The organism is Micromonospora sp. H61, from assembly GCF_018070325.1.
In the GTDB taxonomy this organism is placed as follows: domain Bacteria; phylum Actinomycetota; class Actinomycetes; order Mycobacteriales; family Micromonosporaceae; genus Micromonospora; species Micromonospora salmantinae.
Genome location: NZ_JAGPXY010000006.1, coordinates 1 through 57,671 on the forward strand (window position 1 = coordinate 1; position 57,671 = coordinate 57,671).

Consider the following 57,671-nt stretch of genomic DNA (forward strand, 5'->3'; position numbering starts at 1 on the left):
GTCGACGTCGTCATTGTCCCCGGCGTCCGCGTCTTCTGCGTCGCCGGCGTCGTCGTCAGCGTCGTCGGCGTCGTCGTCAGCGTCGACCGGCTCCTGCTCGGCCTTGACCACCGAGCCGTTGTCCCGGTCGACGTCCACCTCGTGCTCGGTGTCGCCGGCGACGATCTCGACGCTCCACACCGGTCGGCCGTTCTCCTGCTCGGCTTCGACCTCGACGATCTGACCGCCACCGGCCTTGGCGAGCGCGATCTCACCGGCGCGCTTCTCGTCGACAGCGCTACCCGCGGGCGCGCTGCCGGTCGACGGCGTACCGGTCGACGGCGTACCGGTCGACGGCGTACCCGATGGGGTTCCGGCCGACGGCGAGCCGGTGACCACCGGCGCGTCGGTGGCCGTCGGCGCGACGGTCGCCGCGGCGAGTGCCGTGCCGCCGGTCCGCGAGTCGTTCGCGGCGTTGACGCCGAGCGCGACCCCGGCCACCGCCAGCACCGCCGACCCGCCGACCGACGCCAGGAGCAGATTGGTGCGCTTCATCGTGGTGTCCACCTTTCCTCGGTTGTCGACTTCGAGGATCGGCGAGATCGGGATAGCACCGCGCTGTCCGGACGCTAACGGCGGGTTAAGGCGGTCGGGGGCCGGGTCAGCCGCGCCGGTTGAGTTCCGCTTCCAGCCGCTGGACGAGCGTCTTGCGGTCCTTGCTGGCGCGCTCGTTGCGCAGCGCGGTCTTGAGCTGGCGCGTGTCGAGGCCACGGACCAGCTTGGCCGCCTCCGCGACCGACATCTCCGTCATCCGTCCGGCCGTGGTGGCGTCCCGACGCGCCCGTTTGGCCGGCCCGGTGTTGGCGACATACTGCTTGCCGGATCGGGACGCTTCGCGCTTCTTCGTGTCGGTCGCGCGCTTCTGGTTCTCCGACATCTCCTCCCATGCCTTCTTGGGCAGGTAGCGACTCGTCGTGGCGCCCTTGCGCGCACGGGTGTCGCCCTCCTTCGTCTGCCATTTCTCGTTGCCCCAGCGCTGGAGAGACTTCTGCCGCTCGTCCTTTTCGCCCAGGAATCCGCCGCCGCGCTTCTTGTACTCCTGAGTGACCAACTGTGACTTGCGCGCCGACCACTGCCCCGGCCGCCCGCCCTTGTCGGAAGCCTTGATCTCTTCCTTGATCTGCTCTCTGAGCTCGGGTTTCGTATACCGCGCCATGACTGGCAGCTACCCGGCACCGCAGGGCCTATGCGTCCCGCGGCGACGTCGCAGGCCCGAGCCGGAGCACCACCTGCGCGCCGCCTTGCGCGCCGGCCCGCAACTCCAGTCGACCGCCGGCGGCCTGCGCCGCGCGTCGGGCGATGTCCAGGCCGAGGCCGGTGGACCCGGCCGCGCTGGCGCCCCGCCGGATCGCGCCGGCGGGCATGCCCGGGCCCTCGTCGGCGACGGTGAGGACAACCTCGCCCGCCTCACGGGCCAGCCGGACGGCGAACGGCGTCCCGTCGGGGGTGTGCGCGAAGACGTTGCCGAGCAGAGCGTCCACGGCCGCCGTCAGGTTGTCGGCGGCCACACCGACGGGAAGAGGGCCGGGCGTCAGGTCGAGGGTGACGGCCCGGCCGGTGTCCTCGGCCAGCACCGACCAGAACGCGACCCGGTCGGCGACGATCGCGGCCGCGTCCGAGGAGGCCGGTTGCGCCGGTGCGTGCCGCCACCGGGCCTGCCGGATCAGCCCGGTGACCGCGCGTTCGAGCCCGTCGGCGGCGGCGGTGATCCGCGCCGCGTCGTCCGGGTCACGCAACGACTCCGCCTCCAGCCGCAACGCGGTCAGCGGCGTACGCAGCTGGTGGGACAGGTCGGCCACCTGTTCGCGCTCCTGCACCAGGAGCACCTGGATGCGGGTCGCGAGATGGTTGAGCGCGCCGGCCACCTCGCGCAGCTCGGGCGGACCGGCCGGCGTGACCCGGGCGTCCAGTTCGGCGTTGGCCAGCCGGTGTGAGACGGCCGAGAGGTCGCTGATCGGCCGGACCAGGGTGCGCGCCAGCCGGTCGGCGACCAGCAGCCCGATCAGCACGAGGATCACGCCGAGCAGCGCCAGCACCAACCAGGCCCGGGTGACCCCGGCGGTCAGCTCGTGCTGCGGCACCGCGATCCGGATCACCCCGGTGCCGTCCGCCCGGCCCTGCACGGCGATGACCACCTCCCGGCCGGCCGCCGACTCACCGGTGAGGCTCTGTCCGCGCGCGGCGAGGGCCACCGCGGGCGTACGCGGTGTCTGGGCGCCGAGCACCGTGCCGTCGGGTAGGAAGACGCTCACCGGTCGACCGGAGTCCACGGCGAGCTGCTCGACGGTGAGCCGGATGGTCGCCGCGTCGGCGGTGCCGACCACCGGCACCAGGCTCTGCGCGTCGGCGGTGGCCCGAACGGTGGCCCGGTCCTCGGCGACGGTGCGCACCAGCAGCGCCAACGGCACCAGGAACGCGATGAGGGTGAGGACGCTGACCGCGGCTACCAGCAGCGCGAGACGTGCCCTCACGGCTGCGCCGCCGGGGCTTCCAGACGCACCCCGACACCACGTACGGTGTGCAGGTAGCGAGGCTGTTGGGCGTTCTCCCCCAACTTGCGGCGCAACCAGGACAGGTGCACGTCGACGGTCTTGTCGGCGCCGCCGTACGGGATCTGCCACACCTCCGTGAGCAGCTCACGTTTGGTGACCACCTGACCCGGTCGGCCGGCGAGGTGGTGCAGCAGATCGAACTCACGGGGCGTCAGCTCGACCGCCACCCCGTCCAGGGTCACCTGCCGCGCCCGGGGGTCGACGCGGAGCCCGCCGACAACGAGCGCCGGGACCTGCCCGTCGGCGCCGGAGGGACCGCGCCGCAGCACCGCCCGGACGCGGGCGTCGAGCTGCGCCGCGGTGAACGGTTTGACCACGTAGTCGTCGGCGCCCGCGTCGAGCACCCGGACGATTTCGGTCTCGTCGTCACGCGCCGTGGCCACGATGACCGGCACCGAGCTGACCGCGCGCAGCATCCGCAGCAGCTCACGGCCGTCCAGGTCGGGCAGGCCCAGGTCGAGCACGACGAGGTCGGGTCGGTCCTCCAACGCGTCGCGGAGCCCGGCCATCGCGGTCGAGGCCGCCGCCACCGCGTGGCCGCGTTCGCGCAGGGCCCGGATCAGCGGGGTACGGATCGTCAGGTCGTCCTCGATGAGCAACAGGCGGGCCACAGCTGGCAGGCTAACCGCTGCCACCGGCAGTGCGGCGCACGTTAACCACGCCTTAGCGAACGGATGTGCAAACGACAAGGACGGATCAGGGATAGTCAGGGGATGGGCCGTCGTTCGCTCCTCGTCGCCACCGGTTGGGTGGCCACCGCCGCCATCGCCACCCTGATCGGCCTGGGCGCGATCCGGTTGGTGGGCGAGAGCCTCACCGGCACCCCGGGCGGGGTGCGCAGCGAGGCCGAGATCGAGCGGGCGCTCGCCGCACCGGAGCCGGTGCCCACCGGCACCACGGGCACCGCCTCGGCCGGGCCGGGCACCACGGGCCCCGCCCCGAGCGCGAGCGCCGGGGCCCGTCGGGGGTTCGCCACGGACGGCGGCACGGCCGTCGCCGAGTGCGGCGTCGGCGGCGTACGCCTCGTCTCCTGGGCGCCCGCGCAGGGTTACCGGGTCCGCGACGTGGACCGGGGCCCGGACGACGACGTCGAGGTCACGTTCCAGGGGGCGACCCGGGAGTACGAGTTGAAGGTCCGCTGCATCGGCTCGGAGCCGGTGGCCGTCGCCGACGACTGACGACCTGAGAGCAGGTGAGGTGAGTGTCGCGGCGGTTCAGCGGCTCCGCAGCGCGTCCACCAACCTTCGGAGCGTCGCGCGTGCATTCTCGAGATCGCTGAGGCTGAGACCCGCTCGGTCCACGGCGGCCCGGCGGTCGGCGTCCGAGCGTTCCAGGAGGCCGGTGAGCGTGGCCAGCCCTGCTGTCGTGAGTGTCACCAGTGGCGCGCGGCGGTGATCGGGGTTGTCGTGCAACTCCACCATCCCGGCTCGGGCCAGGTCGTCGACCACTCGCTGCACGCTCTGTCGAGCGAGGCCAAGTCTGCGCGCCGCGCTCGCGACGGTGCGGGAGCCGTCGGAGAGCACGCTCATCACGTGCCATCGGGCGGCAGTCTGTCCCTCTTCTCGGGCCAGCTCCTCGCTTGAGCGCCGAGACTCGCCGGCCAGCTCGTACACGTCCGCCATCAGCAGCCGATAGGCGTCGACCCGGTCCTGCTTCCGTTCCGTCATCGGCAGCACGTTACCGAACATTGACAGTCTGGCACCAGACTGACAGCATACTGTCATGATTCTTCGACTGTGGAGCGGGTGGACGGAGCCCGCTCTCGCTGACGCCTACGAACGGTTGTTGACGCAGGACATCGCGCCCTCGATCCTTGCCCGGCGCGTGGCCGGGCTACAGGAGCTTCGGGTTCTGCGTCGTTCCCCGCAGGAGCTGGATCCCGCCAAGGGCAGCGAATTTCTCACCGCCATGACCTTCACCGACTTCGCCGCGGTGGCAGCCTTCACCGGCGGCGATCCGTCAACCTCCGTTGTCCCGCCCGCTGCCCGTGATCTGCTCGGGCGCTTCGATCGGCAGTCCCGGCACTATCTCAGCCGAGCGGTGTTCCCCGAGGGCCATGGGAGACCCCACGGTCGGGTGAGCAGTCTGCCGCTTCACTGACCCATTGGCTGCTCGCGGTCGGCGTTGCGGCCGAGGGCGACCATGCGCAGGGTCTCCTCCCGACGGCGGACGAGCAACGCCCCGGCCAGGAAGGTCACCGGCGCGACGAGCACCAGCATCGCCCACTGCGCCGGCACCAGGGGGACGACGTGTCCCATGTGCATGGTCGAGGTGACCCAACCGGCGAGGGCACTGTCGATCACCAGGGCGAGGGCCGCCACCGGCAGGAGCATGACGACGACCCGTCGGCGTACCTCCGGAGTGAGCGTGGCTACCGCGATCACCATGGCCGACGCGGCGCCCGCCAGGCCCGCGACGTAGAGCCAGAGGACCAGCTCACTGCTCGCCTCGATGTCGTAGAAGACCTGATAGGACGTTCCGCCGACGAATACGAATGCGGGACTGGTCACCCGGTTTGTCACCAGCAGCGCGACGATCGCGGCCGGTGCGAGCAGCAGGGCCAGCAGTCGGCGTACGCCCAGCAGCGTGATCGCCCGGCGGCGCGGCGCCGGCACGGTGAGCGCGGCGGCTACCACCACGGCGAGGGCGAGCTGCGGCAGCGTGTCCACCACGTAGGTCGGGTTGTCACTGGTCTGCGGGGCGACCAGCGCGCCCCAACCGAGCACGCCGGCCCAGGCCAGACCGGCGGCGACCCAACGCCATCCGACCAGCACCGTGGCGCAGACACCCGCCCAGCCGGCGACGCGCAACCAGTCGACGAGATCCGGGCTGCTCGACCCGAACGCGGGCGGCATCTTCGGCGCGAGGACGAGCTGGTCGAGCAGCGCCTTTCCGGCGAGGGCCAGCAGGACGACCCCGGCCAGCAGGCCGGTCACCGTCGCCGCGTCCGCCCAGCTTGGCTCGGTGAACCCCCGTGCGCCCACCCGCAACCGCGCCCGCAACCCGGCGCCGACCAGATTCCGCACATCGGCGGCGGCGGGTCGTCGCTGGCCCGGCCGCGCGCCGGCGAGGAGCACGGCCAACATCTCGTCCTCGTACACCCGACGGTGTTCCCACGGATAGGCGGCCAGCAGCCGCCGGTAGCGGCGCTCCAGATCGTCGCTGCTCACGCCGCTCCCCCGTCAGTCAGGAGGCCACTGCGGCGCAGCCGCACCCGAGCGGCGTCCGCGTTGTGTCGGAGGCGGGACGCCTCCTCGGTGAGCCGCCGCGCGCCCAGGGCGGTGAGGCGGTAGTAGCGGCGCAGCCGCGACTGCACCACCTCTTCGCGCTCGACCTCGATGAGGCCGTCAGCGCGGAGCCGGTCGAGGACGGCGTAGAGGGTGCCGGCGCGTAGGCGCACCCGTCCGTCGGAGATGCGCAGCACGTCCTCGATGACGGCGTACCCGTGCATGGGCGCCTCCGCCAGCGCGGTGAGCACCAGGAACGTCGGTTCCCGCAGTGGAGACTCAGCCATGCCAGGAAGCATATACCGATAGCCGGTATATGCAAGGACGGCGAGAGCTGGGGGACGAACGCAGCCGGCACGAAGATCCGCAGTCGGTGGAGGCGTCGCTCCAGCAGTGACGTGAAGCGTCGCATGACGTGTTGCGGTGCTCCATCCGGCCGGGTGTCTCGCATCCGGATCAGTGCGGTGGTCGGGCTGGCGTTCGCCGACTGACGACTCTCACTGGCGCCGGAAGCACTCGGAGCGCAGGCGGCGGAAGTCTCGTGTTCTCTCTCGCTGACGTACCGGGTGCGCAAGTTCCGAGCGGACGCTTCTCCAGCGTTTGATCCGCTTGTCAGCTAGCGGGCAAGGCGATGGTGTCGAGCCAGGCGCTGAGGGCGGGCGCGACGGCATGGAGGTCAGGGCCGTTGACCGTTTCGTTGGCGGCGGCACGAGCTTCGGGGGTCGCGTTGAATGCGATGGCACAGCCGACCACGCCGAACAGCGGTACATCCGAGCGCCCGTCACCGATGGCCGCGCAGTGCCGGAGTTCGACGCCCAGCTCGCTGGCCATCCTGATGGCGAAATCGCGCTTGGCCTGCTCGTCGAACTGCTCGGCGACCTCGCCGCTGTAGCGGCCGTCGACTATGTGCAAGCGTGGTCCGCACGCTCGGTCGAAGCCGAAGCGGCTGCACAGGTAGGCGCCGACGAAGTCCCACGCCAGCGTGGTCAGTACCGGCACGAGCGAATGGGCCCGGCACCACGAAACCGTCTCCGCGATGCCGTCCACCAGTGGCAACGACTCCAGAAAAGCCTGTGCTTCAGCGGGTGTCCTGCTTGCCCACCCACGAGCTTCGAGCACGCACGCCTCGTCACTGCTCAAGGTGCCAGCTGCGTAGCCGGCTTGTATTTGTGCGATCTCCTTGGCATTGCCGACGAGCTCGGCGAGGTGCTGGCCGCTACTGGTCGGCGTCAGCGTTCCATCGACATCAAAGAACGCCGCTCCACGGATCATGGCCGAGACAGTACCCGTCAGACGTGGGCTCCCGGGCAGTCACCTCATGCTGGCGGCTGCCAAGCGCAGGGGCCGCGAGCGCATCAGACCCCTTGAGCGGCATCGCATCCACTGATCCACGGCATCAGCTTCCCTGCGCCGCATCAGCTCCGCTCAGCCAGGAGTTACCGGAATAGCGACGACAGCTCGGGGTCAAGCTGGAGACCGATGACCTACGCCAGTACGGCGCGGCGTACGCGACGCTGGCCGTTGCACAGGAGTCGTACGACTCCGCGACGCCGTGGAGGACGCAGCCAACAAGCTCGATGGCCCAGATGACTCCGACGCCGGCACGAGCCTGTACTACATCTCCGACTGGCTTTAGGACGAACGGCCGTTCGTCAACTGGTGCCCGCCTCGCCGATCATGGGATTGTGGTGGGCGACAAAGCGCCCGTAAAACCCCAAGCCAGGCACCACCGCTCCATGATCGCAGAGCCCGAACCGATCCTGCTCCGCGATCTTGCATTTTCTGTCCCGACGCAAGGGGCACATCCACCCATATCAACAACAGAAACCGCAAGATCGACGCGGTCCTCTTGCTCGCCACACGTTGATCTACCACCAGTCCTTCTCCAGCAGAGGGTGACCCGCCGACCACAGCCCTAACGCAACGGCGTTGAGGAGTATTTGTCAGACGACCCTCGGAGCTACTGAACATCACGTGATCGAGGCGAGCCCGCCCCCACCGCCCAATCGAGGGTGGGGGCGGACTCCGGTGGTGGTTCAGCTGGCGTACGCCTCCAACTCCCAGAGCGAGTGGCCGTATCCGGTGCCCCGGGCCGTGCCATGGATCCGCAGGTAGCGGCCGTTGGCGCCGAGGGCGGTGTGCTCGTCCACGCCGCCGTCGGCCCCGGTCACCGTCTTCACTGTGGTCCAGGTGGTGCCGTCATTCGAGGTCTGGATCTGGTACGCGCTGCTGTACGCGGCCTCCCAGCTCAGCTTGACCCGGCCGATCGCGGTGGCGCTGCCGAGGTCCACGCGGATCCACTGCGGGTCGGAGAACGTGCTCGACCAGCGGGTGGTGAGGCTGCCGTCCACCGCCTGGGCGCCGGACACGTCGGCCCCCTCGTTGCTGGACGTCGACGTGGGCTTGTTCAGCAGCAGGTTGCCGCCCGTCGGCGTTCCGGTGCCTCCGTACACCTCGAACTCGAACAGCGAGTAGCCCCAGGCGGTCCCCCGGGCCGTGCCGAGCAACCGGATGTACCGGCCGGACCCGCTGAGCCCGGTCAGGTCGTCCACCCCGCCGTCACCACCGGTCACCGTACGGATCGTGGTGAAGGTGACCCCGTCCGGTGAGGTCTGGATCTGGTATCCGCTGCCGTACGCCGCCTCCCAGGTCAGCTTGACCCGGTTGATGGCGTACGTGGCGCCGAGGTCCACGTCGATCCACTGTGGGTCACCGAAGGCGCTGCCCCACCGGGTACCGGCCACGCCGTCGAACGCGTTGGCCGCTGTGAACGCGCCCTCGAAGCTGGACGCGCGCGCCGGCTTGCCCCTGGCCAGGTTGGCGCCCGGCTCGGGATCCGGGTCCGGGTCCGGGTCCGGGTCAGGTCCGGGACCGCCGGGACTGGTGGAGAGAGTGAACTCGTCGATGTCGAAGTACGGGCCGGTGCCCTTGAAGACCAGGAACAGGGTTCGGGTGCCGGTCGGGGCGGTGACCCCACCGGTGACAGTGGCGAAGTTGGCGTACCCGCCGGTCGGCACCACGGTGGCCGAACCGACCAGCGGCCCGGTGGGCGAGTCGACTCGCAACTCCAACGTGCCGCCACCGCCGGCCGGCGCGCCGACCCGGGCGCTGAACGACTGGACGCCGGTCAGGTTGTACGGGCGGAACGAGATCCAGTCGTTGTTGTCGATGTAGCCGACCGCCGCGCCGCCGTGCCCTGCCGCCCCGGCGACGACCTGGACGCCGGACGAGTCACCGAAGTGCTCGGCCTGGCGTACCCGAGGTTGCAGCACCGCCTGGGTGTGCGTGGTCAGGGCGGGCTGGCCGCCTCCACCCAGGTCGGTGTACTCGGCGTCGATGATGCCGAAGATGTTCGCCGCCGTGTCGTGCTCGCCGTCGGCCGAGGTCTGGATGACCCCGGTGCAGCCCTGCACGCTGCCGAGCTGGTGGCCGTGCGAGTCGTGGCCGAGGACGTAGTTCACCTTGACCCGGGCACAGTTGATCGCGCCGTCCTGGGCGTCGCTGACGGTGACGGAGAACGGCACGGCGTCCCCGAAACTGAAGGTCTGCCCGTTCAACGGGGTGTTGACGGTGACCACCGGGGCACTGTTGCCGACCGTGACGACCACGCTCGCCGTGGCTGTCTTGCCGGTGGTGTCCCGGACCGTCAACGTCGGGCTGCGGGTCCCGTTGGTGGTGTACGTGAAGCTCGGGTTCGCCGCGGTCGAGTCGGTGGTGCCGTTGTTGTCGAAGTCCCAGGCGTAGGTGAACGGGTCGCCGTCCGGGTCGAGGGTGCCGGCCGAGGAGAAGGCCACTGTCAGCGGCGCGGTGCCGCTGGTCGGGGTGGCGGACACCTTGGCGATGGGTGCTCTGCCCTCACGCGCGTACTCGATGCGGTAGAGCGCCGAGTTGGCGTCGCCGTTGAACCAGCCGGTGCCGTAGTCGAGCACGTAGAGCGCGCCGTCCGGGCCGAACTCCATGTCCATGACCTGGGTGCCGGTCCACGGGAACGGGTTGATCTTCAGTGGTTGGCCGGACGAGTCGAGCTTGATGTTCTTGATCCAGCGGCGACCGAACTCACCGGCGAAGTAGGTCCCGTCGTAGTACTCGGGGAACGCCACGGGCGAGGTGTTGTTCGGGTCGTACCGGTAGACCGGCCCGCCCATCGGCGACAGGCCACCGCCGGTGAACTCCGGCGGCGAGCCGGAGCCGCCGTACGGCAACCAGGCCGAGACGGCCGGCGGCAGCTGGGTGATGCCGGTGTTGTTCGGCGAGTTGTTCACCGGCCCGCCGGCGCAGTTGAACTTCGCCCCGGACGGCCCGGACGGGAAGGTGTAGTCGTTGTAGGCGTCGTTGCGGGCGGTGCAGTACGGCCAGCCGTAGAAGCCGGGCCGGTCGATGCGGGCGAACTCGACGTTGCCCGCCGGCCCCCGGTTCGGGTCGGCGGTGCCCGCGTCGGGGCCGTAGTCACCGAGGTAGACGATGCCGGTGGCCTTGTCCACGCTCATCCGGAACGGGTTGCGGAAGCCCATCGCGTAGACCTCCGGGCGGGTCCGCGCGGTGCCCGGGGCGAACATGTTGCCGGCCGGGATGGTGTAGCCGCCGGCCGCGCTCGGCTTGATCCGCAGCACCTTGCCGCGCAGGTCGTTGCTGTTCGCCGAGGTGCGCTGCGCGTCGAAGGCCGGATTGCGCCCGGCTCGCTCGTCGATCGGGGTGAAGCCGGCCGAGTCGAACGGGTTGGTGTCGTCACCGGTGGACAGGTAGAGGTTGCCGGCCGCGTCGAAGTCCATGTCACCGCCGACGTGGCAGCACATGCCCCGGCTGGTCGGCACGTTGAGGATCAACGTCTCGCTGGCCAGGTTGATGGTGTTGTCCGCGTTGACGGTGAACCGGGCCAGCCGGTTGACGCCCTCCCAGACGGCGAATTCGGCCGGGGTGCCGGTGGCCGGCGCACCGCCGCCCGGGGTGCTCAGTGGTGGGGCGAAGTACGCGTACACCCAGCGGTTGGTGGCGAAGTTCGGGTCGGCCTTGATGCCCTGCAGACCCTCCTCGTCGCCGGTGTAGACCGGCAGGGTGGCGGCGATCTTGGTGTTGCCGGCGGCGTCGGTGTGCCGGATCACGCCGTTGCGGGAGGTGTGCAGCACGCCCCGGTCCGGCAGGACGGTGAGGCTCATCGGCTCACCGGTCTCGGCCGCGCCCTTGGCCAGCTCCACCTGCTGGAAGCTGCTGGTGACGGTGGGGCCACAGTCGGCGTCGACGGCGCCGGCGGCCGTCCGGATGCCGCCGAGCAGGTGCTGACGGAAGTTCGCCTCGCTGTACGACGCGTCGGTGTGCCCCAGGCCGGTGTACCAGGCTCGGCCGCCGGAGTAGTTCTGGCACCAGGAGATCGGGTGGTCGGCGCCCATGCTCCCGCCGGTGTAGGTGCTCTCGTCCAGGGTGGCCAGCACGTGCGCGTTGCCGCGGGGGTTGGTGCGGTAGTTGTACAACTCGTCGAACCGGCTCCACCGCTGCGGCAGCGTCGCGGTGGACGGGTGCACCTGGTCGGCGACCTTCACTGTGACGTTCTGCTCGGCCGGGTGCGAGGCGAAGTACGCCCCGACCAGTCCCCCGTACCACTGCCAGTCGTACTCGGTGTCGGAGGCGGAGTGCACGCCCACGTACCCACCGCCGCCGGTGATGTAGCGCTCGAACGCGGCCTGCTGGGCGGCGTTGAGCACGTCGCCGGTGGTGGAGAGCCAGATCACCGCGGCGAACCGGTCCAGGTTGGCGTCGGTGAACTGGGCGGCGTCCTCGGTGGCCTCGACGGTGAAGCCGTTGGCCGCACCGAGCTGCTGGATCGCGGCGATGCCCGGGGTGATGGATCCGTGCCGGAACCCGGCGGTCTTGCTGAAGACCAGCACGGTGAACGGTGCGGCGCTGGCCGTGGGTGGCGAGGCGACGATGCCGCCGGCCACGAGGATCGCGCTCAGCGCGAGGCCGAGCCACGATCTCAGGGATCTGCGCACAGTGGGGTCCTTTCGCGGTGCGAGGGACGGCGTGCGCCGATCACGCCTGGCGGTGGTGGGACGAGACATGTGAATGCATCGTTGCGTCCGGATCACGGGCGCGTCAAGCACTCTCCCACCATCCGTGAGAGCGTTATCTCCGCAGGTCAGGGGCGACCGTGTGAAGTGAGATCGAATAACGGTTTTCGGGCCGCGATCCACCAGCGGAGGGCCCCGGCGCAGGTGCCCGCACTCGGGGCCCCTCCCAACCCTCGGTCAGCGCGAGTAGTACTCGACGACGAGTTGCTCGGCGCAGACCACCGGGACCTCCGAGCGGAGCGGGAGCCGGGTCAGCCGAGCGGTCAGGCCGGGCAGGCTCACCTCAAGGTAGGGCGCGAGACGTTCCGGGGCGTGCGCCCCGGCCGCCGCCACGACGAACGGCGCCTTGCCCCGACTGCGCTGCGCCACCTCGATGACGTCACCGGGTTGCAGCCGCGCGGACGGCCGGTCCAGGCGACGGCCGTTCACAGTGACGTGCTGATGGGTGACGACCTGGCGGGCCTGGTAGATGGTGCGGGCGAAGCCGGCTCGCAGCACCAGCGCGTCCAGCCGACTCTCCAGCTCGACGATCAGTTCCTCACCGGTCTTGCCGGGCCGGCGCACGGCCCGGTCGAACGCGCGCCGGAGCTGCCCCTCGTGCAGGTCGTACTGCGCCTTGAGCCGCTGCTTCTCCAGCAGCCGGACCTTGTAGTCGCTGGTGGTGCGTCGGGCCCGGCCGTGCTGCCCCGGCGGGAACGGACGGCGTTCGAAGTAGCGCACGCACTTCGGGGTCAACGCGATGCCCAGGGCACGGGAACGCTTGACCTTGGGACGGGTCTGATTCATGCTTCGCCTCTCAAGTAAGGTAAGGCTAACCTTATTAGGAGATGATCGCCTTGAGCAAGCCCTCGACCAGCACGGCGGACTCCACTGACGACGCGGGTGTCCGAATCCGATCGATGCTCGTCGCCGCCGACTCCCTCACCCTGCACATCCCGGGCGTCGAGGCCTACGTCGTCGGACGACACCTCGTGACGAGCGACGGGCGGCTGCGGATCGACCTACCGGTCGGCTGCCACCTGGTCGAACACCTCGCGCACCAGCGGGAGACCGTCGCGATGGTCGAGGTGACCGACCTGGCGCCCACTCCGGTCCGCGACCGGGTGCGCGGGCGCGCCACGCTCACGGGCTGGCTGACGACCGGGGCCGCCACGGCCGGGAGCGATCAGGATCTGGTGACTGTCCTCGACCTCGCCACCGCCGAACTGACCGTCGACGGCCGCACCACATGCGTCGACCCGGACGAGTTCGCGACCGCCCAACCCGACCCGATGGCTGCCGTCGAGGCGGATCTGTTGTGCCACCTCGACCACCACCACCCGCACACCGTCGAAGGGCTGAGCCGGCTGATACCCGCCCGCCACCTTCAGGGCGTCCGCCAGGTCCGGCCGGTACGCCTGGACCGCCACGGTGTCGTACTCCGGTTGGAGCTGAGCACTGGTGACCGGGACGTCCGGCTGAACTTCCGGGCGCCACTGCGGCATCCGGCCGAACTCGGCGCGCGGGTCGAGGAACTGCTTCGGCACGCGCGCGGCTGCCGCGCCCGGCACGCCCGCTGACGATCGCCGCTCTCGTCGGCGGTTAGGCAAGGCTGGCCTATGCAAAACATCCCCAAAAGAGACGGCTGATAGGGAGTTGTCCCGTCGAGGCCGGGTATCACGGTGACCCGGCACCACCGACGGAAGCGAGATCGCCATGACCGACATGCTGGAGATGCCGCGGGTACACGAGTGCACAGTCACCGACTGCGGCTACAACCACGACGGCTGCCACGCGTTCGCCATCACCATCGGGCAGCAGAACGCCAGCTGCGCCACGTTCATCGACACCTCGGCGAAGGGCGGGCTGGACCGCGTCATCGCGCAGGTCGGTGCCTGCAAGCGAGACGACTGCCAGCACAACGCCGAGTTGGAGTGCCACGCGCCGTCCATCCGGGTGGGTCCGGGTCAGGACATCGCGGACTGTCAGACGTACGAACCGCGCTGATCCCGGCGCGACGCCAGTGAGGGACGGCCGCCACGGTCGTCCCTCATCCGCGTCCGAGGCCCGCTACGCGGGGACGACCATCGGCGTGCCGGCGATCGGGTCGGGTACGACGAGACAGCTGAGACCGAACACCTGCTCGACGAGGTCGCCGGTGACCACGTCGACCGGCGCCCCCTCGGCGACTATCGCACCGCCGGACATCGCGATGAGGTGGTCGCAGTAACGGCAGGCGAGGTTGAGATCGTGCATGACGATGACGATGGTCTTGCCGGACTCCGCGTTCAGTTTCCGCAGCAGCCGCAGCAGCTCGACCTGGTGGTTGATGTCCAGGTAGGTGGTGGGTTCGTCGAGCAGCAGCAGGTCGGTGTCCTGTGCCAGGGCCATGGCGACCCAGACCCGCTGGCGTTGGCCACCGGACAACTCCCGGATCGGACGGTCGATCAGATCAGCGGTGCCGGTGGCGTCGAGAGCCCGGGCGACGGCGTCGTGGTCGTCGTTGCTCCACCGTCGAAACCACCCCTGATGAGGGTAGCGACCACGGGCCACCAGGTCGGCGACGGTGATGCCGTCGGGCGCGACGGGAGTCTGCGGGAGCAGCCCGAGCACCTTGGCCACGTCGACGTTGCGCAGGTCGGCGAGGGGTTTGTCGTCGAGGAAGACGGTGCCGTCGCGCGGTGCCAGCAGTCGGGCCAGGCCGCGGAGCAGGGTGGACTTGCCGCAGGCGTTGGCGCCGACGATCGCGGTGACCTTGCCGTCGAGCACTGCGACGTCGAGGTGGTCGACGATGGTCCGGTCGTCGTAGCCCAGGGTGAGGCCCTCGGCGCGTAGTCGGGTCATCCACCCGCTCCTTGTCGGTTGGTGGTGGCCAGCAGCCACAGCAGGTAGGGCGCGCCGACCGCACCCGTCACCACACCGGTGGGCAACGGTGTGGGCAGCACGTGCACGGCGACGAGATCGGCGCTGAGCAGCAGCGCGGCGCCGACCAGGGCGGCGGGCAGGACGCCCTGGCCCGCGGGGCCGAGGAGTCGGTTGGCGATCGGCCCGGCCACCAGGGCGACGAAGGCGATCGGACCCGCCACCGACACCGCCAGGGCCACCAGCACGACGGCGGTGCCGAGCAGCCCGGCCCGGCTGAGCTCGGCCCGGACACCCAGCATCCGGGCGGCGTCGTCACCGAGTGCGAGGGCGCTCAGTGGCCGTTGCAGCAACGTGGCGACCGGCAGCAGGACGATCAGGGCACCGGTGAGCACCCACAGCTCCGTGGTGCTGGCCTGCCCGACCGACCCGATCAGCCAGTGCATGGCCTGGCGGGCCTCGAAGAGCTGCGCCCGGCTGAGCACGTAGCCGACCAGGCCCTCGAAGAAGAGCGCCACCCCGATGCCGATGAGGATGAAGCGGTAGCCGCTGACGCCGTCGCGCCAGGCCAGCAGGTACATCGCCAGGGCGGCGGCGACCGCGCCACCGAGGGCGAGACCGCTGACGACGAGCCCGCCGGCCTGGAGGAGCACGATCCCGGTGACGGCCGCCAGCCCTGCCCCCGAGGTGATCCCGACGAAGTCCGGGGACGCGAGGGGGTTGCGCAGCAACTGTTGGAAGATCGTCCCGGACGCGCCGAGGGCGAGCCCGACAGTCACGGCGGCGGCGGCGGTCGGCAGCCGCAGGCCACGGACGACGAAGTCGACGCTGGGATTGTCGGACAGGTGCAGGACCGAGGCGATCACCTCGGCGGCGCCGATGCGGAAGCTGCCCACCATCATGGTGAGCACGAAGAGGGCGGTGACCGTCACGGTCAGGGCACAGGTCACCACGACGGACCGGCCGGCTCGACGCCTCCGGTTGGCGCGCAGCGCCGCTGCCGTGCCCGACGGGGCGGAGCGACGGTCGCTCGTTGTCGTTGTCGTCACCATCTTCAGACCTCCGACAACCGGCCGTAGCGCACGATCGCGATGAACGCGGGCGCGCCGATCAGCCCGAGGATCACGCCGACCTGAACCTCGTCGGGGGCGGCGGCCATCCGTCCGAGCACGTCGGCGAGGAGCAGGACGATGGGCGCCAGCAGCATCGAGTACGGCAGGATCCAGCGGTAGTCGGGGCCGCAGATGAACCGCGCCAGGTGCGGTACGACGAGCCCGACGAAGACGATCGGTCCGCAGGCCGCGGTGGCGGCGCCGGCGAGGATCGCGACCACGGCGAAGGCGGCCACGCGGGTACGGGTCACGTCCTGGCCGAGGCCACGCGCGACGTCCTCGCCGAGCGCGAGGCCGTTGATGGCCCGCCCGAAGCCCAACGACGCGGCGAGGCCGATCAGCAGGAACGGCGCGACCCCGGTCAGGATCGGGGTGTACCGACCGGCGAGCGACCCCACCTGCCAGAACCGCAGCTCGTTGAGGGCGTCCACGTTCGTCATCACGATCCCGCTGGTCACCGAGGCCAGGCCGGCGGTGACCGCCGCGCCCGCCAGGGCCAGCTTCACCGGGGTGGCGCCCTCCCGGCCGAGCGAGGCGACCGCGTACACGAGGGCCAGCGCCGCGATCGCGCCGGCGAAGGCGAACCAGACGTAGACGCCGACGCCACGCACCCCGAGCACAGTGATGGCCAGGACCACGAACGCGGCGGCGCCGGAGTTGATGCCCAGGATCCCCGCGTCCGCCAGAGGGTTGCGGGTGACGCCCTGCAGGATCGCCCCGGCCACCCCGAGCGCGGCGCCGACCAGGATGCCGAGCAGCGTGCGGGGTACGCGCATCTCCAGCGTGACGGTGCTGCTGATCGGCCCGTCGCTGTCGAGGCTGAACAGGGCGTGCAGCACCTCGGAGAGCCCGATCGAACGCGAGCCCATTGTCACGCTCAGGAAGCCGACGAGGGCGAGGACCGCGCAGAGGACGGCGAGCCCCGGCCCGAGGGCAGAGGCTCGCCGCACGCCTCCCGTCGAGGTGCGCGTCCCGATCTGGTTAGTTGCCGACATTCGGATCAGCGGCCTTGACCGCCTGGGTCAGCTTGTCCAGCTCGGTGGCGAAGTCCCCGTACGTGTGCAGCCAGAACGCCGGCCAGGAGACGGTGGCACCGACCTTGGCAGCCTTGATCTTGGACCAGGTCGGCTGCTTCGTGGTCCACTCGGCGTTGGCGGTGGGCGTGAAGGATCGGCCGTCCCACAGGATCAGGTCCGGCTGGTACTTGTCGGCGTTCTCCCAGCTGAGGTTCTCCCAGTACGGGAAGGCCGGGTCCGGGCTGGCCGGGTTGATCACCTTCAGGCCCCAGGTCTGCAGGTCCAGCAGCTCGGGCGCGTACTCGGGGTTCGCGACGTAGACCTTCTCCGTCGAGGGCGACATCGCCGCGACCGTCAGGTCCGGCTTGGCCGAGGTGGCCGCCTTGAACGCGGTCACCGCGTCCTCGAAGCGCTTCTTGTTCGCCGCGATCTGCGGGCTGGCCACGTCGGCGCCGAGGCTCTCGGCGAGGTCCTCGTACCCCTCGGCCAGCGCGACGATCGACTTGCCCTGCGTGACACCGACGACGGGAGCCAGTTCGGCGAGCTTCTTGCTCTTCTCGTCGACGCCCTCCTCCATGCCGCTGTGCGCCTTCTCGGCCGGCCACCAGTCGCCGACGATCAGATCGGGACGTAGCGCGGCGGCCTTCTCCACGTCGATCTTGCCCCACTCCTCGCCGAGGATCTGGATCCCGGTGAGGTCGAGGTTCTTCAGGTTCGGGTCGGTCTTGACCGACTCGTCGGCGTAGACGCCGACCGGCTTGATGCCGAAGGACATGAGCGCCGCGGCCTCGCCGGCGTGCGCGATGATCCGCGTCGGTGTCTTGTCGGCCTTGACGACCTTGCCCGAGCCGTCGTTGAAAGACCAGGGACCGGAGGCGGTGGCAGCGGCGGCGGTGTCACCGGTGCCCGTGTCGTTGCCACAACCGGTGAGCCCGCCGAGCACGGCGCTCAGCGCCGCGACGGCCAGGACCGGACGCCATGAATGCATGGTGAAGTTCCCGATCTTTCGAAGAGAAGCGAGCCATCCGGCCCGAAAGTTAGGTTAGGCTAACCAACACTTCCGGTTTTGGCCAACGCCGGGTGCCCCCCACCTCGAAAGACAGCCGCGAAAACGGCGATCGGACGCTCAGCGCCCGCCCGCGGCCAGCTCAGCGATCATCCCCTCGCAACTGCGGACGACGACCTGAGCGCCGCGCCGCTGCGCCAGCGGGAGCAGAGGATCCTCCGCCCGGTCCCGCCACCGCCACTGCGCGTCGGAGGCGACCTCCCAGAGCTGCCGCACGTCGGCCTCATGCTCGACACCGAGTCGAGCCGCGAGGCCCACCCCGTCGCCGCCGACCAGCCGTTGCGCCTCGGCGGCCAACTCCGCGTCGAACCCCAGCCGGGTGTTCCGCAGTGCCACCAGCAGGCGCAGCTCCCGGAACTCGTGCGCACCGGCGAGGATCTGCTCCACCGCGCCGACCAGCTCGGCGGAGCCCCGGGTGGGCTCGGCCCGCAGCAGCGCCTCCACAGCGGCCAGCGCGGACCGCGCCTTCAGCGCGTCGCGGCGATCGATGAAACAACGCGTCACCGACTCGCGCAGCTCGGTGAGACCGCTGCGACGAATCAACTCCGCGGAGAGCTTCACCCGGCTGTCGAACCCGCTGCGCACCAGCGTGGCCGCCAGCCGGACACCGAAGACCCCGAACCGGCCCAGCAGCGCGGCGCGCACCTCGGTGTCCAGCCGTACCGGCAGCTCGCCACGGAGGAAGCGGTCGGCGGAGATGAGGTGGGTGTCCAGCTCCGCCCGGGGCACCTGAGCCACTGTCGCGAGCGCGGCGAAGTCGGACTCACCGAGCATCCGGCCGGCCAGGCCGATCATGCCGCTGCACGCCACGACGTTCACGCTCAGCGCGTTCACCCTCGGGTCGCGGTAGTGCCGGCGGGCGAGCTGGCGGGCCGTGAGCAGACCGTCGATCCGGCCGCCGCCGGTCTCGTCGGCGCGGGACAACACCATGATCACGTTGACCGGAGCGGACTGTCCGACGGCAGTTTCCCGTGCGGACTCCAGCACCCGCAGGTCGCTGTCGCGACCGTCGCGGGTCAGGTACAACACCGCGTCCGAGTCGCGCAACACCCGCTCCAACACCGGCGCCCGGCCCTGCTCGGCGCCGCCGGTGACCGCCGGGGTGTCGATCAGCGTGATCTGCCGCAGCGCCCGCGTCGGCCACCGCACCACGATGTCCCGCACCTCCCCCGCACCCCAGCCCAGATCCACCCGCAGCCCGGTCGCCGACTTCACCACTGCCAACTCCTGCGGTGGCTGCCCGACCGGGTAGGCGGTGGCACGCGGCGCGGCCCCGTCCTCGTACCAGGTGAAGGCCCCGTCGGCCCGCTCGACCGGCGCGACCTCCTCGCCCATCAACGCGTTGAGCACAGTCGACTTACCCGATCGCCACGGGCCGACGACGGCGATCCGCAGTGGCTGCTCCAACCGGGCCACCTGTTGCCGAAGCTCGGCGACGGCCCGGGGATTGTCCTGGTACAGCTCGATGGCCTGGTGCAGCAACCCCCACGCCGCCTCGTCCAGACGCACCCCCACCGTCATGCCTGCGGCTCCAGCAGGAGCGGGGCGGACCGGGCACCGGTCAACTGCTGAGCCTGCTCGTACACCGCCGCCAACCGGGTCATCTTCAACCGGATCTCGCGCTGCCGCTGCTCGCGCACTGAGGCATCGGTGTCGGCCTCCTGCTTCGCGCTGCGGAACGACTGCACGATGGCCTCCTGGAGTTCCTCGGTCAGCCCGGTGAAGTGGTCGCGCAGCATCCGCTGCACCTGCCGGGCGGCGTCGCGGCAGTCTCGGATGATCCGGACGAAGAAGTCGTCGACATGCCGCTGGATGGCCGTCTTGACCGTCGCCTGCCGACGACGGAGCAACTGCTTGCTCTCGTCACGGATGCTCTTGCCGCCGAAGAGCGCCCCGATGCCGACCGAGACCGGATTGATCATCGGCATGCCGGCCAGGGTGGTCGCCAGACCGAACATCAGCATGCCGCCGTACGACCCCTTCATGCCGGTGAACAGCTTCTGGCCGGTGGTGAACCGGTCGATCGTCGGCCGTTGCAGCTCGGGCAGTCGCTCGCCGATGTCGTCCGGCATCGTCATCGACCAGGGCGGCAACACGTCGTAGCCGTACCTGTCGAAGTTGGCGGCCACCCGCCGGGCGATCCAGTCGCAGCGCTGGATCAGCCACTCGTGGTTCGCCTCCGCCGCCTCCACCAGGCTCCGCTCCAGCCAGTCCTGGAAGGTGTCCCAGGCGACCAACGGGTCGGCGGTGTCGAACGCCTCGTCCACCGCGCGCAGGATCTGTCGGGTCCGGTCACGCAGGTCGTACTCAAGGTCGGCGAGCAGGTCGGTGATCTCGTCGGTCAACGTGTTCTGCCACCGGGTGGAGCACCGGCGCAGCTCGTCGACCTCGCGCTGCGCCGCGTGCAGCCGGGAGATCGGCCCGGACTGCTCCTCGGCCTCCTGGGTCGCCAACTCGGCACGCAACGGCGCGGCCAACTGCTCCACCACCGTCCGGGCCACCGTCTGCACCGCCGCCCGGGCCAGGTGGTCGGCCTTGCCGGCCAGGTCGCGTTGCAGGCGGGCGATCAGCGCCGGGAAACCCGACTCCGCGTTGAGCACACGGTCGTCGGCCGCGGCCGCGCGCAGTCGCAGCGCCGCCGAGACCGGGATCAGCGTCGCCGGAACCCCCGCCTCGGCCAGGTGCTGCCGGTTGCGCTCGGCGACAGTACGCCAGTCCGCGACCAGATCGGTCTTGCTCTGCACCACCACCACGTTCGGATGCGACCGCATGATGTGCAGCAGCATGTTCAGCTCGGCGACCGACAACTCCCGAGTGGAGTCGGAGACCAGCAGCACGGTGTCCGCGCGGGCCGGCGCGGCGACCGAAGCGGCGGCGCCGATGCCGGCGACCTCGTCGGTGCCGGGAGTGTCCACCAGCACCAGCCCGGCACCGAGCAGGGCACGGGGCAGTCCGATCTCGACGTACGCCGGGCCGCCGCCCGGCCGACGTCCGACCAGGCCGGCCACGCCCGCCGCGACCTGGTTGAGCGCCACCGGGGTCCGCTCGACGGCCACCGCGTCGGCGGTGCCGGTGGGGTGCCCCGGGGCTGGTGGCGGCACCTGCGCCACCGCCGCGGTCGGGGCCTCGGCGTGCCGCACGACGGTCGGCAGGACTGTCGTCCGGCCGTCGCCGACCGGGCACGCCGGAGCATTGATGATCGCGTTGATCAGCTGACTCTTGCCCTGGTTCGGCTCGCCGACGACCAGGACACGCAGCGTCGGGTCCAGCAGTTGCGCGCGCTTCTGCCGCACCGTCTGGAGTAGGTCACCGCGACCGTGTGCAGTGCACGTGCGGGCGATCTCGTCCAGCACGTCCAACCAGATCCCGGCCATCACCGCACCAAGTGTGCGGATTTCGGCTCAATTATCAAGAGGGACCGGATGTGGAACCGGGAAGGGCCGGATCGCCCGAGACGATCCGGCCCTCCGCTCCGACCGGAGATCCGGGTCAGAGCAGACCGCCGGTGATACCCAGCAGCCCGTGATCGGACGAGGCGTGTGAGTCGCCGAGCACACCATCGGTGACCCCACCGGTCACGTCACCGACCGTGTCGGTGACACCGGGGAGGAGGCTGTCCACCTGGTGCGTCACGCCGCCCACAGTCGACGGCACGTCGAGCGGCGGGACCCCGCCGACGACACCGTCGCCATGCCCGAGGCCCAGCCCGCTGAGGGTGTCGTCGACACCCAGCGAGCTGACGACCCCGCCGAGCTGACCGTGGGTGCCGGAGAGGACACCACCGGTTAGGTCGCCGCCGATCAGGTTCGGGTCAGTGACGCCGAGCAGACCGCCCGGGTCGCCGACGGTGCCGGTGACGTCACCGAGCACCGGGTCCGCGATCGCGTCCACCGGCTGCACCACGTCGGCGTCGAGGGTGTGCGCCACGTCGGAGACACCGGCCAGGTCGGTGTCAAGGCCGTACGGGCCGACGCCCAGACCGATGCCCGGCAGCACGGTGACCCCGGCGGCGGCGGTCGACGGGTCGACAGCGATGGCGCCGAGCACGCCGGCCTTGACGTCCACGCCACTGGGCGAGCTGGTGACGCTGATCTGCTGCGCCACACTCTGCAACTGACCCACCACGTCGGTGGTGTCGGTGAGCAGCGGGTCCAGCCCGAGCTGCTCGACCGGCGAGGCCAACGGCGCGAGGCCCGCACCCGGCGCGTAGTCGACGACCAGCGGTACGACGTCCTGCACGTCCGCAGCGGTGATGTCGGTGAGCCCGGCGCCCCGCAACGCACCCTCGGGGTCGAGGTCGAAGGCCGACCGCGCGTCCGGGTTCGTCAGTAGGTCGAGCACGAAGTCGTGGAGCGTCTGCTGCGAGTCCATGTGCCGGTTCTCCTCGGATGTGGCATTGGCGGGGTGTCGTACGTCGACAGTGACGACGCTATTGCCGGGGGTCGCCCCCGGGCATCGGGGCTGAGCCCGCATCCGGGCCGGTTGAACTAGGGGCTCCCCCACCTCGTACGTTAGGGGGACAGGGGGAAACCGTCCCGGCGAGATTAGGGTCCCGACCAGGGACTGATCTCTGGTACGAACGTAGGAGCCCGCGGGGTTCGCCGGGGGTGGGTCGTCGGGGCAGCCGACGCCATCGCCACCGACCGGCCGACTCACGGGGAGAGACAGAGACGATGCCGTACGTCCTGGGGATAGACATCGGAAGCAGCAACACGGCCGCCGCCGTCGCACGGCGACGCGGCGCGACCTGGACCCGTCCCGAAGCCGTCCCGCTGAGCGCCGGCTCGCCTCTCATGCCGTCGGTGTTGTGCCTGGCCGAGGACGGTTCGCTGCGCGTCGGCGAGCCGGTGACCGACGACGGCAGCCGCACCACCCGGGACTTCGTCCACCGGATCGGCGACGACGTGCCGGTGCTGCTCGGCGGCGAGCCGTGCGCGCCGCAGACGCTGACCGCCGAGCTGGCGGCGTGGGTGGTGGAGCGGGTCCACGCCCTGGAGGGTGGGGCTGCCGAGGCGATAGTGCTCAGCCACCCGGCGGGGTGGCGCCCCTACCGACGGGAGGTGCTGCACCGGGCCCTGTCGGACCTCGGCCTACGGCACGTGACGTTGCTGCCCCGCACGGTCACGGTCGCCGAGAGCCACGCCGCTCGCGGGTTCGCGGGCAGCACCGCAGTGGTCTACGCCCTCGGGGGCAACAGTTTCGAGGCGGCTCTGGTGCGCCGCACCCCGCGCGGCACGTACGAGACGTTCGGCACCCCGCAGGGTCTCGACTCGATCGGCGGCGTCGACTTCGACGAGGCGCTCGCCGAGCATGCGCGTACCGTGCTGGCCCGGGAGTTGGCCGCGACCGGGCGTCGCGGGGCCCAGGTCGCGCTACGCGGGCTGCGCGCGGAGTGTGACCGGGTCAAGCGGGTGCTGACCGTCGACCTCACTGCCGACGTGGTGCTGACCCTGCCGAGCGGCCCGGCGCGGGTGCCGGTGACCCGGGCACAGTTCGAGGCCATGATCCGCCCGACGGTGCAGGCCACCGTCGACCTCCTGCTCCGGGCCGTGCGTAGCGCCGACCTGACTCCGGCGCAGCTCGACGGCGTCCTGCTGGCCGGCGGCTCCACCCGGGTCCCGCTCGTGACCGAGCTGATCGGCGCGGCCCTCCCGGTGCCCGTCGAGGTGGAGCCGGACGCACAGTTGACAGCCGCCACCGGGGCGGCGATGGCCGCTTGCCAGGTGGTGTCACCACGCCCTCGCCAGCCGCCGGCCCGCGTTCCGGCCCCGGTCAGCGGCGCCGGGCGGGCCACCCTCCCGGCACCACGCCGAGCCCATCACACCGTTCCGGGCGATCCGCCACCGCGGCCCCCGGTCCGGGTCCTCCCACTGGAACTGCCGAAGCCGTCCCGCCTGGCGCTGGCCCGCGGCCGCGGACGCGAAGGATAACCCTGATGATCATGAATGACCTCGCCGCACCAGGGATGACCCTGGACAAGGGGTTGCAGGCGCTACTGGACACTGTCGCGCAGGATCCGACCGGCCCCCTCGTCGTCGGCGTCGCCGGCCCGGCCGGTCACGGAAAGACCGCGCTCCTCGCCGAGCTGGAGCGCATTCACCAGCGCGCCGGGATCGCCGTCCGCACGGCCGCCCCGGAGCCGGACGAGCCGGTCGACCCCGACACTGTGGTGCTGGTCGACGACGCGCACCTGCTCGACGACGCGCGGACCGAAGCGCTGCTGCGTCTGGTCGTCGGCCGGCGGCACCGGTTGGTGGTCGCCCACCGCCCGTGGCCCCGGTCGGCGGCGTTCAGTGAACTGGTCGACGCCCTGCGACGCGACGGGCAGGCCGTGCTGCTCACGCCGTTCACCCGGGAGCAAACCGCCGCCCATCTCGCCGCCACGCCCGAGCTGGGCCGCCCCGCCGACCTGGTCGACTACGTCCACACGCAGACCGCCGGCGTACCCCGGGACGTGGAACGGCTGGCCCGCGGCCTGGTCGGCGCGGAGACCCGGACCGGCACTGTGGACCCACCCCGGTCCGTCATCCTCGAATTCGGGCCGGACCTGGACGTCCAGCCCGCCGCGGTACGACGGCTGCTGCTCGCTGTCGCGGCCGGCGGGGCGCTGCCGGTGAGCATGCTCGGCGCACTGCTGGGCCGGGACCCGGCCGGGGTGGACGAACTGATCGCCACGACCAGGGCGGCCGGGCTGCTCGGCGCGGATGGTCGGCTCGCACCGATCGTCCGGCGGGCCGTCGCGACGCTCAGCCCCGCCACCGAGCGGACAGCGGTCTGGCGGCGGCTCACCGAGTTGCAGCTCGCTCGGGGTGGCGCGGTGTTGCCGCTGGTCCGCTCCCTGCTCGCGGTCGGCGCGCTCGGCGACTGCCCGGCCGCGACCCTGGCCGCCGCGGCGGACGAGGCGCTGGCCGACGAGCCGGCCTTCGCCGCCGAGCTGTTCGCGGCGGCCACGGCTGCCGGGCGGCCACCCAACGCGCAGCAGGCGCTCGCCGCCGCGCTCGCCGGTGACCTCGACGACGCGCTTCGGCTGGCGGACCGACTCCTGGCCACCGCCGCTCCCCCGGAGCGCTCCGAGGCAGCCGTGGTCGCCGCCACCGCCCTGGCCCACCGTGGTCACGTCGGTCGCAGCGTCGAGCTGTTCCGGTGGTCGGGCACCGCCTCGGCGGCGGCGTTCGCCATCGTCGGCGGGCTGGCCAGCGGTGACCCGGCCGCCCGCACCGAGTCACCGGCGGGTGACCCGGCCGGTGAACCCCCGACCCTGCACGCCAGCGCCGCCCGACTGATGGCCAACGGTGTACGGGAGAGCGTGACCGGCCCGCCGACCGCCGCGCTCTCCGCGCTCGTGCAGGCCGCCGCGCTGCTGGAGCCGGACGGCCGGGCGGTGCTGCTGCCGGACAGCCCGGCGGCCCTCGCCGCGTTGACGGCGGTGCACTGTGGTGAGCTGGAGATCGCCGAGCGGGTGCTGCACCGCGCCCTGGGCGCCGGTGTCGGTGGCCCGCTGATGGCCCGCCGCCACCGGCTGTTGCAGGCCTGGATCCTGATGGTCCGTGGCGAGATCCACGCGGCCGGTGAGCGGCTCGCCACCGTGACGCTCGACGGGCGACCACTGGAGTCACGCGACCAGCTCTTCGCCGCCGCGATCCGGATGGGCATCGCCCGGCGCAACAGCGACCTTGGGGCGCTGAAGCGGGGTTGGGGGCAGGCGCTGGAGGCCGTGGTGCGGCACCCTGTCGACCTGTTCACCCTGCTGCCGTTGGGTGAGCTGGCCATCGCGGGCGCGCGGCTGGGTGACCTGGCCCGGCTGGAGCCGTACCTGCACCAGGGGCGCGCGTTGCTCGACCGCCTCGACAATCCACCACTGTGGAGTGTGCCGCTGCACTGGAGCGGGCTGCACGCCGCGATCCTGACCGGCGAGCCGACGATCGCCGACGAACACGTCACGGCGCTGCTCGCCGCCGCTGGCCACAGCCGGTACGCGGCAGTGGTCGCCTCCGCCGCGGAGAGCTGGGTGGAGGTGCTCCGCGGGGTCGTCGACCCGGTTCGGGTGGAGGCCGCCGCCCGGGGGCTGCACGACACCGGGTTGTGCTGGGACGGCGCCCGCCTCGCCGGGCAGGCCGCCATCCGTACCGCGGACCGGCGGGCGATGACCACCCTGCTGGAGTGCGCCCGCGCGTTGCAGGGGCGGCCCTCCGGCGGGCAGAGCGGGCAGACACCGACGACCGGTGCGAGCACGGCACGGGTCGCCGGCCCGACGCAGCACGGTCTCAGCGACCGTGAGTACGAGGTCGCCGAGCTGGTGCTTGCCGGATTGACCTACCGGGAGATCGGCGATCGGCTCTTCATCTCGGCCAAGACCGTCGAACACCATGTGGCCCGGATGCGCAACCGGCTCAACTGCGCCAACCGCACCGAACTGCTGGCGTTGCTGCGCACCCTCGTCGCCGACCGGGCCAGCGACACCGCCGGGCAACCGTGGCCGCAGCGGGCGACCCGATGACCCGCAACGACGTTCGGCTGATCCGGACCAGGCTGGCCGTGCTGGCCGCCGTGCTGGTCACGCTCTGGTCGTACGCGGCCTACGTGTCCGGCCAGGACGCCGTCGACCTGCTGCGGGTCCGGGCGCTGGCGGACACACTGGGCCAGCCCATCGACCGCCTGATTCTGAGCCTGCAGACGGAACGCCGGATCACCGCCGAGACGATCGCCGGGGCGGGGCAGACGACGCCCGCTCTGGTCGGGGCCCGCGAAGGCACCGACCGGGCCGCCGCCGAGATCCGCGAGTTCACCAAGGGCCGAGATCTCCGGTTGCTCAGCGCCGGCAGCGTCCGTGACCGGGCCGACGAGCTGGTGCGCCGGCTCGACGGCCTGGGCACGACCCGATCCCAGGTGGACACCGGCCGGCTCGACCAGGGTACGGCGGTCGACGGGTACGACGAGGTCATCGACGTCGCCTTCCGGGTGTACGGCCCGGAGTGGGGCGCGTACGAGAGCGGGTTGGCCGCCGACACCCGCGCGGTGATCGCGCTGGCCCGCGCCCGGGAGTTGCTCGCCCGGGAGGACACAGTGGTCAGCGCGGCCATGACCGGCGCGCGGTTCGGCGCCGACGAGCAGCGCCGGCTGACCGCACTGGTCACCATCCAGCGGTACGCGCGCACCGAGGCCGTGGCCGGGCTTCCGCCCGACGGCCAGGGCGAGCATCAGCGCCTCGCGGCCGGCCCCGAGTTCGCGGCTCTGCTCGCGCTGGAGGACCGGCTGCTGCTCCAGGCCGGCACCGCCAACGCCCTGGCCGGTCTCACCGTCGAGGGCTGGCGGGCCGCGGCGGACGCCACCCTCGGCGCGCTGCAGACACTGGTGACGAACACCGCCCGCAGCAGCGTCGAGCGGGCCACCCCCGGCGCCGCCGTGCTCATCGCGCGTACCGGGGCCGTGGTGGGGCTCGGCCTGATCGTCGTGCTCGTGCTCCTGCTGAGCTGGGCGGGCACCGTCCGACGCCTGACCGACGAGCTGACCAGGACCGACGCCGACCTCCCGACTCCGGTGCCGGACCCTCCGGCCCCGACCCAGCAACCGGCGACGCCGGGGGGTGACGCCGAACGGGAGCTGTTCCTGGGGCTGACCCGACGCAACCAGGTCCTGCTGCGCGAGCAGCTCAGCCTGCTGGACGGGATGCAACGTCGGGAACGGTCCACCGAGGAGACCGGCGAGCTGTTCCAACTCGACCACCTCACCACCCGGGTCCGCCGCAACGTGGAGAAACTGATCACCCTGGCCGGCGCGACACCCGCCCGCCGCTGGCGACGCCCGGTGCCACTGCTCGACGTGGCGCGCGGCGCGGTCGCCGAGGTGCCGGACTACCAGCGGGTCCTGATCGCACCGCACTGGCCGTGGTCGCTCGCGGGGCCAGCCGTCACTGACGTCATCCACCTGCTGGCGGAGCTGATCGAGAACGCGCTGGCCTTCTCCGGGGCGGAGACCACCGTCCGGGTCAGCGGCGAACAGCGCCCGCAGGGGTGTGCCGTCCTCGTCGTCGACGACGGGCCCGGCCTGGACCCCGCCACGCTGGCCGAGGCGAACCACCTGCTCGGCAATCCGCCACCGGACGGCCCGCCCGCGGGTCTCGCCGGCTGGTACGCCGCCGCCGTGCTGGCCGGCCGCTGCGGTGCCCACGTCTCGCTGCGCCCCAGCCGGCGCGGTGGGACGGCCGCAGTCGTGCTCATACCCTCCCGGCTCATCACGGTCGCCGACACCGGCCGCACACCGGCCAGCGCACCACCCGACAGCCCGTACCCACCGGCCCGCACCGGCGCCGACCTGACCGACCCCAACGGCAACGGCGCGCTGCCGACGCGGGTCCGCCACCCCGGGCCGACCGGCCCGGAACACGGCAGGACCAGCCTCGACACGGTTGAGTTGCCGGTCGCCAGAACAGCAAGGAGACAACAATGACGTCTGCAGTGGTCACCGAGGACGGCCTGACCGACGCCCTGAACGACCTGGTCGACCGGGTGCACGGCGCGGAGTTCGCCGTGGTGCTCTCACCGGACGGGCTGCCGCTCGGCGGCTCGCGGCAGGTGGGGGCAAAGCTGGCCGAGCAGATCTCCGGCGTGGTCGCCGGACTGATCGCGTTGGGGCTGGCCGCCACCCGGACCTGTGACGCGGGCCGGCTGCGTCAGGTAGTGGTGCAGATGTCGCGAGCGTTCCTCTTCATCGCCACCATCCCGAACGGGACCATCCTCACCGTGCGGATCGCCGGTGACGACGTCGAGGTCGGTGACATGGCGTACGAGGTGGCGCTCTTCGTGGGGCAGGCCGAGCAGCACCTGCCGATCACGCTGGGCCCGGCCTCCTCGGTGACGATCGGGGACACTGGTGCACACCAGCGGCACCACTGACGAGGCGTGGTACGACGACGACGCGGGCCCGGTCGCCCGGCCCTACACGATGACCGGGGGGCGCACCGCGCCCGCACGCGGCCAGTTCGACCTGATCTCGCTGGTCGTCGCCCGGAGGGGGGTCACGCCTCCCACACCGCTCTTCCCCGAACAGGCGCGGATCGTCGAGCTGTGTCACCATCCAGTGTCGGTGGCCGAGGTGGGTGCCGAGTTGGATCTTCCGCTGGGGACGGTCCGGGTGCTGCTCGGTGACCTGCTCGCGGCGGGGCTGATCGAGACGCACGAACCGCCGATGCTGTCGGAGCTGCCGACCGAGGATCTGCTCGAGGCGATACTCGTCGGGCTTCGCGGGTTGTGACCGGGCAGGCGCCACCCCCGGCCCGGACGGCTCGCGGGCGCGCACCCGGCGACGAACTGAAGGAGAGACTGGCAGTGCCGGCAACACCACCCCAACCACGCCGTACCGTGGCGATCATCCTGCTGGATCGGGTCGTGGCCCTCGTCACGGCCACACGGCGGGTGCTCACCGGTCGGGAGGACGTCTCGCGGGCCACCTGGGTGGCCGTCGTCGCGGCGCTCGGGGTGCTGATCGCGACGGCCGTGTCCGTCGTCGGGGTGCTGCGTACGCCGGAGAAGTTGACGCCGGTGACCCTCGACCCGCCGCCGTCGGTCGAGCAGGTGGGCGCTTCGCCGTCGGCTACCCCCCGGGCGCAGGCGCGAGCGGCGGCCACCAGCCCGGCGGTGCCCGCTCCCCCGTCCGCCTCGGCCTCCTCGGTCCCACCGGCCGTCGCGTCGTCGACCCGGCCCACGCCGACCGGCGTGACCACCGGGCCCACCCCGGCGGCCCTGGGCGCGGCCTTCGCCATCACTGACAACGCCCTGCTCAGCTACGGCGCGACAGTGACGATCAGCAATCCCGGCTCGGTCCCGGCGCCGGGGTGGACGCTCGTCGTCACCCTGCCCCGGGAGTCGCTGGGGGTCAGCGGGGTCGAGGGGGCGCAGGCCAGCCGGGACGGTGCGGTGTGGACGTTCGTGCCGGACCCGAACACCGGCCAGGTGCCCGGCAGCGCCTCGGTCCGGGTGACGTTCCGGGTCAACGGATCGTTGACCGGTTCCGCCCCCGAGGCGTGCACCATCGACGGGGTCGCCTGCTCCGGCCTGCCGAACTGACCAATCCGGGTACACCCGGATCGAGCGAGGTACACCCGGCGTTCCGGCGGCCGCCATGCTTGATTGATCATCAGTTCGGGCGCGCTTCGTACCGTCGCGACCATGACTGTCCTACCCGCATCACCGTCGCCTCGCCGCGCCGGGTCACGCCTCGGCGCCCTGGGTACCCGGGCCGCCGCCTCCGTCGCCGCTCTCGCCGTCACCGGCGCTGCCGTCGCGGTCGCCGTCGCGACCTCGTCACCCGCCACCGCCGAGCCGGGCGGCGTCGTCGTCTCGGAGGACTTCTCGGCCGGGTCGCTGCCCGCCGGTTGGCACGCGGTCGACGGCACCTGGAAGGTCGAGAACGGCCGACTGTACGGAACCTCCGCCAGCTCCAGCGAGAACAACAAGATCACCTTCGGTCGGCACCTGAACGACTTCCGCCTTGAGGCGACCATGCGCTTCGAGTCGGTCTCGGCCGCCACCCGCTGGGCCTCGCTGGGCATCGACGTCCCCGCCAGTGGCGCGACCCCCTGGTGGATCGCCACCATGCGCAGCGGGACCACCGCCGCCAACGGGCTCGAATTCGCCCAGCGCACCACTTCCAACGCCTGGGTCGTGACGAACACCGCTTCCGCCCCGTCCGACGCCGGCACCGGCCGGGACGTGCGCGTCGCCGTCGAGGTGCACGGTAACCAGGCCCGCTGGATCTTCGACGGGCGGGAGGCGATGCGGACCAGCAGCCTCCAGCGGTCCGCCGACGGCGTCCAGGGACTCTTCGTCAACGGCGCGACAGTGTCGTACGACGACGTCACAGTCACCGAGCTGGCCCCGAACGGCTACCTGCGCCCGGAGGGCAGCCCGTTCACCGTGATCGCCCACCGGGGCGCGTCCGCAGCCGCACCGGAGAACACCCTCGTCGCCCAGGAGATCGCCCGTAGGGGCGGCGCCGACTGGATCGAGAACGACGTCCAGCCGAGCAAGGACGGCATCCCGTTCATCATGCACGACGGCACCGTCGACCGGACCACCGACGGCACCGGCAACATCCGGGACCTGACCGCCGCGCAGATCAAGGCGCTCGACGCCGGCTCCTGGTTCGGCCCGCAGTACGTCGGCGAGCGGGTGCCCACCCTCGCCGAGCAGCTCGCCGACCTGCGGACCCGGGGTGGCAACCTGCTCGTGGAGATCAAGGGCAGGCACACCCGTGACGAGGTCGCCACGATCATCCAGGTGATCCGGGACGAGCAGATGATGGGCCGGGTCTTCATCCAGAGCTTCGAGGTCGACGCCCTGAAGTACACCTACGAGATCGCCCCCGAGCTACCGCTCGGCCTGCTCCGCAGCACCCTGGACGCCGACCCGGTGGCGATCGCGAAGGAGCTGCACCTGACCGCGTACAACCCGAACGGCAACGCGCTGTTGGCCAAGCCGGAGGTGCTCGCCCCGCTGCACGCCGCCGGGGTCGCCGTGATGGCCTGGACGATGGACTCCGCCGGCCTGTGGCAGCGGCTGGAGCGGATCGGCACCGACGCGATCATCACCAACCGGGCGGCGGAGCTGGTCGGCTGGAACTCGGCGTTCGTCCAGCGGGCCGCCGCGGACCCGACCGTGCAGATCACCTCGCCGGCCAACGCGGCTCGGCTGGACCGGGCGCAGTCCCCGGTGATCGCGGTCGCCGCGACCAACGCGGACACGGTCACCGTGACGCTGGACGGTAAGAAGTCGGCCGCCGGGCGCAAGCTCGACCTGGCCAGGCTGACCGCCGGCCGGCACACCATCACCGCCGAGGCGACCGGGCCCGAGGGCACCGCCACCGCGACCAGCACCTTCACCGTGACGGTGAGCCAGGCCGGCCTCGGCTACCTGATCCTGACCTCGGGCGCGGACCCGGCCGCCGTCACGGCGATGACCACCAAGCTGGCCCACGCCCAGTACGCCGAGCTGGCCACCTACGCCGACCGACAGGCCGGCAAGCTGGTGCCCGCGGAGGCCGCCAGCGTCATCGCCGCCGACGCCCGCACCCTCGCTCTGAAGTAGCGGCTCGAAGGGTGGCGCTGGTCCGCAACGGCCAGCGCCATCCCGCGTCCTCAGTGGACGGTGACCGGCGACTCGGCACGCTCGCCCCGCTCTCGCACCAACGGCAGCGCCGGGGCCAACGCCAGCGCCATGCACAGGCCACCGATCGGAAGCAGGTCGAGGGTGACCACCGGCAGGACGATGCCGACCAGGAGCAGCGGCACACTCCACCACGGCAGCCGCCGCCGGGCGGCGAGCATGCCCGTGAGCACGAGCAGACCGAGGAAGAAGAACTGGGGTACGACATCGTAGAAGGCCACCTCCACGCCGGGGATGTCCTTGAACTCCGCGCCGAGCCTCGACATCTCCGCCCGGTCCGCGGCCAGCAGCCCTTCCACGATGTCGGCGACGAACTGCACCATCGTCGCGGCGAGCCCGACCAACGTGCCGGCCACCACCCCGGTGCGCCACGGACTGCGAGGCAGCAGGCGGGCCAGCGCGAGCACGCCCGGGACGAAGCACACCATGCCGGCGAGAGCGACCAGATGGGCGGCCTGCCAGTCGAGCCCGGGGCCGTACACCCCGTCGGATCGTGCCCACAGCCGGACCAGGCCGTAGGCCGCGATGCCGACCGGTCCGGCGATAACGTAGAGCGCGGCGCGTTTCATGCCAGCCAGCATGTGGCCGCCGGCGCCGGCCGACCTCCGGGAGCTTCCCTCGGGTCGCCCTGGCTTTCTTCTCAGGTCTTCCACCGAGCAACCCCGAGACTTCCCGCCGGTGACATCGACCTCGCCAGCTCTCCGACGGTGGCGAGAGGAACCTCCCCGAGGGCCACGCGGCGGCCGTTCCCCGCGCAGAAAACGGGACGAGCCGACCGGGTGGCGAGCATGTTTCATGCTGGAGTGGTGATTCGATTCGTACTGAATGTGCTGTGGCTCGTCTTCGGCGGTGGCCTCGTGCTGGCGGTCGGCTACGGCATCGCCGCGCTGATCTGCTTCGTCCTGGTCATCACCATCCCGTTCGGCGTCGCGTCGCTGCGCCTCGCGGTCTACTCGCTGTGGCCCTTCGGTCGCACAGTGGTGCCCAAGCCGGGCGCGGGCGTCGGCTCCGGCCTGGCGAACATCCTCTGGATGGTGCTGGCCGGATGGTGGCTGGCGCTCTCCCACATCGTCGCGGGCATCGCCCTCTGCGTGACGATCATCGGGATCCCGTTCGGCATCGCCAACTTCAAGCTCGTTCCGGCCGCGTTCTGGCCCCTCGGCCGCGAGGTCGTCGACGTGCCCTGAACACGGAAAACGGGAGACACTCTGCCTCCCGCCACTTCTAACTTATACCGCACTGGGGGGCTTGCGGCAAGACCCCGTTTATGACGCAGAATCGTCGGCCGAGGCCAAATTCTGCCGAAATGGAAGTCATGAATTGGATTCCTTGCCTACCTCCGTGTTCGAACTTCCCGATCACCTCGCCGCCAAGGCCGACCCGGCGCTCATCGCCCACGACGAGCGGCACTTCGCGGCCATGGCGCAGGGCCTCGCGCAGCTGAGCGCCGAGCTGTCCGACCGTCTGGACACCGCTCGCCGGGCGCCCGGCGGCAAGGGCCGGCAGGCCGTCGACCGGGACGAGGAGGTCCGCCGGCTGACCGCCCGCCTGCGCTCGCTGGGCCGCTACGGGCTGGACCTGTGCCTCGGCCACGTGGTCGAGGCGGACAACCCCGAGCCGGTGTACGTCGGACGCCGCGGTCTGACCGACAGCACGGGCCGGCGGCTGCTGCTCGACTGGCGCTCACCCGCCGCCGAGCCGTTCTTCGGCGCGACCCACGCCAACCCGATGGGTCTGGCGAGCCGCCGCCGGTACCGCTGGACCCGCGGTCGGATCAGCGACTACTGGGACGAGGTGTTCACCCCGGACGGGTTCGTGGGGCACGCCGTCGCGCTCGACGACCAGTCCGCGTTCATCGCCAGTCTGGGCAGCGCCCGGTCGGCCCGGATGCGCGACGTGCTCAGCACGATCCAGGCGGACCAGGACGCCATCATCCGGGCGGGGTCGGCCGGCGCCCTCGTGGTCGACGGCGGTCCGGGCACCGGCAAGACCGTCGTCGCCCTGCACCGCACCGCGTACCTGCTCTACTCCGACCCGCGCCTCGGGCAGCGCCGGGGCGGGGTGCTCTTCGTGGGGCCGCACCAGCCCTACCTGGCCTACGTCGGCGACGTCCTGCCCAGCCTCGGAGAGGACGACGTGCAGACCTGCACCCTGCGCGACCTCGTCGGAGAGGGGGCCACGGCAACCGCCGACGCCGACCCGGACGTGGCCCGGCTGAAGTCCTCGGCCGAGCTGCTACGGGCGATCGACGCGGCCGTCCGGTTCTACGAGGACCCACCCGTCGCCCCGATGACGGTCCCGGTCGGCGACTCCGACGTCCGCCTGAGCGCCCACGACTGGGCCGACGCGTTCCAGGCGCCGGGTCCGGGCACCCCGCACAACGAGGCGCGCGAGGAGATCTGGGAGGAGTTGCTCACCATCCTCATCGACCGGTACGACGGCGAGGAGCCGGACGCCGTGCTCCGCGACTCGCTGCTGCGCAACCGGGAGCTGCGGGCGACGGTCAACAGTGCCTGGCCGTTGCTCGACGCGGCCGATGTCGTGGGTGACCTGTGGTCGGTGCCCGCGTACCTGCGCAGGTGCGCGCCGTGGCTCACCGCCGAGGAGGTCCGCAAGCTGCAACGCGACGAGCCCCGGGCCTGGACCGTGTCCGACCTGCCGCTGCTCGACGCGGCACGGCAGCGGCTCGGCGACGCGGAGAGGTCGGGACGCACCCGGCGGCGTGACCCGGCCGCCGCTGTCGAACGCGACCACATGGCCCGGGTCGTCGACGAGCTGCTCGCGGCCGACACCTACGACGACGGCGAGGGTCTGCTGGCGATGCTGCGCCAACCGGACCTGCGCGACGTCCTGGTCGACGAGTCCGCCCTGCCCGACGCCGACCCGGACCTGCTGGCCGGCCCGTTCGCGCACATCGTCGTGGACGAGGCGCAGGAGCTGACCGACGCCCAGTGGCAGATGCTGCTGACGCGCTGCCCGTCGCGCAGCTTCACCATCGTGGGAGACCGCGCCCAGGCCCGGCACGGGTTCACCGAGTCGTGGCAGGAACGCCTCAAGCGGGTCGGGCTCGACCGGGTCACAGTGGCCTCGTTGAGCATCAACTACCGGACGCCCGCGGAGGTCATGGCGCAGGCCGAACCGGTCATCCGGGCCGTGCTCCCCGACGCGAACGTGCCGACCTCCATCCGTGGCAACGGACTTCCCGTCGTCCACGGATCGGTCGCCGACCTGGGGTCGATCCTCGACACCTGGCTCGCCGCGCACGCCGACGGGATCGCCTGCGTCATCGGCGACCCGACGTTCCCGCCCACGGCCCGGGTCCGGTCACTGAGCCCGGAACAGGCCAAGGGGCTGGAGTTCGACCTGGTCGTCCTCGTCGATCCGGAAACGTTCGGCACCGGCATCTCGGGGGCGGTCGACCGCTACGTCGCGATGACCCGGGCCACCCAGCAACTCGTGGTCCTGACCAGCGGCTGAGGGCGTGCCGCCCGACCGGGTGAGGTGTGCATGATGTACAGCCAGCGGTCGCTGGAGCAACGCTCAACTACCCCGCAACGCTCCCAGTTTCCGCTTCCGTCGGCCCTGCGCCACCGACGGGTCTCGGTGCCGCCGTCGAGCTTGCGGACAGTGGCCTGCACGTCCTCGCCAACCACGCGGTACGAGACGAACGTCATGACCCGGTCGCCCAACGGGCTGGAATCGTCGCCCAGAATGACCGGCCACGCGCTGCCGGCTCCCGGAGCGCTCGACGCCGACGGGCTCGGCCGGCTCTCGCTGGTGGACGGAGAGCCGGCGGGTCCGGCGTCGCCGCCGACCCGTTTCAGCGGTGACGTGCAACCGGCGACGAACGTAAGGGTGAGCATCGCACCGACGAGCAGGTTGCCGCGCATGGGTGGTCCTTCCTCCGCGGGGTCTGTCACAGGGTTTGATGCACCGGTACGGGCGGTGGTTCACGCGACCGGGGCGGCACCTCTGCCCACCATCGGTGCACCCGCCCCTCCTCCTCAAGTCGTAAGTGCATTGCCGTCTCACGCCAGATGGCTCGGGGCGATCGCTCGAACAGGCTTGTCCCAAGGCATCGGGTGACGCCGTACGGACCTGCTCCGGACACCCGTTCGCCAGGAAAGGCACTGGCAGACGATGCGCTCTCTCTCCCATCTCGCCACCGATTCACCCCGACCCGCCCGGCCGGTCGTCCGACTCGGCGCGGTGCTGGCGACCGCTGTCGTCATCGCCGTGGGCGCCGCCGGCTGCGGCGCGCCCCAGCACGAACCCGCACCGCACATCGACGCTCCGGCGGCACCCGTCGCAGCGAGCGGGGCGAGTTCCGCCCTGAACGGCGCCGACGTCAACGCCTGGCTCGACGGCCTGCTGCCGGCCGCGCTCGACCGCACCGGCATCGCGGGAGCCACTGTCGCCGTCGTGAACAACGGCAAGATCCTCACGACCCGGGGGTACGGGTACGCCGACACCGGCGCCGGCGGCAACGCGGCCGTACCGGTCGACCCGGACCGGCATCTGTTCCGGATGGGATCGGTGTCGAAGCTCGTCACCGCCACCGCGGTACTGCAACTCGTGCAGGACGGGAAGCTCGACCTCGACACCGACGTCAAGACGTACCTCGACTTCGAACTGCCGCTGCGCTACGAGCGGGCCGTCACCCTGCGGCACCTGCTGACGCACACCGCCGGCTTCGAGGAGCGGATCGCCGGCCTCATCGGCACCGACGCCGGCGACCTCAACCTGCGCAAGGCCCTGATGACCGACCCACCGGAGCAGATCTACCAGCCCGGCACCGTCCCCGCGTACTCCAACTACAGCAACGCGCTCGCCGGCTACATCGTCGAACGCGTCAGCGGGACGCGCTTCGAGGAGTACGTCCAACGCAACGTCCTGGACCGCGCGGGCATGCCGTCGTCGACCTTCGAGCAGCCCCTCCCGGCGGCGCTGCGCGACCGGATGTCCAACGGGTACGACACCTCCGCCGGGCCTGCCGCGCCGTTCGAGATCGTCGGCACGCCCCCGCCCGGTGCGCTGAGCGCCCCGGCGACGGACATGGCGCGATTCATGCTCGCCCAGCTCGGCGAGCCGGTGGGCATCGGACCCCTGCTGGACCAACCGACCCGTGAGCTGATGCAGCGGCCGGCGCTCGACGCGACGTCGTTGGGCACGCTGGCCGACGGGCCCCGGATGACCCTCGGATTCTTCGCCGAGGACCGCAACGGCCACCGGATCCTCGGCCACGGCGGCGACACCAAGTACTTCCACTCCCACCTGCAGATCTACCCCGACGACCGGGCCGGCATCTTCCTGTCCCTCAACAGCAACGGCTCCGGCGCCCTCGACAGCCACGAGCTTCGCGAGTCGATCGTGAACGGCTTCGCCGACCGCTACTTCCCCGCCCGCGACGACCAGCCGACCGTCGGCGTGGACCCGGCGACCACCGCCACGCACGCCGCGCTGGCCGCCGGCACGTACGGGTCCTCGCGAGCGATCGGGAGCAACTTCCTGACGGCGATCGGCCTGGTCGGTCGGACCACTGTCAGCGTCGCCGACGGTAACCGGTTGCTGCTGGCGCCGGGCCCGCTGTCGGACTCCCCCGCCCTGTACGAGGAGGTGGCGCCCTGGGTCTGGCGCGAGGTCGGCGGGCAGCGCACGATCGCCATGCGGGCCACCGACGACCGGGTCGAGGCGATCAGTTTCGACTCCGCGTTCGCGTTGCTGCCCGTCGAGCCCGCCCGCGCCTGGGCAGTGGCCGTTCCGGTACTGGCCCTGTCGACAGTCGTGCTGCTGCTCGCCGTCCTGTCCTGGCCGGTCGGCGCGATCGTCCGCCGTCGACTCGGTCGCGCTCCCCGGGAGCGGGCGGGGCGCACCGCGCGGATCCTGAGCCGTCTCGCCGTCGCCGGCACGCTGCTCGCGTTCGCCGGTTGGGTGCTGAGCGTCGGCAGCATCATGAGCCTCCAGGACGTTCCCGGGCCCGTCCTGCGCACCATTCAGGTGCTGCAACTGGTCGGTCTGCTCGGAGTGCTGCCCGCCGCGGTGCGGCTGGTCGACGACGTGCGACGCCACGTCGGCTGGCGGCGGGTCACCGGCAGCGGCCTGATCCTGTCGGCTCTCGCCGGCGCGGGCTGGTTCGCCGTGGAGTTCCAGCTGCTCGCGCCTAGCATCTCCTACTGACCCGCCCGACCCGGGACGATCCGGAGCAAGGACGCGCACCGCATGAGGGACCACACGGACACCGAAATCGGCACACGACGACTGACGAAGTGGCTCGACGGCCGGCTCACCCGGCTCGGGGTGACCGGAGTGTTCCTCCGGGACTGCCTGCTGGCCGCGGTGCTGACCGTCCTGACGTTCGTACTGCTCACCACGCTGTTCTGGTTCGTGGCACCGGAGGACGGGGTGTCGTTCGACCCGGCGCGGGCCTGGCTGCTCGTCGCCATCTGCTGCGCGCAGGCGATGCTGCTGTGCCTGCGTCGGGTCCGGCCACTGCTCTGCCTCGCACTCGTCGTCGGCCTCCAACTGCCCATCATCGGCTTCTCCCTGCCCGAGGCGACCATCCGGGGCCTCGCACCGTTCGTCGTGGCGTACACCGTCGGGTCGTTGCTGCCGGTTCGCCGTGCGCTGCTGGCCGTCGGCGCTGTCGTGGTGGTGGAGTCGATCGGGGCGGCCGTCGTGGTGACCCCGGATCTGCTGACAGCCATCGCGTACGTCTCGGCGAGCGCCCTGACCTACGCCAGCGCGACCTTCGTCGGCGGCTACGTGGCCACCTACCGGCGCTACGTGGAGTTGGTCCGGGTGCGGGCGGACGAGGCGATCCGGGAGCAGCGCACGAAGGTCCAGGCGGCGATCGGCGCGGAGCGTTCCCGGATGGCCCGGGAGTTGCACGACGTGGCCGCGCACCACCTCTCCGGCATGGTCGTGCAGGCGGCGGCGGTCGAGCGGCTGATCGACCGGGACCCGGCAGCCGCGAAGGCCGGTGTGGCCTGGATCCGTAGCCAGGGCAAGGAGACCCTGGACAACCTGCGGCTGGTCGTCGGTGTGCTGCGCGGCAGGCCCGGGCACGAGAGTGGCGACGGTGCCGCTCCGGTGCCCGGACTGGGCATGCTCGACGACCTCGTTCACACCGCGGGCAACCTCGCCGGCCCGGTGGAGTTCGTCCGGGAGGGCGAGCAGCGCGAGGTGCCACCGATCGCCGACGTCGCGCTCTACCGGATCGCGCAGGAGTCGCTCAGCAACGCCCGCCAGCACGCCCCGGGCGCTGCGGCGCGGGTGGTGCTCCGCTTCGAACCCCGCTCGGTGTCGCTGGAGGTCGTGAACGAACCCGCCGCGCCGCGACGCGTACCGGCGGCGCGGACCGGTGGCGTCGGCCTGGTGGGCATGCGCGAGCGCGCCCAGCTGATCGGGGCGACGTTCACCGCCGGCCCGACGGCGGCCGGTGGCTGGTCGGTCGCCGCGACCCTCCCGACGAACGGTCCCGCCGCATCCCGGTCGAAGGAAGAGGCACCAGCATGATCAGAGTGATGCTCGTCGACGATCAGGCCGTCGTCCGCGCCGGCTTCCGCGTCATCCTGGAGCAGTCCGGCGAGATCGAGGTCGTGGCGGAGGCGTCGAACGGATCCGCCGCCGTCGAGCTGGCCCGCCGGCTGCAACCGGACGTCATCTGCATGGACGTCCGGATGCCGCACGGTGACGGGCTCACCGCGACCCGGCAGATCGTCGCCGAGGCGACCGGGACGCCGCCCGCGGTGCTGGTCGTGACGACCTTCGACCTCGACGAGTACGTCTTCGGCGCGTTGGAGTCGGGCGCCAGCGGGTTCATCCTCAAGGACTGTGAGCCGGAGGAGCTGATCGAGGCGATCCGTCGCCTGGCGAGCGGGTACGGGCTCGTCGACCAGGCCGTCACCCGTCGGGTGATCTCGGAGTTCGCCAGGCGTACGCCCGCTCCCCGCTCGGACGCGGCGGCGGCGCACCAGCTGACCGCGCGGGAGACCGAGATCGTGGAGTTGCTCGCGCAGGGCCTGTCGAACGTCGAGATCGCCGAGCAGCTCTTCATCGAGACCAGCACCGTCAAGTCGCACCTCGGGCGCGCCATGGCCAAGATCGGCGCACGGGATCGGCTACAGACTGTCGTGTGGGCGTACCAGAACGGGGTGGTCCACCGGTGACAGCGACCCTGCTCCCCTGCCTGGTGGCGGTAGGTTCACCCCCGGTCGAGAGTGGACATCGCCAGAGTACGATCCGGACGTACCGCTGTGGTGACCTCCAGTTGACGACCCCTCGATAGGAGCCAGGCATGGCCGGCCCGGACCCCGAACTCGCCGCGAAGCTTCAGCCCGACGTGCCGCACGCGGCACGGATCTGGAACTACTGGATGGGCGGCAAGGACAACTTCCAGTCCGACCGGGCGGCCGGCGACGCTGTCGCCGAGGTCTACCCGGAGATCGTCCTGATGGCGCAGCAGTCGCGCGTGTTCCTGGTGCGGGCCGTGCGTTACCTCGCGGCCGACGCGGGCATCCGGCAGTTCCTGGACATCGGCACCGGCCTGCCCACCATGCAGAACACGCACGCGGTCGCCCAGGGTGTCGCGCCCGACTCGCGGATCGTCTACGTGGACAACGACCCGATGGTGCTGGTGCACGCGCGGGCACTGCTGGCCAGCACGACGTCGGAGGGTGTCACCACCTACGTCCCGGCCGACTACCACGACCCGGAGAAGATCCTCGCCGAGGCGGCGCAGACGCTCGACTTCGACCAGCCCATCGCCGTGATGTACATGGGCGTGATGGGTTACGAGCCCGACCTGGACGTGGTGCGCTCGATCGTCGGGCGCACGATGGACGCGGTGCCGTCCGGCTCGCACCTGGTGCTCTGGGACGGCACCAACACCAGCCCGTCGGTGGTCTCCGGCGCTGACCGGCTGGCGCAGAGCGGCGGCGTTCCGTACATCCTGCGCAGCCCGGAGGAGCTTGAGAGCTGCTTCGACGGGCTGACGATGGTGGAGCCGGGCCTGGTGCCGATCCCGCTGTGGCGACCGGAGGACTCCGACGCTGTCGGGATCGACGCCTACGGCGCTGTGGCCCGCAAGCCCTGACCGACACGACGTCCGCCCCGCTCCCGCCATCGCGCCGGAGCGGGGCGGACGTCGTTCACCGCGCGCACGTCAGGGTCAGGCCGTCCGGCACCGCGCTGGTCGTCACGAGCAGACCGAACGTGGTAGCCCCGTCCAGTGCCAACGTCCCGTTGTAGGAGGCGTTGCGAACGGTGACGTCGGAGCCGGCCGTCTCGGCCACCCCACCCCAGGCCGTCTGGACCTGCTCGTCACCGGACCACCGCCAGGAGACACGCCACTGGTCCAGCGGAAGCGTCCCGGTGTTGCGGACCGTGACCGTCGCGACGAAGCCGCCGCCCCAGCGGGCATCGATCGTGGCCGTCGCGCGGCACGAGGTCAGCGAGGCGGTCCGGGCCGAGGCGATCACGTACGGGTCCCGTCGGCCCTCGGCGTCGGTGAACCGGTACCAGTACTCGGTGTCGGGAGTGAGCCGGTCGATGGTCACCGAGCCGTTGCGCTCCGGCCCGGAGACGCCCTCGGCGACCGCCGCCCGCCACTGTTGGGCGTCCTCACGGCTGGTGAAGAGGCTGACGGTCATCGGCGGGTCGTAGCCGCAGGGTGGGCGGAAGAAGATGAAGTACGAGATGGTCAGGCTCGTGGTGGTGGTCCCGGTCACGCTGGCGCTGATCGGTATCGCTGGTGGGCAGGCCGGCGTCGGTGTCGCGGACGGCGTCGGCGCGGGTGTCGCTTCGGCGGCGCTGGTCGTTCCGGTCCAGGCGGCCAGCGCCATGGTCGTGACAGCGAGGAACATGCGAAGCATCGGAACCTCCGTGGTCGGTGCGCGCTGGCTCCCCGAGCACGACCGAACCACAGCATGGCAGTCGGTTGGCATCGATACAAGGCGATCCCGATCCCGTCGAACATCGTCCGCCTTCTGGTCGCCGCGGCGACACCCACCTGGTGCCCGAATCCCGAATGATCCATTGTGGTCTATCCATTCGGACACGGGAGCACACCATGCTCGACGCAAGCAGCACGACCCGGCGACCCCGGGGAGTGAGGGCACTGATCGCGGCAGGCGCGGCGGCGGTGTTGGCGGCCGCCGCGCTGGCCGCGCCAACCCCCGCCGATGCCGCCGTCAGCCGGGCCGAGCTGGCCCTCCGCTGGGCGCCCGTCCACTACCAGGACGTCGATGCCACCGGCAGCCACGCCCTGAGCGGTCAGTCGGACTACCTCACCCGGGTCGACTTCGACGGCGACCTGGACGGACGCGACAACTGGGACCGGGCTGGCCAGACAGGCGCCGCACTCGCCGCGCACGTGTACTACTCCGTCGTCGAGACAAGCACCCACTGGTACATCACGTACTTCTTCTTCCACCCCCGCGACTGGACCGACCACCCGTTCTTCGAGACCGAACACGAGAACGACGGTGAGGGCGCGCTGTTCGCGATCGAGCGCGACGGCTCCACGTACGGCGTTCTCCGCTCGGCTGTCACGGTCGCGCACAGCGACTTCTTCTCCTACACGCCGGCCGGCAGCACCTGGACCAGCGGCGGGGAGAGCATCGACGGCACCCTGCGGTTCCAGGCGTCACCGCACGACAGTTTCCAGCACCCGGTCACGGCGCAGGAGGCACAGGGCCACGGCCTCAAGGCACACCCGCAGTACGACATCAACGGCGACGGCCTGGTCTACTACCCGTCGACCGTCGCCGAGACGCCGAGCAGCAGCAACGACCGCGACGTGCGGTATCAGCTGATCGACATCTTCGCCGCCGGCGGCCTGTGGGCGCAGCGGTCCAACGCGAGCCTCTTCGCCAGCCTGGGCACGTTCGCCGGGGACACGTCCGGCGACTGCGGCGTCGGCACCTGGAGCTGTTCGACCAACTCGGCCAACGCGCCCTGGGGCTGGGACGACGGCAACGACGCCCCAGCGCGTGGCGAGATCGCCAGCGATCCGGCGAAACTGTCGGCCGCGTACTTCACCGTGCCGGCCGGTCTGGCCCGCACCTACGGCTACAACCCGTACGCCGGCGCGGCGGCGGCGCTCGCCGAGGCGGCGCGGACGGCTCCGCCGACCGTCGACTGATCTCTTCGTCTCCCCGGGGGCGGGCCGTCCTGGCCCGTCACCGGAGAGACGAACCGACCCGCACCCGGTCGCTCTCGTTGTCGGAGAGGAAGGACGCCAGGGCCTGCCCCTGCTCGGTCACGGCGGCCCGGTCAGCTCGGGAGAAGCCGCGCAGTGGGTCGACGGTCACCGTGCCCGACTCGACGGTCCAGGTCGCCGCGACCCGGCCGTCGACAAGTACCACGCGCTCGCCGGCCACCGAGAGGAGACGGTGCGCGTCGTCGATGATCCGGCTGCGGTCGTCGTAGCCGAGGATCGCGTTGTCGAACGCCGGCAGGAACCGCACCGGGGCCGGTGTCTCCGGATCGGGGCGGGGCGCGTCGGGGAGGTCGATCAGCTTCCGGCCACGCTCGTCGCGGAAGGTCACCAACTCGTCCCTCATGGCGGTCACCGCGGCGGGCAGCCCGGCGAGGCCGCACCAGGCCCGCAGGTCGGCCGTGGCCGCCGGGCCGAACGCGGCCAGATAGCGGCGTACGAGCAGTTGGCCGACCGGATCGGCGCCCGCCACGGTCGGCGGGGCGACCTCGCGGCCGAGCCACGCGGAGAGCAGGACGTAGCGCGCGCCCCCCTTCGCCCGCCACACCCCACGTGGCGGCAGCTGTGTCATCGGGAGCAGCGCGACAGCGATCTCGCCCAGCGCCCGCAGCCCCGGCGTCGGCCAGCGCTCGCTGAGCGCCCGCCCGATCTCGGGCATCGAGCGGGGCTCACCGTCGGCCACCACCGCCCGCGCCGCAGCGGCGAGTTCGTCGAGGTCCACCCCGGCGAGCTCGCCGCGGTAGACCCCGAGCACGCGTTGGCGCACCATGCCGTCGTGACGGGGGCGCCAGGCCACTGCGTCGTCGGCGACGAGCAGGTGGACGGTGCGGCGCATGAGGTGGGTACGCACCACGTGTCGCTGGGTCAGCAGGGTCGAGAGCACCGTCGGGTCGAACGCGCGCAGCCGCGACCACAGCCCGATGAACGGCTCCTGCGGCTCCTGGGCCTGTAGGCCACCGAGGTGGGCGACGGCGTCGAGCGGCGGCAGGTCGGCCCGGTCGAGCAGCAGTTGACGGGCGAGCGTCGCGCGGTTGAGCGCCCGGGTGTCGAGAACGGTCATCGGGTCCCTTCGGTCGACCTCATTGTCCGACCGGGGCCGACAGTCTGGGTGCCCGGCGTCTCGGGTACGCGAACTCGCCCCGTCCGGTGATGACACCGGACGGGGCGAATTCGAATGGGGACACCGATCAGTGCTTGCCCACGAAGATGCCGATGCCGTTGGCGACCAGACGCTCCGTACCGTCGGACGGGCTGTTGCGGGCGGTGGCCGCGGTCTGGCCCGGCTCGCGAACGGCGACGGTGCTCGACCCGCCGCCGTCGAGGTTCACGGCGGCGTCCGCGCCGAACGAGCGCATCAGGTCGGCCAGTTCGGCGATCGTGAACCCGGCGCTGGCCGCGCGAACGAGCCGTACGTGACGCCGGGGGCGAGCTGCGCGGTCGAGGTGATGGTGATCGGGGTGCCCGTCGCGGGTACGGTGGCGGTCGCGGCGTGGGCGACGCCGGCCGGCGTGACGAGCGCGGTGAGTCCCGCCGCGAGCAGCAGCGCCAGACGTGGGCGCACGAGGTGCAGTGCCCTCATTGCCGCTCCTTTCCTGGTGCGTTCCTGGCCTGGGCCGGGATGGTCGAGCCGGGCCGGCGGTTGACCGGGCCGGCGATGATCTTCCTGGTCAGCCGATCATCCGGACGTGAACCGCCCGCACCGTCTTGATCAACTGCCGAAGTGGCCGGATCGGGTCAGCACGTCTCCGGGTGTGCCAAAAAGTTTTGTGCATTTCCTACAACTGAGGGACGGTGGGTTCGGTGGTTGCGCCATAGCGCTGGCCGCCGCCACGCGGAAAGGTGATCACTGCTGGGAGCCGTCGTCTCCCGGCACGCAGGTCGAGGTCTAGCTAAGGGGTTCTTCGGGTGTTCAACCGTGTCGCCATCGTCAACCGTGGTGAAGCTGCCATGCGGCTCATCCACGCGGTCCGCGAGCTGGCCGCGGAGACCGGCATCCAGCTCGAAACCGTGGCTCTCTACACCGATGTCGACCGAAACGCCACATTTGTCCGTGAAGCGGACATTGCCTACGATCTCGGCCCGGCGTCCGCCCGCCCGTACCTCAACCTGGCGGTGCTGGAGCGCGCCCTGACCGAGACCGGTGCCGACGCCGCGTGGGTCGGCTGGGGCTTCGTCGCCGAGGATCCGGCGTTCGCCGAGCTGTGCGAGAAGATCGGCGTCACCTTCGTCGGGCCGAGCGCGGACGCCATGCGCCAACTCGGCGACAAGATCGGCTCGAAGCTGATCGCCGAGGAGGTCGGCGTGCCGGTCGCGCCGTGGAGCCGCGGCGCCGTCGAGACCCTCGCCGCCGCCCGGGCCTCGGCAGCCGAGGTCGGCTACCCGCTGATGCTGAAGGCGACCGCCGGCGGCGGCGGGCGCGGCATCCGCGTGATCAGGAACGAAGCCGAGCTGGTCGACGCGTACGAGCGCACCAGCCAGGAAGCGGCACGGGCGTTCGGCAGCGGCATCGTGTTCCTGGAGCGCCTGGTCACCGGGGCTCGGCACGTCGAGGTCCAGGTGATCGCCGACGGGCAGGGCACCGCGTGGGCGCTCGGTGTCCGCGACTGCTCGGTGCAACGACGCAACCAGAAGGTCATCGAGGAGTCGGCGTCGCCGGTGCTCGACCCGGCGCAGGCCGCCGAGCTGAAGACGTCGGCCGAGCGCCTCGCCGTGGCTGTCGGTTACCGAGGCGCGGCGACCGTCGAGTTCCTCTACCACCCCGGGGACCGGTTGTTCGCCTTCCTCGAGGTCAACACCCGCCTCCAGGTCGAGCACCCGATCACCGAGCTGACCACCGGGTTCGACCTGGTCAAGGCGCAGCTGCACGTCGCCGCCGGCGGGCGACTCGAAGGTGCGCCGCCGGCCGAGCGCGGGCACGCCATCGAGGCGCGGCTCAACGCCGAGGACCCCGACCGCGACTTCGCCCCGTCCCCCGGCCGCATCGCCCGGCTGGACCTGCCCAGCGGCCCCGGCATCCGGGTGGACACCGGCGTCAGCGAGGGTGACACCATCCCTGCCGACTTCGACTCGATGATCGCGAAGATCATCGCGTACGGCCGTGACCGCGACGAGGCGCTCGGCAGGCTGCGCCGGGCGATGGCGAACACCACGGTGATCATTGAAGGTGGGGCGACGAACAAGAGCTTCGTGCTCGACCTGCTCGACCAGCCCGAGGTCATCGACGCCAGCGCGGACACCGGCTGGATCGACCGCGTCCGCGGCGAGGGCCGCCTCGTCACCCACCGTCACTCCGCTGTCGCCCTGGCCGCCGCCGCCATCGAGGCGTACGAGGAGGAGGAGCGCGTCGAGCGGCAGCGGCTGCTGTCGACGGCGGCCGGCGGGCGCCCGCAGGTGCAGCACGCCAGCGGCCGACCGTTGGACCTCAAGCTTCGCGGCGTCAGCTACCGCACCCGGGTGGGACGGGTCGGCGCGCACCGGTTCCGGGTCGGCATCGAGACCGGCCCCGTCGTGCGCACCGCCGACGTCGAGCTCGACCGCTTCGACCGGCACACCGGGCAGATCGTCGTCAACGGCATCCGCTACCGCCTGCTCACCGGCACGTACGGGCCGACCCACCTGGTCGAGGTGGACGGCGTGACGCACCGGGTCAGCCGGGACGAGGGTGGCGTCCTGCGTTCCCCGATGCCCGCGCTGGTCGTCGCCACACCGCTGGAGGTCGGCGCGGAGGTCGAGGCGGGCGCGCCGGTGCTGGTGCTGGAAGCGATGAAGATGGAGACGGTGCTGCGGGCGCCGTTCAAGGCGCGGCTCAAGGAGTGCGCCGTGTCGGTGGGCAGCCAGGTGGAGGCCGGCGCGCCGCTGCTACGCCTGGAGCCGCTCGCGGACGACGCCGAGGAGACCGCTGACGACCCGAGCACCGAGACCGTCGAACTGGACCTGCCCACCGCCACCGCGGACATCCCGGCGTACGAGCGCAGCAGGCGCGGCCAGGAGGACCTGCGGGGTCTGCTGCTCGGCTTCGACGTCGACCCGCACGACGACCGCCGGGTGCTCGACGACTACCTCACCGCGCGGCGGACGGCCACCGAAGCCGGTCAGCGGCCCCTGGCCGCCGAACTCGACCTCATCGAGGTGTTCGCCGATCTCGCCGAACTGAGCCGCAACCGGCCGACCGGCGAGGACGGCGGCGCCGCCCACGTGCACAGCGCCCGGGAGTACTTCCACACCTACCTGCAGAGCCTCGACGTCGAGCGGGCCGGGCTGCCGGACGCCTTCCAGACCAGGCTCGGAAAGGCGCTCGGCCGGTACGGCGTCACCGACCTGGACCGCACCCCCGCCCTCGAAGCCGCCGTCTTCCGGATCTTCCTCGCCCAGCAGCGCGCCTCCGCGGACGCACAGGTCATCGCGGCGCTGCTGCGCGCATGGCTGCGGGAGACCCCGCCGGACGAGACGCTGCGCGAGCCGGTCGGCCTCGCGCTGGAGCGGCTGATCGCCGCGACGCAGGTCCGCTTCCCAGTGGTCGCGGACCTCGCCCGCGGCGTGGTGTTCGCCTGGTTCGCCCAGCCACTGCTGCGCCGCAACCGCGCCCGCGTCTACGCCGAGGTCCGTGGGCACCTGCGGCACCTCGACGCGCACCCGGACGCCCCGGACCGCGGCGAGCGCGTCGCCGAGATGGTGCGCAGCACCGAGCCGCTGGTCCGGCTGCTCGGCCAGCGGCTCGTCCGCGACCACCTCGACAACGCGGTCATGTTGGAGGTGCTGACCCGGCGGTACTACGGCAACCGGTCGCTCACCAGCGTGCGTACCCGCGAGGTCGCGGGCTGCACGTTCGTGGTCGCCGAGCGCGCCGACTCCAGCGTGGTCTCCGCCGCGGTCAGCTTCGACGCGCTGGGCAGCGCCCTGCGCGGGCTGGCCGAGCTGGCCACCGGCGAGGACGCCGTGGACGCCGACATCTACCTCGGCTGGGAGAACCAGCCGGAGGACTTCGACGCGATGGCTGCCGCGCTGGCCGAGGTCATCGCCGCGCACCCGCTGCCACCCCAGGTCCGTCGGGTCACCACCACAGTCGCGGGTCGCGGCGGAGCGGTGATGCACCACCACTTCACCTTCCGCCCGTCGGGCGCCCAGTTGACCGAGGACCGGCTGATCCGTGGGCTGCACCCGTACATCGCGCAGCGCATGCAGCTGGAGCGGCTGCACAAGTTCGACCTGACCCGGCTGCCGTCGTCGGACGAGGAGGTCTACCTCTTCCAGTGCGTGGCCCGGGAGAACCGGGCCGACGAGCGCCTCGTCGCGTTCGCCCAGGTGCGTGACCTGACCGAGCTTCGCGAGCAGGACGGCCGCCTGGTCGCGCTGCCGACGACCGAGGACGCCATCGCCGCCTGCCTCGACTCGATCCGCCGCGCCCAGTCGCGGCGGCCGTCGAAGACGCGCTTCAACACCAACCGCATCGTGGTCTACGTGTGGCCGCCGAGCGAGCTGACCCGCGAGGAGATGGAGATGATCGCCGGGCGGGTCCGCCCGACGACCGCGGGCGCCGGCCTGGAGGAGATCCTGTTCATCGCGCGCCAGCGCGACCGCCGGACCGGCGAGCTGACCAGGATCGCCGTACGGATCTCGTTCGACGCCGCGGGCGGCGCCGAACTGGCCGTCGGGGAGCCGCCGGTCGAGCCGCTCGAGCCGCTCGACGAGTACCGGCTCAAGGTGCTGCGGGCCAGCAGCCGCAACACCGTGTACCCGTACGAGCTGACCGGCCGCCTCGGCGCCTTCGTCGAGCACGACCTCGACGACGACCACGTGTTGGTGCCGGTGGACCGGCCGAAGGGCCGCAACAGCGCCGCCATCGTCGCCGGAGTCGTCACGACGCCGACCGAGCGCTACCCCCAGGGTGTCACCCGGGTGGTGCTGCTCGGCGACCCGACGAAGTCGCTGGGTGCCCTGTCGGAGCCGGAGTGCCGGCGCGTGATCGCCGCACTGGACCTGGCCGAGCGGATGCAGGTGCCGCTGGAGTGGTGGGCGCTGTCCGCCGGGGCCCGGATCTCGATGACCTCCGGTACGGAGAACATGGACTGGGTGGCAGCGGCGCTCAAGCGGATCGTCGAGTTCACCCAGGCCGGCGGTGAGATCAACATCGTGGTCGCGGGCATCAACGTCGGCGCGCAGCCGTACTGGAACGCCGAGGCGACGATGCTCATGCACACCAAGGGCATCCTGGTGATGACGCCCGACTCGGCGATGGTGCTCACCGGCAAGCAGTCGCTCGACTTCTCCGGTGGTGTGTCGGCTGAGGACAACTTCGGCATCGGCGGCTACGACCGGGTGATGGGGCCGAACGGGCAGGCGCAGTACTGGGCGCCGAACCTGACGGCCGCGCGGGACGTGGTGATGGCGCACTACGACCACACGTACGTCGCGCCCGGCGAGGACGCGCCCCGGCGGGCGGTCACCACCGACCCGGTCGACCGCGACATCTCCGGCTTCCCGCACGACGTGGCGGGCAGCTCCTTCGCCACCGTCGGGGAGATCTTCTCCGTCGAGTCCAACCCGGACCGCAAGAAGCCGTTCGACATCCGTACGGTGATGCGGGCCCTCTCCGACCAGGACCACCCGGTGCTGGAGCGCTGGGCCGGCATGGCGGACGCGGACACCGCCGTCGTGCAGGACGTCCACCTCGGTGGCATCCCGGTCTGCCTGCTCGGCATCGAGTCCCGGTCGGTGCCCCGGCACGGCTTCCCGCCCACCGACGGCCCGGACACCTACACGGCGGGCACGCTGTTCCCCCGCTCGTCGAAGAAGGCCGCGCGGGCGATCAACGCGGCCAGCGGCAACCGGCCGCTCGTCGTGCTGGCGAACCTGTCCGGCTTCGACGGCTCGCCGGAGTCGATGCGCAAGCTGCAACTGGAGTACGGCGCCGAGATCGGCCGGGCGATCGTGAACTTCCGGGGGCCCATCGTCTTCTGCGTCATCTCGCGCTACCACGGCGGTGCGTTCGTGGTGTTCTCGAAGGCGCTGAACCCGAACATGACGGTGCTGGCGCTGGAGGGCTCGTTCGCCTCGGTGCTCGGTGGCGCACCCGCCGCCGCTGTGGTGTTCTCCGCCGACGTCAACGCTCGTACGGCTGCCGACCCGCGGGTGCGGGACCTGGAGACCCGCACGGCCGCCTCGGCCGGCACCGAACGCGCGGCGCTGACCGCGGAGCTCGACGAGCTGCGCTCGTCGGTGCGCGCGGAGAAACTCAGCGAGGTGGCCGCGGAGTTCGACAGGGTGCACAACATCCACCGCGCCGTCGAGGTCGGCTCGGTTGACGCCGTCATCCGCGCCGCCGAGCTGCGTCCGCGCATCATCGAGACCATCGAGGCCCGCCTGGGGTAGAGCGGTCGATACGCCCGCACCACGTCAGCGCCACCGGTCTGCGGCCGGTGGCGCTGACCGTTCGGGTGGCGCCCTGCTGCGAGGTCCGGCTGAGCGCTGCGTTCAGCGCGACGGCGGTGTCCGAGCCGGGGTGCCGCTGCAGCCCTCGGGTCAGGTGGCGTGTCGAAGCAGTTCGTGAAGGAGCGTGACGACCTCGTCGGGGGCGAGGTCCATGGCGTTCTCACCGACGCTCACCTCAAACGAGCACCGGTCCGGATCCGGCGCGGAGCGTACGCGGCCGAACAGCTCCACCCCGTCGGCGGCGAGCAGGGCGTCGGCGGCCCGCGTCGCGGCGTCCGGACCGATCGGAAGGTGGACGTGGAACAGGGGCGTCTGCGGCGGGTCCGGGAAGGCGCGGGCAGTCCCGTCGGCGTTGATGGCCGCCGCGATCGCCACCGCGTGCTCCCGGTGCGCCGGCAGCCGGGGCAGCAGGGTGTCCAGGCCGTGCATCGCGGTGAGCGCCAACGGCCAGGCGTCGTAGACGTCGCCGCCGAGCCGTCGGCGCCACACCCGGGCCTCGGCCACCAGGGCGGCGTCTCCGGCGAGCGCGGCACCGCCGACGCCTTGCAGTCCCTTGTAGAACGAGACGTACCCGCTGTCGAACAGCGCGACGATCTCGGCGAACGGACGCGCATAGTACGTCTGCGCCTCCCACAGGCGCGCACCGTCGAGGTGGATGGCCGCGCCGCGCTCACGCATCGCTGCGGTCTGGGCGACGAGGTCGTCCCACTCCGGCAGCAGCCCCCCGACGTCGCGTTGCGGCAGCTCCCAGACCACCGCCGCGAGCGGTTCGGCGACGGCGGCGAGATCGGTCAGGGTCATCAACCGGTGGCGGTCGCCGACGGGCTGGAAGCGCAGCCCGTGCACCACGGCGTACCCCTGTTGCTCCCAGACCTCCAGGTGACACTGCGGATGGGCGGCGAAGGCCCGCCGGCCGCGCCGGTCGGCGTGGATGCGCACTGCCACCTGCTGCGCCATCGTCCCGGTCGGGAAGAACAGGGCTTCGTCAGTGCCGAGCAGGGATGCCACGCGGCGTTCGAGGGCGGCCACCGGCCCGTCCGGTCCGTTCGGCGGCGTGGCCGGGTCGACCTGGGCCAGCATCGACCGCAGCAGGTCGTACGGCCGACGGCGCAGCTCCGAGTGCAGAAAGAGGGAACGCCGCACACTCATGGCGGCAGTATCCACCCTCAGCCGGTTCGTCGCCCGTGGCTCGGGTCGGTGTCGGCCTGCCAGGCGGCGACGAGATCCTCGCGCGCCCGGGCGACCCGGGAACGGATCGTGCCGACGGGGCACTGGCAGACGTCCGCCGCCTCGGCGTAGGACAGGCCGAGCACCTGGGTGGCGACGAACGCCTCGCGGCGCTCCGGGGTCAGTCCGGCGATCAACCGGTGCAGGGTCACACCCTCGTCGGCACCGGCGGTGATCGCACCGGCGGCCTCGGCAGCCGCCTGCCAGTCCGGCACCGACGCCAGCCTCGGCCGGGCCACCGCCGTCCGGACGTGATCCACGGCAACGCGCCGGGCGATGGTGAACACCCAGGTACGGGCCGACGATCGGCCGGCGAAGCCGGGCAGGTTCCGGATCGCCCGCAGGAACGTCTCCTGGGTCAGGTCGTCGGCCTCTCCCGGCCCGGCCAGGTGCGACAGGAACCGCCAGACCTGGTCCTGCAGTGCCCGGATGAACGCCGTGGCGGCCTGCCGGTCACCCTGGCCCGCCTCCCGCGCCCACCGGGTCACCTGGTCGTCGTCAGCGACGCCGTTCCGCACAGACCACCGTCCTGTGTGCCACGGGCGCTCCTTCATGCCGAGAGGTCGTCGTCGGAACGCCGCCGGTCGGCCGCGCACTCTGGTGGTCGCCGGCCGGTCCGGAAAAGTTCCCGAGGTTCCACGTTTCGACTGATCTCGCGGATGTCCGAGGTGACGGGAACCGGTGCCGCTCAGCTCGCGACGGGCTGGTCCGCGCTCTCGCGTTCTCGCGGGACCACGGGGTCGGGCATGCTCCACGAGCGCCACAGCGTGCTGTACCCGCCCCCGGCCCTGAGCAGTTCGGCGTGCGTGCCGTGCTCGGCGACGCGCCCCTGGTCGAGGACGACGATGCGGTCCGCGGTGGCCGCCTGGCTGAGTCGGTGGGCGACGATCAGCGTGGTACGGCCCTCGGTGGCCGCCACTGCGGCGCGGTCGAGGTCGCGCGCGCCCGCGCTGCCCGCCTCGGCGGTGGCCTCGTCGAGGACCGCGACGGCCGGATCGGCGAGGACGAGGCGGGCCAGGGCGAGCTGCTGGGCCTGGGCCGAGGTGAGCTGCCGCCCACCCTCCCCACCGCCGTGGTGAGGCCGTCCGGCAGGGTCCGCACCCACTCGGTGGCGCCGACGAGGTCGAGGGCGGCGGCGATCTCGGCGTCGGTGGCATCCGGGTCGGCGAGGCGCAGGTCGTCGGCGAGCGGCCCGGCGAAGACGTGCACCTCCTGGCTGATCAGGGCGATCTCGCGACGGAGGCGGTGCTCGCCGAGCTGTGTCAGTGGCACGCCGCGCAGGGTAACCGCGCCGTCGGTGGGCACGATGATGCCCGCGATGATGCCGGCGAGGGTGCTCTTGCCCGCGCCGCTCGCGCCGACCAGGGCGACGCGCTCCCCGGGTGCGAGACGCAGGCCGATGTCCCGCAGCACCACCGGCCCGTCGTCGTAACGGTGCTGCCCGACGGTCACCTCCAGGGCCGCCGGTGCGCCCCGATCATGGCGGGTGGGCTCGGTGCCGGCGGGGGCCGCGGTGTCGGGCAGGGTGGTGACCCCGACGAGTCGGGCCAGGCTGGCCCCGGCCTGCAACACCGAGTCCGACTCGAACAGCAGCAGGCCGATGGGGTTGAAGAGGCGGTGGAAGTAGAGGGCGGCAGTGGTGGCGGCGCCGACGGTGGCCAGGTCACCGCGGACCAGCAGGAAGCCGGCGAGCAGCACGGCGGCGAGCCCCACGAACTCGGAGCGGTTGATGCGCAGCCCGAAGCGGGTGTAGAGACCGAAGATCTCCAGCGACAGGTCGCGGGCGACGCCGGAGCGCTCCGCGATCCGCGCGACGTGGGCGTCCTCCATCCGGTAGGCGCGCACTGTGGCCGCGCCCCGCAGCGCCTCGGCCGTCGCCTGCGCGCGCTCGCCCGTCGCCACCCGCTCGCGGGCGTAGTACGGCACCGAACGCTTCAGGTACCAGCGCAGCGCCACCGCGTACGCCGGGGCCGCGACCAACCCGGCGATGCCGAGCCGCCAGTCGAGGGCGAACAGCCCTGCCGCGGTCAGCACGACAGACAGCAGCGCGCCGAGGAAGGCAGGACCGCTGGTGGCGATCACGTTCGTCACCACTGCCACGTCGTCGCCGGCACGGGCCACCAGGTCCCCGGTCCCGGCCCGTTCCAGGGTGGCCGAGGGCAGGTGCAGGGCCCGGTCGAGGACCCGCTCCCGGAGTCGGGCCAGCACGGTCTCGCCGAGACGCGCGGCGACCGCCGCTCCGACCGCGGTGAGGAGCCCCGCGAGCACGGCGGCGCCGGCGATCACGCCGGCCCAGGCGATCACCCGGGGCGTGTCGGTCCCGGCGATGACGTCGTCGACGAGGCGCCCGAGGACCCAGGGCGCGACCAGCCCGGTCGCGGCGGCGGCGATCAGCAACGTGCCGGCGACGGCGCTGAGCCCCGGCAGGAGCGCCAGCTCGGTACGGAGGGCGGCCCAGGTCTGCCGGCCGGTGGCCGTCGGCAGCAGGTGCCGGGTGATCGGCTCGGACGTCATCGCAGGGTTTCCTCCCGGTAGCGGGCGTCGCTGGCGAGCAACAGCTCGTGCGGACCCTCGGCGACGATCCGTCCCCGGTCGATCACCGCGACCCGGTCGGTGATCCGCAGCAGCGCCGGGCTGGTGGTGATCAGCACCGTGCCGCGGGTGCCCGCCCCGCGCGCCTCGGCCAGCCTGGTGGCGAGCAACCCCTCGGTCACCGCGTCGACAGCGGTGGTGGGGTTGTGCAGCACCAGCACCGGCGGGTCGGCGACCAGTGCCCTCGCCAGCCCGATCCGCTGCCGCTGCCCACCGGAGAGGTTCGCCCCGCGTTCGGTGAGCAGGCGGTCGAACCCGTGCGGGTGCGCGGCGAGCACGTCCTCGGCCGCGGCGGCCCGCACTGCGGCACGCAGCACCTCGTCATCGACGGAGGCGCCGGCGCTGAGGTTGGCGCGCAGCGTCCCCTCGAACAGCGCCACGTCATGCTGCTCGACCAGGACCACGGCGCGCGCGGCGTCGATGTGCAGCTCGTCGGCGGGCACGCCGTCGACGCGGACGGTGCCCTGGTGGTCCGCGCGGGGCACCCGGCCGGCCAGCAGAGCGACCAGCGCCTCGGCCTCGCTCGGGTCGTAGGCGAGCACGCCCAGGATCTCACCGGCGCGAACGCGCAGGCTGACGTCGTCGAGGCCCGCGTACGAGACCCCGTCGAGGGCGAGCCGGGACGGACTCGGGGCGGGCGGCCCGGCGTCACCCGGCTGGACGACCGGCGCGGCGCCGAGGACCCGGGCGACCCGCCCCGCGGAGGCTCGGGCCATGGCGAACAACTGGACGCAGTACCCGAGCGTCTGCACCGGCTCGGCGATGAACTGGGCCAGCCCGACCACGGCGACGAGCTCGCCGATGGTGAGCTGGCCCTGAAGGGCGAGCCAGCCGGCGACTCCGGCGACCGTCGCGAGGAAGAGGCCGTTGACAGTGGTGGTGAGCCCGAGGTGCAGGCCCTTTGTGGTGGCGGCGCGCAGGGTGACGTCGAGCGCGTGCCGGCTGGCTCCCGCGTACCGGCGGGCGGCGTGGTCCTGTGCGCCGATGCCGCGCAGCACGCGCAGGCCGCTGACGAGGTCGACGGCGAGGGCGGTCGTGGCGGCGAGCGCCTCCTGTTGCGACGTGCTGCGCCGGGTGAGCAGCGGCGCCATCCGCTGGAGGGCGACGACCAGCAGGGGTACGCCGATGAGCACCCCGAGGCCGAGAGGGATGTCGACGACGAGCAGCGCGACGGCCGCGACCACGATGGCGGTGAGCGCCGCGGCGGTGAGTCCCGCGACCCGCACGACGAGCGCGGACAGCTCGGCGTCGGAGGCCGTCACGGACAGCAGTTCGCCGTCGCGCATGCCCGACCGCCGTCCGCGCGGGTCGAGGGCGCTGCTGACGATCTCGACCCGGGTGGCGTGCGCCTCGTGTTCGACGGCGGCGAACGCCAGTCGTGCGCCGGCCCGGTAGGCGAAGGCGAGCACTGTGAACAGGGCGGCCAGGCCGGCCAGCGAGAGCAGCAGGGCGCTGACGTCCCCGGTGGCCACCGCACGGTCGATGATCACGCCGATGGCGACCGGGACGAGGGCTTCGGTGGCCTGGTGGGTGCAGAGCAGCGCGATGCCGGCGGCCACCCGGGCGCGCTGTCGACGCAGCGCGCGACGGAGCACCACGCCACCGGTGGTCTCGGCGACTGTCATGCTCGGATCGATGAGGGCACGGCGACAGACTCCACTACATTAGGGCAGGCTAACCTAACATGCCCCCGAAGTGGGATCGGACGCGCGGTCCCGGCGCTCCCCCACCGGCACCGAAGCGGGCAGACCGAGACCCTTGACGGCCGCCGCGACCAGGGCTTCCGGGGGCAGCGAGACATCGAGGACGAGCACCGACTCGTCCGGCTCGGCCGGTTCCAGCGTGGCGAGCTGCGACTCCAGCAGACTGGCCGGCATGTAGTGCCCCTCGCGCCGGGCCAATCGGGCTCGGATGACCTCCGCCGGCCCGTCCAGGTGCACGAAGTCCACCCGGAGCGGGCCCTGACGCAGCACGTCCCGGTACGACCGCTTCAACGCCGAGCAGGCCAGCACCGTCGAGCGGCCCTCCGCGCCGCGATCGGCGATCCACCCTGCGATGTCCCGCAGCCACGGCCACCGGGTGGTGTCGTCCAGCGGTACGCCCGAGCGCATCCGCGCCACGTTCTGCGGGGAGTGGAACTCGTCCGCCTCGGCGAACGTCAGCCCCGTCGCCGCGCCGATCCCACGCGCCACAGTGGTCTTGCCGGCCCCGGAGACGCCCATCACCACGACATGCCGGGTGGGCCGGGCGCCGCGCCGTTCACCAGTCATGAACCGTGCCGTCCTTGAGCCGGTTGAACGGCAGGTACGCCGGCTCGTACGGGAACCGGGCCGCCGCCTCCTCGTCGAGTTCCACCCCGAGCCCCGGTTGGTCGCCCGGGTGCAGGTAGCCGTCGGTGAAGGTGAACGACTGCCGGAACACCTCGTTGGCCAGCGGGGTGTGCTTCATGTACTCCTGGATCCCGAAGTTGTGGATGGCCAGGTCCAGGTGCAGCGCCGCGGCCATGCCCACCGGGGAGATGTCGGTGGGACCGTGAATGCCGGACTTGATCTGGTACTGGGCGGCGAAGTCGAGCAGCTTGCGCATGGCGGTGATGCCGCCGGTGTGGGTGACCGCGGACCGGACGTAGTCGATCAACTGCTCCCGGATCAGGGTCTGGTAGTCCCAGACGGTGTTGAAGACCTCACCGATGGCCAGCGGGGTGATGGTGTGCTGGCGGACCAGCCGCAGCGCCTCCTGGTTCTCGGCCGGGGTGCAGTCCTCCAGCCAGAACAGGTCGTACGGTTCGAGAGCCTTGCCGAGCTTGGCGGCCTGGATCGGGGTCATCCGGTGGTGACCGTCGTGCAGCAGCGGCAACTCCGGGCCGAACTCGCCGCGTACCGCCTCGAAGACCGACGGCAGGTGGCGCAGGTACGCGCGGGTGTCCCAGTCCTCCTCGGCGGGCAGCGGGGTGCGCTGCGCGGGCTCGTAGTCGTAGCGCTGGCCGGTGGCGCTGGGTTGCGCGGCCACACCGTAGACCGCGTTGATCCCCGGCACCGCGGTCTGCACCCGGATCGACCGGAAGCCCTCGTCGAGGTGGCGGCGGATCGAGTCGAACAGCTCGGGGATGTCCCGCCCCGACGCGTGCCCGTA

Annotated in this window: 47 protein-coding genes and 1 pseudogene (1 of these 48 running past the window's edge); 19 read left to right on the forward strand and 29 right to left on the reverse strand. The window is 71.8% G+C overall.

From position 1 onward, the window contains the following. From KBX08_RS05250 to KBX08_RS05265, 4 genes are all read right to left on the reverse strand, one after another. Window positions 1-534: PepSY domain-containing protein (locus KBX08_RS05250; RefSeq protein WP_210781414.1), on the reverse strand; the 534-nt coding region annotated here is incomplete at its 3' end. 106 nt (window positions 535-640) lie between these two features. Then, the gene (locus KBX08_RS05255; protein WP_210781415.1) at window positions 641-1,195 is read right to left on the reverse strand and encodes a DUF5872 domain-containing protein; all 555 of its coding nucleotides are present in this window, start codon (window positions 1,193-1,195) and stop codon (window positions 641-643) included. A gap of 28 nt (window positions 1,196-1,223) precedes the next feature. Then, window positions 1,224-2,510, reverse strand: a complete 1,287-nt coding sequence (locus tag KBX08_RS05260; RefSeq protein WP_210781416.1) for a HAMP domain-containing sensor histidine kinase — start codon at window positions 2,508-2,510, stop codon at window positions 1,224-1,226. Beyond that, window positions 2,507-3,202, reverse strand: a complete 696-nt coding sequence (locus KBX08_RS05265) for a response regulator transcription factor (RefSeq protein ID WP_091399570.1) — start codon at window positions 3,200-3,202, stop codon at window positions 2,507-2,509. The genes KBX08_RS05260 and KBX08_RS05265 overlap by 4 nt, the downstream gene beginning before the upstream one ends. A gap of 102 nt (window positions 3,203-3,304) precedes the next feature. On the opposite strand from KBX08_RS05265, the gene KBX08_RS05270 reads away from it, so the two are divergent. Beyond that, the gene (locus KBX08_RS05270; RefSeq protein WP_210781417.1) at window positions 3,305-3,769 is read left to right on the forward strand and encodes a septum formation initiator; all 465 of its coding nucleotides are present in this window, start codon (window positions 3,305-3,307) and stop codon (window positions 3,767-3,769) included. A gap of 36 nt (window positions 3,770-3,805) precedes the next feature. Here KBX08_RS05270 and KBX08_RS05275 read toward each other — a convergent pair whose 3' ends face one another. Next, complete coding sequence (locus KBX08_RS05275; RefSeq protein ID WP_210781418.1) at window positions 3,806-4,258, reverse strand: MarR family winged helix-turn-helix transcriptional regulator; 453 nt, start codon at window positions 4,256-4,258, stop codon at window positions 3,806-3,808. Window positions 4,259-4,376: 118 nt separating this feature from the next. On the opposite strand from KBX08_RS05275, the gene KBX08_RS05280 reads away from it, so the two are divergent. Then, entirely contained in the window at window positions 4,377-4,691 is a 315-nt protein-coding gene (locus tag KBX08_RS05280; protein ID WP_210781419.1) for a hypothetical protein, read from the forward strand. On the opposite strand, the gene KBX08_RS05285 is transcribed toward KBX08_RS05280, so the two are convergent. The 5 genes from KBX08_RS05285 to rpsD all read right to left on the reverse strand — a co-directional run bounded on the left by KBX08_RS05285 (window position 4,685) and on the right by rpsD (window position 12,666). Further along, on the reverse strand, window positions 4,685-5,761 hold the full coding sequence (locus KBX08_RS05285) for a hypothetical protein (RefSeq protein ID WP_210781420.1): 1,077 nt from the start codon (window positions 5,759-5,761) through the stop codon (window positions 4,685-4,687). The two genes, KBX08_RS05280 and KBX08_RS05285, sit on opposite strands and share 7 nt — an antisense overlap. Next, on the reverse strand, window positions 5,758-6,105 hold the full coding sequence (locus tag KBX08_RS05290; protein ID WP_210781421.1) for a PadR family transcriptional regulator: 348 nt from the start codon (window positions 6,103-6,105) through the stop codon (window positions 5,758-5,760). The genes KBX08_RS05285 and KBX08_RS05290 overlap by 4 nt, the downstream gene beginning before the upstream one ends. 325 nt (window positions 6,106-6,430) lie before the next feature. Beyond that, entirely contained in the window at window positions 6,431-7,090 is a 660-nt protein-coding gene (locus tag KBX08_RS05295) for an HAD family phosphatase (RefSeq protein WP_210781422.1), read from the reverse strand. A gap of 764 nt (window positions 7,091-7,854) precedes the next feature. Then, window positions 7,855-11,802, reverse strand: coding sequence for a ThuA domain-containing protein (locus tag KBX08_RS05300; protein WP_210781423.1), 3,948 nt, complete (start codon window positions 11,800-11,802; stop codon window positions 7,855-7,857). A gap of 255 nt (window positions 11,803-12,057) precedes the next feature. Continuing rightward, the gene (rpsD, locus tag KBX08_RS05305) at window positions 12,058-12,666 is read right to left on the reverse strand and encodes a 30S ribosomal protein S4 (RefSeq protein WP_210781424.1); all 609 of its coding nucleotides are present in this window, start codon (window positions 12,664-12,666) and stop codon (window positions 12,058-12,060) included. A gap of 113 nt (window positions 12,667-12,779) precedes the next feature. Between rpsD and KBX08_RS05310 the strand changes: the two genes are divergently transcribed. Beyond that, on the forward strand, window positions 12,780-13,439 hold the full coding sequence (locus KBX08_RS05310; RefSeq protein WP_247668935.1) for a DUF2470 domain-containing protein: 660 nt from the start codon (window positions 12,780-12,782) through the stop codon (window positions 13,437-13,439). 136 nt (window positions 13,440-13,575) lie between these two features. Next, window positions 13,576-13,866, forward strand: coding sequence for a DUF1540 domain-containing protein (locus KBX08_RS05315; protein WP_112678265.1), 291 nt, complete (start codon window positions 13,576-13,578; stop codon window positions 13,864-13,866). Between the two features lie 63 nt (window positions 13,867-13,929). Here the strand turns inward: KBX08_RS05315 and KBX08_RS05320 are convergent, their stop codons facing one another. From KBX08_RS05320 to KBX08_RS05350, 7 genes are all read right to left on the reverse strand, one after another. Next, entirely contained in the window at window positions 13,930-14,703 is a 774-nt protein-coding gene (locus KBX08_RS05320; RefSeq protein ID WP_210781426.1) for an ABC transporter ATP-binding protein, read from the reverse strand. Beyond that, complete coding sequence (locus KBX08_RS05325; RefSeq protein ID WP_238689991.1) at window positions 14,700-15,770, reverse strand: iron chelate uptake ABC transporter family permease subunit; 1,071 nt, start codon at window positions 15,768-15,770, stop codon at window positions 14,700-14,702. The genes KBX08_RS05320 and KBX08_RS05325 overlap by 4 nt, the downstream gene beginning before the upstream one ends. A 5-nt stretch (window positions 15,771-15,775) precedes the next feature. Then, entirely contained in the window at window positions 15,776-16,783 is a 1,008-nt protein-coding gene (locus tag KBX08_RS05330; RefSeq protein ID WP_238689990.1) for an iron ABC transporter permease, read from the reverse strand. Window positions 16,784-16,814: 31 nt separating this feature from the next. Next, window positions 16,815-17,837 carry an ABC transporter substrate-binding protein gene (locus KBX08_RS05335; protein ID WP_210781429.1) on the reverse strand — a complete coding sequence of 341 codons (1,023 nt, stop codon included), beginning with the start codon at window positions 17,835-17,837 and terminating at the stop codon, window positions 16,815-16,817. A 138-nt stretch (window positions 17,838-17,975) separates the two neighbouring features. Then, window positions 17,976-19,436, reverse strand: coding sequence for a GTPase (locus KBX08_RS05340; protein WP_210781430.1), 1,461 nt, complete (start codon window positions 19,434-19,436; stop codon window positions 17,976-17,978). After that, complete coding sequence (locus KBX08_RS05345) at window positions 19,433-21,289, reverse strand: dynamin family protein (protein ID WP_210781530.1); 1,857 nt, start codon at window positions 21,287-21,289, stop codon at window positions 19,433-19,435. The genes KBX08_RS05340 and KBX08_RS05345 overlap by 4 nt, the downstream gene beginning before the upstream one ends. 115 nt (window positions 21,290-21,404) lie before the next feature. Beyond that, a complete protein-coding gene (locus KBX08_RS05350) occupies window positions 21,405-22,286 on the reverse strand; it encodes an IniB N-terminal domain-containing protein (RefSeq protein WP_210781431.1) in 882 nt (293 codons plus the stop codon). Between the two features lie 302 nt (window positions 22,287-22,588). Here KBX08_RS05350 and KBX08_RS05355 point away from each other — a divergent pair, with 302 nt between their 5' ends. The 7 genes from KBX08_RS05355 to KBX08_RS34355 all read left to right on the forward strand — a co-directional run bounded on the left by KBX08_RS05355 (window position 22,589) and on the right by KBX08_RS34355 (window position 31,996). Beyond that, the gene (locus KBX08_RS05355; protein WP_210781432.1) at window positions 22,589-23,845 is read left to right on the forward strand and encodes an Hsp70 family protein; all 1,257 of its coding nucleotides are present in this window, start codon (window positions 22,589-22,591) and stop codon (window positions 23,843-23,845) included. Window positions 23,846-23,850: 5 nt separating this feature from the next. After that, window positions 23,851-26,412 (forward strand): LuxR C-terminal-related transcriptional regulator, encoded by a 2,562-nt coding sequence (locus KBX08_RS05360; RefSeq protein ID WP_210781433.1) that lies wholly within the window; start codon window positions 23,851-23,853, stop codon window positions 26,410-26,412. Further along, window positions 26,409-28,361: a nitrate- and nitrite sensing domain-containing protein gene (locus KBX08_RS05365; protein ID WP_210781434.1), complete on the forward strand. Its 1,953-nt coding sequence runs from the start codon at window positions 26,409-26,411 to the stop codon at window positions 28,359-28,361. The genes KBX08_RS05360 and KBX08_RS05365 overlap by 4 nt, the downstream gene beginning before the upstream one ends. Next, window positions 28,358-28,807 carry a roadblock/LC7 domain-containing protein gene (locus KBX08_RS05370; RefSeq protein ID WP_210781435.1) on the forward strand — a complete coding sequence of 150 codons (450 nt, stop codon included), beginning with the start codon at window positions 28,358-28,360 and terminating at the stop codon, window positions 28,805-28,807. Before KBX08_RS05365 ends, KBX08_RS05370 begins: the two co-directional genes overlap by 4 nt. Then, a complete protein-coding gene (locus KBX08_RS05375; protein WP_091399588.1) occupies window positions 28,785-29,165 on the forward strand; it encodes a DUF742 domain-containing protein in 381 nt (126 codons plus the stop codon). Before KBX08_RS05370 ends, KBX08_RS05375 begins: the two co-directional genes overlap by 23 nt. Window positions 29,166-29,239: 74 nt before the next feature. Further along, entirely contained in the window at window positions 29,240-29,977 is a 738-nt protein-coding gene (locus KBX08_RS05380; RefSeq protein WP_210781436.1) for a cellulose binding domain-containing protein, read from the forward strand. Window positions 29,978-30,079: 102 nt separating this feature from the next. Next, window positions 30,080-31,996 (forward strand): glycerophosphodiester phosphodiesterase family protein, encoded by a 1,917-nt coding sequence (locus tag KBX08_RS34355; protein ID WP_210781437.1) that lies wholly within the window; start codon window positions 30,080-30,082, stop codon window positions 31,994-31,996. Between the two features lie 50 nt (window positions 31,997-32,046). Here the strand turns inward: KBX08_RS34355 and KBX08_RS05390 are convergent, their stop codons facing one another. Next, complete coding sequence (locus KBX08_RS05390) at window positions 32,047-32,643, reverse strand: hypothetical protein (RefSeq protein WP_210781438.1); 597 nt, start codon at window positions 32,641-32,643, stop codon at window positions 32,047-32,049. 237 nt (window positions 32,644-32,880) lie between these two features. On the opposite strand from KBX08_RS05390, the gene KBX08_RS05395 reads away from it, so the two are divergent. Together KBX08_RS05395 and helR are read left to right on the forward strand one after the other, a co-directional pair. Further along, a complete protein-coding gene (locus tag KBX08_RS05395) occupies window positions 32,881-33,261 on the forward strand; it encodes a YccF domain-containing protein (protein ID WP_210781439.1) in 381 nt (126 codons plus the stop codon). A gap of 154 nt (window positions 33,262-33,415) precedes the next feature. Further along, the gene (gene helR, locus KBX08_RS05400) at window positions 33,416-35,551 is read left to right on the forward strand and encodes an RNA polymerase recycling motor ATPase HelR (RefSeq protein WP_238689981.1); all 2,136 of its coding nucleotides are present in this window, start codon (window positions 33,416-33,418) and stop codon (window positions 35,549-35,551) included. Here helR and KBX08_RS05405 read toward each other — a convergent pair. Further along, window positions 35,497-35,964, reverse strand: a complete 468-nt coding sequence (locus KBX08_RS05405; protein WP_210781441.1) for a hypothetical protein — start codon at window positions 35,962-35,964, stop codon at window positions 35,497-35,499. The genes helR and KBX08_RS05405 overlap by 55 nt on opposite strands. Window positions 35,965-36,214: 250 nt before the next feature. Here KBX08_RS05405 and KBX08_RS05410 point away from each other — a divergent pair, with 250 nt between their 5' ends. The 4 genes from KBX08_RS05410 (at window position 36,215) to KBX08_RS05425 (ending at window position 41,168) form a co-directional block, all read left to right on the forward strand. Next, entirely contained in the window at window positions 36,215-38,251 is a 2,037-nt protein-coding gene (locus KBX08_RS05410) for a serine hydrolase (RefSeq protein ID WP_210781442.1), read from the forward strand. 42 nt (window positions 38,252-38,293) lie between these two features. Beyond that, entirely contained in the window at window positions 38,294-39,589 is a 1,296-nt protein-coding gene (locus KBX08_RS05415) for a sensor histidine kinase (RefSeq protein WP_210781443.1), read from the forward strand. Beyond that, complete coding sequence (locus KBX08_RS05420; protein WP_210781444.1) at window positions 39,586-40,242, forward strand: response regulator transcription factor; 657 nt, start codon at window positions 39,586-39,588, stop codon at window positions 40,240-40,242. Before KBX08_RS05415 ends, KBX08_RS05420 begins: the two co-directional genes overlap by 4 nt. Window positions 40,243-40,370: 128 nt before the next feature. Then, entirely contained in the window at window positions 40,371-41,168 is a 798-nt protein-coding gene (locus KBX08_RS05425; protein WP_210781445.1) for an SAM-dependent methyltransferase, read from the forward strand. A 55-nt stretch (window positions 41,169-41,223) separates the two neighbouring features. Here the strand turns inward: KBX08_RS05425 and KBX08_RS05430 are convergent, their stop codons facing one another. Then, window positions 41,224-41,946 (reverse strand): cellulose binding domain-containing protein, encoded by a 723-nt coding sequence (locus KBX08_RS05430; protein WP_210781446.1) that lies wholly within the window; start codon window positions 41,944-41,946, stop codon window positions 41,224-41,226. A gap of 197 nt (window positions 41,947-42,143) precedes the next feature. Here KBX08_RS05430 and KBX08_RS05435 point away from each other — a divergent pair, with 197 nt between their 5' ends. Continuing rightward, a complete protein-coding gene (locus KBX08_RS05435; protein ID WP_210781447.1) occupies window positions 42,144-43,217 on the forward strand; it encodes a hypothetical protein in 1,074 nt (357 codons plus the stop codon). Between the two features lie 37 nt (window positions 43,218-43,254). Here the strand turns inward: KBX08_RS05435 and KBX08_RS05440 are convergent, their stop codons facing one another. From KBX08_RS05440 to KBX08_RS05450, 3 genes are all read right to left on the reverse strand, one after another. Beyond that, entirely contained in the window at window positions 43,255-44,352 is a 1,098-nt protein-coding gene (locus tag KBX08_RS05440) for a winged helix DNA-binding domain-containing protein (RefSeq protein ID WP_210781448.1), read from the reverse strand. A gap of 127 nt (window positions 44,353-44,479) precedes the next feature. Continuing rightward, window positions 44,480-44,647 (reverse strand): phosphodiester glycosidase family protein, encoded by a 168-nt coding sequence (locus KBX08_RS05445; RefSeq protein WP_210781449.1) that lies wholly within the window; start codon window positions 44,645-44,647, stop codon window positions 44,480-44,482. Beyond that, a complete protein-coding gene (locus KBX08_RS05450) occupies window positions 44,647-44,871 on the reverse strand; it encodes a hypothetical protein (protein ID WP_210781450.1) in 225 nt (74 codons plus the stop codon). Before KBX08_RS05450 ends, KBX08_RS05445 begins: the two co-directional genes overlap by 1 nt. A 326-nt stretch (window positions 44,872-45,197) precedes the next feature. Here KBX08_RS05450 and KBX08_RS05455 point away from each other — a divergent pair, with 326 nt between their 5' ends. Beyond that, window positions 45,198-50,660, forward strand: a complete 5,463-nt coding sequence (locus KBX08_RS05455; RefSeq protein WP_210781451.1) for a carboxyl transferase domain-containing protein — start codon at window positions 45,198-45,200, stop codon at window positions 50,658-50,660. A gap of 150 nt (window positions 50,661-50,810) precedes the next feature. Here KBX08_RS05455 and KBX08_RS05460 read toward each other — a convergent pair whose 3' ends face one another. The 6 genes and pseudogenes from KBX08_RS05460 to manD all read right to left on the reverse strand — a co-directional run. Then, complete coding sequence (locus KBX08_RS05460) at window positions 50,811-51,869, reverse strand: low specificity L-threonine aldolase (RefSeq protein WP_210781452.1); 1,059 nt, start codon at window positions 51,867-51,869, stop codon at window positions 50,811-50,813. A 17-nt stretch (window positions 51,870-51,886) separates the two neighbouring features. Next, window positions 51,887-52,465, reverse strand: coding sequence for a sigma-70 family RNA polymerase sigma factor (locus KBX08_RS05465; RefSeq protein WP_238689976.1), 579 nt, complete (start codon window positions 52,463-52,465; stop codon window positions 51,887-51,889). 170 nt (window positions 52,466-52,635) lie between these two features. Continuing rightward, window positions 52,636-54,461, reverse strand: a pseudogene (locus KBX08_RS05470) (ABC transporter ATP-binding protein). Further along, window positions 54,458-56,164, reverse strand: coding sequence for an ABC transporter ATP-binding protein (locus KBX08_RS05475; RefSeq protein ID WP_210781454.1), 1,707 nt, complete (start codon window positions 56,162-56,164; stop codon window positions 54,458-54,460). Before KBX08_RS05475 ends, KBX08_RS05470 begins: the two are co-directional and overlap by 4 nt. Before the next feature lie 54 nt (window positions 56,165-56,218). Continuing rightward, window positions 56,219-56,809 (reverse strand): gluconokinase, encoded by a 591-nt coding sequence (locus tag KBX08_RS05480; protein WP_210781455.1) that lies wholly within the window; start codon window positions 56,807-56,809, stop codon window positions 56,219-56,221. Continuing rightward, window positions 56,799-57,671 carry the 3' portion of a D-mannonate dehydratase ManD gene (manD, locus tag KBX08_RS05485; protein ID WP_210781456.1) on the reverse strand. It continues 357 nt past the right edge of the window, so 873 of the gene's 1,230 nt are visible here — the last part of the coding sequence; the start codon falls outside the window, past its right edge; its stop codon occupies window positions 56,799-56,801. Before manD ends, KBX08_RS05480 begins: the two co-directional genes overlap by 11 nt.

Excerpts from the sequence above, each read along its gene's own strand:
- rpsD (WP_210781424.1), bottom strand. The coding sequence starts at position 12,666 with ATGAATCAGACCCGTCCCAAGGTCAAGCGTTCCCGTGCCCTGGGCATC.
- KBX08_RS05345 (WP_210781530.1), bottom strand. The coding sequence starts at position 21,289 with ATGGCCGGGATCTGGTTGGACGTGCTGGACGAGATCGCCCGCACGTGC.
- KBX08_RS05355 (WP_210781432.1), top strand. The coding sequence starts at position 22,589 with ATGCCGTACGTCCTGGGGATAGACATCGGAAGCAGCAACACGGCCGCC.
- KBX08_RS05390 (WP_210781438.1), bottom strand. The coding sequence starts at position 32,643 with ATGAAACGCGCCGCGCTCTACGTTATCGCCGGACCGGTCGGCATCGCG.
- KBX08_RS05275 (WP_210781418.1), bottom strand. The coding sequence starts at position 4,258 with ATGACGGAACGGAAGCAGGACCGGGTCGACGCCTATCGGCTGCTGATG.
- KBX08_RS05475 (WP_210781454.1), bottom strand. The coding sequence starts at position 56,164 with ATGACAGTCGCCGAGACCACCGGTGGCGTGGTGCTCCGTCGCGCGCTG.
- KBX08_RS05315 (WP_112678265.1), top strand. The coding sequence starts at position 13,576 with ATGACCGACATGCTGGAGATGCCGCGGGTACACGAGTGCACAGTCACC.
- KBX08_RS05450 (WP_210781450.1), bottom strand. The coding sequence starts at position 44,871 with ATGAGGGCACTGCACCTCGTGCGCCCACGTCTGGCGCTGCTGCTCGCG.
- KBX08_RS05335 (WP_210781429.1), bottom strand. The coding sequence starts at position 17,837 with ATGCATTCATGGCGTCCGGTCCTGGCCGTCGCGGCGCTGAGCGCCGTG.
- KBX08_RS05435 (WP_210781447.1), top strand. The coding sequence starts at position 42,144 with ATGCTCGACGCAAGCAGCACGACCCGGCGACCCCGGGGAGTGAGGGCA.
- KBX08_RS05445 (WP_210781449.1), bottom strand. The coding sequence starts at position 44,647 with ATGCGCTCGTTCGGCGCGGACGCCGCCGTGAACCTCGACGGCGGCGGG.
- KBX08_RS05255 (WP_210781415.1), bottom strand. The coding sequence starts at position 1,195 with ATGGCGCGGTATACGAAACCCGAGCTCAGAGAGCAGATCAAGGAAGAG.
- KBX08_RS05405 (WP_210781441.1), bottom strand. The coding sequence starts at position 35,964 with ATGCGCGGCAACCTGCTCGTCGGTGCGATGCTCACCCTTACGTTCGTC.
- KBX08_RS05420 (WP_210781444.1), top strand. The coding sequence starts at position 39,586 with ATGATCAGAGTGATGCTCGTCGACGATCAGGCCGTCGTCCGCGCCGGC.
- KBX08_RS05320 (WP_210781426.1), bottom strand. The coding sequence starts at position 14,703 with ATGACCCGACTACGCGCCGAGGGCCTCACCCTGGGCTACGACGACCGG.
- KBX08_RS05425 (WP_210781445.1), top strand. The coding sequence starts at position 40,371 with ATGGCCGGCCCGGACCCCGAACTCGCCGCGAAGCTTCAGCCCGACGTG.
- KBX08_RS05365 (WP_210781434.1), top strand. The coding sequence starts at position 26,409 with ATGACCCGCAACGACGTTCGGCTGATCCGGACCAGGCTGGCCGTGCTG.
- KBX08_RS05270 (WP_210781417.1), top strand. The coding sequence starts at position 3,305 with ATGGGCCGTCGTTCGCTCCTCGTCGCCACCGGTTGGGTGGCCACCGCC.
- KBX08_RS05440 (WP_210781448.1), bottom strand. The coding sequence starts at position 44,352 with ATGACCGTTCTCGACACCCGGGCGCTCAACCGCGCGACGCTCGCCCGT.
- KBX08_RS05410 (WP_210781442.1), top strand. The coding sequence starts at position 36,215 with ATGCGCTCTCTCTCCCATCTCGCCACCGATTCACCCCGACCCGCCCGG.
- KBX08_RS05480 (WP_210781455.1), bottom strand. The coding sequence starts at position 56,809 with ATGACTGGTGAACGGCGCGGCGCCCGGCCCACCCGGCATGTCGTGGTG.
- KBX08_RS05310 (WP_247668935.1), top strand. The coding sequence starts at position 12,780 with ATGCTCGTCGCCGCCGACTCCCTCACCCTGCACATCCCGGGCGTCGAG.
- KBX08_RS05290 (WP_210781421.1), bottom strand. The coding sequence starts at position 6,105 with ATGGCTGAGTCTCCACTGCGGGAACCGACGTTCCTGGTGCTCACCGCG.
- KBX08_RS05460 (WP_210781452.1), bottom strand. The coding sequence starts at position 51,869 with ATGAGTGTGCGGCGTTCCCTCTTTCTGCACTCGGAGCTGCGCCGTCGG.
- KBX08_RS05340 (WP_210781430.1), bottom strand. The coding sequence starts at position 19,436 with ATGACGGTGGGGGTGCGTCTGGACGAGGCGGCGTGGGGGTTGCTGCAC.
- KBX08_RS05415 (WP_210781443.1), top strand. The coding sequence starts at position 38,294 with ATGAGGGACCACACGGACACCGAAATCGGCACACGACGACTGACGAAG.
- KBX08_RS05360 (WP_210781433.1), top strand. The coding sequence starts at position 23,851 with ATGATCATGAATGACCTCGCCGCACCAGGGATGACCCTGGACAAGGGG.
- KBX08_RS34355 (WP_210781437.1), top strand. The coding sequence starts at position 30,080 with ATGACTGTCCTACCCGCATCACCGTCGCCTCGCCGCGCCGGGTCACGC.
- KBX08_RS05295 (WP_210781422.1), bottom strand. The coding sequence starts at position 7,090 with ATGATCCGTGGAGCGGCGTTCTTTGATGTCGATGGAACGCTGACGCCG.
- KBX08_RS05430 (WP_210781446.1), bottom strand. The coding sequence starts at position 41,946 with ATGCTTCGCATGTTCCTCGCTGTCACGACCATGGCGCTGGCCGCCTGG.
- KBX08_RS05350 (WP_210781431.1), bottom strand. The coding sequence starts at position 22,286 with ATGGACTCGCAGCAGACGCTCCACGACTTCGTGCTCGACCTACTGACG.
- KBX08_RS05370 (WP_210781435.1), top strand. The coding sequence starts at position 28,358 with ATGACGTCTGCAGTGGTCACCGAGGACGGCCTGACCGACGCCCTGAAC.